General features: G+C 65.9%; 54 protein-coding genes (2 of these 54 cut by a window edge). 32 read left to right on the forward strand and 22 right to left on the reverse strand.

The window, feature by feature from the left end; genetic code table 11:
- Positions 1-466, reverse strand: partial view of a glutamate--tRNA ligase gene (gltX, locus tag JQ617_RS05590; protein ID WP_212025008.1) — the 5' end (the start) only. Its footprint begins 962 nt before the window's first position; only the first 466 of its 1,428 coding nucleotides appear in the window; it begins with the start codon at positions 464-466; its stop codon lies off the left edge, out of view.
- A 156-nt stretch (positions 467-622) separates the two neighbouring features.
- Here gltX and JQ617_RS05595 point away from each other — a divergent pair, with 156 nt between their 5' ends.
- The 4 genes from JQ617_RS05595 to JQ617_RS05610 all read left to right on the forward strand — a co-directional run bounded on the left by JQ617_RS05595 (position 623) and on the right by JQ617_RS05610 (position 5,408).
- The gene (locus JQ617_RS05595) at positions 623-2,299 is read left to right on the forward strand and encodes a glutamine--tRNA ligase/YqeY domain fusion protein (protein ID WP_212025010.1); all 1,677 of its coding nucleotides are present in this window, start codon (positions 623-625) and stop codon (positions 2,297-2,299) included.
- A 25-nt stretch (positions 2,300-2,324) separates the two neighbouring features.
- A complete protein-coding gene (locus JQ617_RS05600) occupies positions 2,325-2,711 on the forward strand; it encodes a nuclear transport factor 2 family protein (protein ID WP_212025012.1) in 387 nt (128 codons plus the stop codon).
- 88 nt (positions 2,712-2,799) lie between these two features.
- Positions 2,800-3,033, forward strand: a complete 234-nt coding sequence (locus JQ617_RS05605) for a DUF2171 domain-containing protein (protein ID WP_015685840.1) — start codon at positions 2,800-2,802, stop codon at positions 3,031-3,033.
- A gap of 98 nt (positions 3,034-3,131) precedes the next feature.
- The gene (locus JQ617_RS05610; protein ID WP_212025014.1) at positions 3,132-5,408 is read left to right on the forward strand and encodes a ComEC/Rec2 family competence protein; all 2,277 of its coding nucleotides are present in this window, start codon (positions 3,132-3,134) and stop codon (positions 5,406-5,408) included.
- A 9-nt stretch (positions 5,409-5,417) separates the two neighbouring features.
- On the opposite strand, the gene JQ617_RS05615 is transcribed toward JQ617_RS05610, so the two are convergent.
- The 8 genes from JQ617_RS05615 to JQ617_RS05650 all read right to left on the reverse strand — a co-directional run bounded on the left by JQ617_RS05615 (position 5,418) and on the right by JQ617_RS05650 (position 12,092).
- Positions 5,418-6,356, reverse strand: coding sequence for a GAF domain-containing protein (locus tag JQ617_RS05615; protein WP_212025016.1), 939 nt, complete (start codon positions 6,354-6,356; stop codon positions 5,418-5,420).
- A 222-nt stretch (positions 6,357-6,578) separates the two neighbouring features.
- The gene (locus tag JQ617_RS05620; RefSeq protein WP_063683247.1) at positions 6,579-7,010 is read right to left on the reverse strand and encodes a hypothetical protein; all 432 of its coding nucleotides are present in this window, start codon (positions 7,008-7,010) and stop codon (positions 6,579-6,581) included.
- A 192-nt stretch (positions 7,011-7,202) separates the two neighbouring features.
- On the reverse strand, positions 7,203-7,406 hold the full coding sequence (locus JQ617_RS05625) for a hypothetical protein (RefSeq protein ID WP_212025018.1): 204 nt from the start codon (positions 7,404-7,406) through the stop codon (positions 7,203-7,205).
- 244 nt (positions 7,407-7,650) lie between these two features.
- Entirely contained in the window at positions 7,651-8,352 is a 702-nt protein-coding gene (lexA, locus tag JQ617_RS05630; RefSeq protein ID WP_063684809.1) for a transcriptional repressor LexA, read from the reverse strand.
- 176 nt (positions 8,353-8,528) lie between these two features.
- Entirely contained in the window at positions 8,529-9,740 is a 1,212-nt protein-coding gene (locus JQ617_RS05635) for a molybdopterin molybdotransferase MoeA (RefSeq protein ID WP_212025020.1), read from the reverse strand.
- Positions 9,741-9,969: 229 nt separating this feature from the next.
- The gene (locus JQ617_RS05640; RefSeq protein ID WP_212025022.1) at positions 9,970-10,164 is read right to left on the reverse strand and encodes a hypothetical protein; all 195 of its coding nucleotides are present in this window, start codon (positions 10,162-10,164) and stop codon (positions 9,970-9,972) included.
- 157 nt (positions 10,165-10,321) lie between these two features.
- The gene (locus tag JQ617_RS05645) at positions 10,322-10,948 is read right to left on the reverse strand and encodes an HAD family hydrolase (RefSeq protein ID WP_212025024.1); all 627 of its coding nucleotides are present in this window, start codon (positions 10,946-10,948) and stop codon (positions 10,322-10,324) included.
- Between the two features lie 10 nt (positions 10,949-10,958).
- Complete coding sequence (locus JQ617_RS05650) at positions 10,959-12,092, reverse strand: alpha-hydroxy acid oxidase (protein WP_212025026.1); 1,134 nt, start codon at positions 12,090-12,092, stop codon at positions 10,959-10,961.
- A gap of 294 nt (positions 12,093-12,386) precedes the next feature.
- Between JQ617_RS05650 and JQ617_RS05655 the strand changes: the two genes are divergently transcribed.
- Entirely contained in the window at positions 12,387-13,724 is a 1,338-nt protein-coding gene (locus JQ617_RS05655; RefSeq protein WP_212025028.1) for a S41 family peptidase, read from the forward strand.
- A gap of 197 nt (positions 13,725-13,921) precedes the next feature.
- Here the strand turns inward: JQ617_RS05655 and JQ617_RS05660 are convergent, their stop codons facing one another.
- On the reverse strand, positions 13,922-16,639 hold the full coding sequence (locus JQ617_RS05660) for a bifunctional diguanylate cyclase/phosphodiesterase (protein ID WP_212025030.1): 2,718 nt from the start codon (positions 16,637-16,639) through the stop codon (positions 13,922-13,924).
- A 316-nt stretch (positions 16,640-16,955) separates the two neighbouring features.
- Between JQ617_RS05660 and JQ617_RS05665 the strand changes: the two genes are divergently transcribed.
- Positions 16,956-17,120, forward strand: a complete 165-nt coding sequence (locus tag JQ617_RS05665) for a Flp family type IVb pilin (protein ID WP_212025032.1) — start codon at positions 16,956-16,958, stop codon at positions 17,118-17,120.
- A gap of 101 nt (positions 17,121-17,221) precedes the next feature.
- Here JQ617_RS05665 and moaC read toward each other — a convergent pair whose 3' ends face one another.
- Genes moaC through JQ617_RS05685 form a run of 4 tightly spaced genes read right to left on the reverse strand, consistent with a single transcriptional unit; the run spans position 17,222 to position 21,506 of the window.
- Positions 17,222-17,749: a cyclic pyranopterin monophosphate synthase MoaC gene (gene moaC / locus JQ617_RS05670; RefSeq protein ID WP_212025034.1), complete on the reverse strand. Its 528-nt coding sequence runs from the start codon at positions 17,747-17,749 to the stop codon at positions 17,222-17,224.
- 1 nt (position 17,750) lies between these two features.
- On the reverse strand, positions 17,751-18,572 hold the full coding sequence (gene trpC / locus JQ617_RS05675) for an indole-3-glycerol phosphate synthase TrpC (protein ID WP_212025036.1): 822 nt from the start codon (positions 18,570-18,572) through the stop codon (positions 17,751-17,753).
- A gap of 7 nt (positions 18,573-18,579) precedes the next feature.
- The gene (trpD, locus tag JQ617_RS05680; RefSeq protein ID WP_212025037.1) at positions 18,580-19,593 is read right to left on the reverse strand and encodes an anthranilate phosphoribosyltransferase; all 1,014 of its coding nucleotides are present in this window, start codon (positions 19,591-19,593) and stop codon (positions 18,580-18,582) included.
- 14 nt (positions 19,594-19,607) lie between these two features.
- Entirely contained in the window at positions 19,608-21,506 is a 1,899-nt protein-coding gene (locus JQ617_RS05685; protein WP_212025039.1) for a SurA N-terminal domain-containing protein, read from the reverse strand.
- Between the two features lie 223 nt (positions 21,507-21,729).
- Between JQ617_RS05685 and tpiA the strand changes: the two genes are divergently transcribed.
- From tpiA to pyrG, 3 genes are all read left to right on the forward strand, one after another.
- Positions 21,730-22,485 (forward strand): triose-phosphate isomerase, encoded by a 756-nt coding sequence (gene tpiA, locus JQ617_RS05690; protein ID WP_212025041.1) that lies wholly within the window; start codon positions 21,730-21,732, stop codon positions 22,483-22,485.
- 140 nt (positions 22,486-22,625) lie between these two features.
- The gene (secG, locus tag JQ617_RS05695; protein WP_063683267.1) at positions 22,626-23,012 is read left to right on the forward strand and encodes a preprotein translocase subunit SecG; all 387 of its coding nucleotides are present in this window, start codon (positions 22,626-22,628) and stop codon (positions 23,010-23,012) included.
- A gap of 166 nt (positions 23,013-23,178) precedes the next feature.
- Positions 23,179-24,810, forward strand: coding sequence for a CTP synthase (pyrG, locus tag JQ617_RS05700; RefSeq protein WP_063683268.1), 1,632 nt, complete (start codon positions 23,179-23,181; stop codon positions 24,808-24,810).
- A 4-nt stretch (positions 24,811-24,814) separates the two neighbouring features.
- Here pyrG and JQ617_RS05705 read toward each other — a convergent pair whose 3' ends face one another.
- The 3 genes from JQ617_RS05705 to JQ617_RS05715 all read right to left on the reverse strand — a co-directional run bounded on the left by JQ617_RS05705 (position 24,815) and on the right by JQ617_RS05715 (position 27,654).
- Positions 24,815-25,477 (reverse strand): class I SAM-dependent methyltransferase, encoded by a 663-nt coding sequence (locus JQ617_RS05705; protein ID WP_212025043.1) that lies wholly within the window; start codon positions 25,475-25,477, stop codon positions 24,815-24,817.
- A 112-nt stretch (positions 25,478-25,589) separates the two neighbouring features.
- Positions 25,590-26,966 (reverse strand): sensor histidine kinase, encoded by a 1,377-nt coding sequence (locus tag JQ617_RS05710; RefSeq protein WP_212025045.1) that lies wholly within the window; start codon positions 26,964-26,966, stop codon positions 25,590-25,592.
- A 10-nt stretch (positions 26,967-26,976) separates the two neighbouring features.
- Positions 26,977-27,654, reverse strand: coding sequence for a response regulator transcription factor (locus tag JQ617_RS05715; RefSeq protein WP_212025047.1), 678 nt, complete (start codon positions 27,652-27,654; stop codon positions 26,977-26,979).
- Positions 27,655-27,842: 188 nt separating this feature from the next.
- Here JQ617_RS05715 and JQ617_RS05720 point away from each other — a divergent pair, with 188 nt between their 5' ends.
- The 5 genes from JQ617_RS05720 to glsA all read left to right on the forward strand — a co-directional run bounded on the left by JQ617_RS05720 (position 27,843) and on the right by glsA (position 34,617).
- Positions 27,843-28,169 carry an NIPSNAP family protein gene (locus tag JQ617_RS05720; RefSeq protein WP_212025049.1) on the forward strand — a complete coding sequence of 109 codons (327 nt, stop codon included), beginning with the start codon at positions 27,843-27,845 and terminating at the stop codon, positions 28,167-28,169.
- A 126-nt stretch (positions 28,170-28,295) separates the two neighbouring features.
- Complete coding sequence (gene kdsA / locus JQ617_RS05725) at positions 28,296-29,147, forward strand: 3-deoxy-8-phosphooctulonate synthase (RefSeq protein ID WP_063683273.1); 852 nt, start codon at positions 28,296-28,298, stop codon at positions 29,145-29,147.
- Positions 29,147-30,358 carry an MFS transporter gene (locus tag JQ617_RS05730; RefSeq protein WP_212025051.1) on the forward strand — a complete coding sequence of 404 codons (1,212 nt, stop codon included), beginning with the start codon at positions 29,147-29,149 and terminating at the stop codon, positions 30,356-30,358. The genes kdsA and JQ617_RS05730 overlap by 1 nt, the downstream gene beginning before the upstream one ends.
- 143 nt (positions 30,359-30,501) lie before the next feature.
- On the forward strand, positions 30,502-32,595 hold the full coding sequence (locus JQ617_RS05735; RefSeq protein ID WP_212025053.1) for a methyl-accepting chemotaxis protein: 2,094 nt from the start codon (positions 30,502-30,504) through the stop codon (positions 32,593-32,595).
- A 147-nt stretch (positions 32,596-32,742) separates the two neighbouring features.
- Positions 32,743-34,617 (forward strand): glutaminase A, encoded by a 1,875-nt coding sequence (gene glsA / locus JQ617_RS05740; protein WP_212025055.1) that lies wholly within the window; start codon positions 32,743-32,745, stop codon positions 34,615-34,617.
- A 108-nt stretch (positions 34,618-34,725) separates the two neighbouring features.
- Here the strand turns inward: glsA and JQ617_RS05745 are convergent, their stop codons facing one another.
- The 3 genes from JQ617_RS05745 to queF form a co-directional block, all read right to left on the reverse strand.
- Positions 34,726-35,367 (reverse strand): glutathione S-transferase family protein, encoded by a 642-nt coding sequence (locus JQ617_RS05745; protein ID WP_212025057.1) that lies wholly within the window; start codon positions 35,365-35,367, stop codon positions 34,726-34,728.
- Positions 35,368-35,523: 156 nt separating this feature from the next.
- Complete coding sequence (locus JQ617_RS05750) at positions 35,524-36,321, reverse strand: substrate-binding domain-containing protein (RefSeq protein ID WP_212025059.1); 798 nt, start codon at positions 36,319-36,321, stop codon at positions 35,524-35,526.
- A 20-nt stretch (positions 36,322-36,341) separates the two neighbouring features.
- Positions 36,342-36,830 (reverse strand): preQ(1) synthase, encoded by a 489-nt coding sequence (queF, locus tag JQ617_RS05755; protein WP_063683279.1) that lies wholly within the window; start codon positions 36,828-36,830, stop codon positions 36,342-36,344.
- A gap of 126 nt (positions 36,831-36,956) precedes the next feature.
- Here queF and eno point away from each other — a divergent pair, with 126 nt between their 5' ends.
- From eno to JQ617_RS05845, 18 genes are all read left to right on the forward strand, one after another.
- A complete protein-coding gene (eno, locus tag JQ617_RS05760) occupies positions 36,957-38,240 on the forward strand; it encodes a phosphopyruvate hydratase (protein ID WP_212025061.1) in 1,284 nt (427 codons plus the stop codon).
- A 34-nt stretch (positions 38,241-38,274) separates the two neighbouring features.
- Complete coding sequence (locus JQ617_RS05765; protein ID WP_212025063.1) at positions 38,275-39,408, forward strand: zinc-binding dehydrogenase; 1,134 nt, start codon at positions 38,275-38,277, stop codon at positions 39,406-39,408.
- A 118-nt stretch (positions 39,409-39,526) separates the two neighbouring features.
- Positions 39,527-40,525 (forward strand): MBL fold metallo-hydrolase, encoded by a 999-nt coding sequence (locus tag JQ617_RS05770; protein ID WP_212025065.1) that lies wholly within the window; start codon positions 39,527-39,529, stop codon positions 40,523-40,525.
- A 470-nt stretch (positions 40,526-40,995) separates the two neighbouring features.
- Positions 40,996-41,547 (forward strand): NADPH-dependent FMN reductase, encoded by a 552-nt coding sequence (locus tag JQ617_RS05775; RefSeq protein WP_212025067.1) that lies wholly within the window; start codon positions 40,996-40,998, stop codon positions 41,545-41,547.
- Positions 41,548-41,702: 155 nt separating this feature from the next.
- Complete coding sequence (locus JQ617_RS05780) at positions 41,703-42,020, forward strand: FtsB family cell division protein (RefSeq protein WP_063683284.1); 318 nt, start codon at positions 41,703-41,705, stop codon at positions 42,018-42,020.
- A gap of 164 nt (positions 42,021-42,184) precedes the next feature.
- Positions 42,185-43,156: a helix-turn-helix domain-containing protein gene (locus JQ617_RS05785; RefSeq protein WP_212025069.1), complete on the forward strand. Its 972-nt coding sequence runs from the start codon at positions 42,185-42,187 to the stop codon at positions 43,154-43,156.
- Between the two features lie 283 nt (positions 43,157-43,439).
- Positions 43,440-44,957, forward strand: a complete 1,518-nt coding sequence (adh, locus tag JQ617_RS05790; protein WP_212025071.1) for an aldehyde dehydrogenase — start codon at positions 43,440-43,442, stop codon at positions 44,955-44,957.
- A 144-nt stretch (positions 44,958-45,101) separates the two neighbouring features.
- Positions 45,102-46,481: a glycerophosphodiester phosphodiesterase family protein gene (locus JQ617_RS05795; RefSeq protein WP_249156654.1), complete on the forward strand. Its 1,380-nt coding sequence runs from the start codon at positions 45,102-45,104 to the stop codon at positions 46,479-46,481.
- Positions 46,482-46,736: 255 nt separating this feature from the next.
- A complete protein-coding gene (gene pdhA, locus JQ617_RS05800) occupies positions 46,737-47,759 on the forward strand; it encodes a pyruvate dehydrogenase (acetyl-transferring) E1 component subunit alpha (RefSeq protein ID WP_212025073.1) in 1,023 nt (340 codons plus the stop codon).
- A 29-nt stretch (positions 47,760-47,788) separates the two neighbouring features.
- Positions 47,789-49,171, forward strand: coding sequence for a pyruvate dehydrogenase complex E1 component subunit beta (locus tag JQ617_RS05805; protein ID WP_212025075.1), 1,383 nt, complete (start codon positions 47,789-47,791; stop codon positions 49,169-49,171).
- Positions 49,172-49,174: 3 nt separating this feature from the next.
- Positions 49,175-49,477, forward strand: a complete 303-nt coding sequence (locus tag JQ617_RS05810) for a DUF5076 domain-containing protein (protein WP_008547332.1) — start codon at positions 49,175-49,177, stop codon at positions 49,475-49,477.
- 2 nt (positions 49,478-49,479) lie between these two features.
- A complete protein-coding gene (locus JQ617_RS05815) occupies positions 49,480-49,932 on the forward strand; it encodes a nucleoside deaminase (protein ID WP_212025077.1) in 453 nt (150 codons plus the stop codon).
- 63 nt (positions 49,933-49,995) lie between these two features.
- Positions 49,996-51,348, forward strand: a complete 1,353-nt coding sequence (locus JQ617_RS05820; RefSeq protein ID WP_212025078.1) for a pyruvate dehydrogenase complex dihydrolipoamide acetyltransferase — start codon at positions 49,996-49,998, stop codon at positions 51,346-51,348.
- Between the two features lie 8 nt (positions 51,349-51,356).
- The gene (locus JQ617_RS05825) at positions 51,357-51,590 is read left to right on the forward strand and encodes a hypothetical protein (RefSeq protein WP_063683291.1); all 234 of its coding nucleotides are present in this window, start codon (positions 51,357-51,359) and stop codon (positions 51,588-51,590) included.
- 17 nt (positions 51,591-51,607) lie between these two features.
- Complete coding sequence (gene lpdA / locus JQ617_RS05830; protein ID WP_212025080.1) at positions 51,608-53,029, forward strand: dihydrolipoyl dehydrogenase; 1,422 nt, start codon at positions 51,608-51,610, stop codon at positions 53,027-53,029.
- A 181-nt stretch (positions 53,030-53,210) separates the two neighbouring features.
- Positions 53,211-54,452 (forward strand): threonine synthase, encoded by a 1,242-nt coding sequence (locus JQ617_RS05835; protein WP_212025082.1) that lies wholly within the window; start codon positions 53,211-53,213, stop codon positions 54,450-54,452.
- 125 nt (positions 54,453-54,577) lie between these two features.
- Positions 54,578-55,549 (forward strand): tripartite tricarboxylate transporter substrate binding protein BugD, encoded by a 972-nt coding sequence (locus JQ617_RS05840; protein ID WP_212025083.1) that lies wholly within the window; start codon positions 54,578-54,580, stop codon positions 55,547-55,549.
- A 65-nt stretch (positions 55,550-55,614) separates the two neighbouring features.
- On the forward strand, positions 55,615-55,965 hold the full coding sequence (locus tag JQ617_RS05845) for a hypothetical protein (RefSeq protein ID WP_212025085.1): 351 nt from the start codon (positions 55,615-55,617) through the stop codon (positions 55,963-55,965).
- A gap of 40 nt (positions 55,966-56,005) precedes the next feature.
- On the opposite strand, the gene JQ617_RS05850 is transcribed toward JQ617_RS05845, so the two are convergent.
- Together JQ617_RS05850 and JQ617_RS05855 are read right to left on the reverse strand one after the other, a co-directional pair.
- Positions 56,006-56,392 (reverse strand): response regulator transcription factor, encoded by a 387-nt coding sequence (locus JQ617_RS05850; RefSeq protein ID WP_212025087.1) that lies wholly within the window; start codon positions 56,390-56,392, stop codon positions 56,006-56,008.
- Between the two features lie 86 nt (positions 56,393-56,478).
- A protein-coding gene (locus JQ617_RS05855) for a response regulator transcription factor (protein WP_212025089.1) crosses the window boundary here: on the reverse strand, positions 56,479-56,591 show its 3' portion. Its footprint extends 553 nt past the window's final position; 113 of the gene's 666 nt are visible here — the last part of the coding sequence; the start codon falls outside the window, past its right edge — the gene reads right to left on this strand; it ends in the stop codon at positions 56,479-56,481.

Genomic DNA, 56,591 nt, shown 5'->3' on the forward strand with positions numbered 1-56,591 from the left:
CGATCACGGTCTCGCCGGTCTGCGGCGCCCGCAGGCGGATGGTCGGCTTGACGTCGGAAGGTGCCGTCGCCGGGTCGCGGTCGCGCCACATGCCGTCATAGAGGCGGGTGCGGCCTTCCGCGCGCGCCTTCTCGCGCATCGCGGTGAGCTCCTCGGCGGTGGCGTAGCAGCGATAGGCCTTGCCGTCGGCGAGCAGCTGCTCGGCGACCTCGCGGTGGCGGGCGGCGCGGCTGAACTGGTAGATGACCTCGCCGTCCCAGCCCAGCTCCAGCCATTTCAGCCCGTCCAGGATGGCGCCGATCGCGGCCTCTGTGGAGCGCTCCCGGTCGGTGTCCTCGATCCGGAGCAGCATCTTGCCGCCATGCTTCTTGGCATAAAGCCAATTGAACAACGCCGTGCGGGCGCCCCCGATATGGAGGAAGCCGGTCGGCGAGGGGGCAAAGCGGGTGACGACGGAATCGGTCATTCTTGGCAGGGCCTATGCATTGGAGGCGGTGGTGTATAGCAGGACCGGAGCATAACTAAAGCCCGACGGCGGACGGCTTGTGAGCTCGCTTAAGGCCTTGGCGTGGGCACGCGAATTTGGCAGAAGAACCGCTGATTTCCCTACAGGATTTTCGTAATGACAGAACCGGTGGCACCTGAGGTTGGGCGCGATTTCATTCGTGACATCATCCAGGCCGACCTCGATCAGGGCAAGTACAAGGAGATCGTGACCCGGTTCCCGCCGGAGCCGAACGGCTACCTGCATATCGGGCACGCCAAGTCGATCGCCCTCAATTTCGGCATCGCCCAGGAGTTTCCGGGCCGCTGCCATCTGCGCTTCGACGACACCAACCCGGTCAAGGAAGAGCAGGAATACATCGATTCCATCCAGGCCGACGTGCGCTGGCTCGGCTTCGACTGGGGCAAGAACCTGTTCTTCGCCTCCGATTACTTCGACCGCCTGTACGAATGGGCGGAGAAACTGATCCGCGACGGGCTCGCCTATGTCGACGACCAGTCCCAGGAGGAGATCCGCACTTCGCGCGGCACGCTGACCGAGCCCGGCAAGAACTCGCCGTTCCGCGACCGCTCGGTGGACGAGAACCTCGACCTGTTCCGCCGCATGAAATCAGGCGAATTCCCGAACGGCGCGCGCGTGCTGCGCGCCAAGATCGACATGTCCTCGGGCAACATCAACCTGCGCGATCCCGTGCTCTATCGCATCCTGCATGCGCACCATCCGCGCACGGGGACCAAGTGGAGCATCTACCCGAGCTACGACTATGCGCACGGCCAGTCGGACGCGATCGAAGGCATCACGCATTCGATCTGCACGCTGGAGTTCGAGGACCACCGGCCGCTCTACGACTGGTTCATCGAGAAGCTGCCGGTGCCGTCGCAGCCGCATCAGTACGAGATGGCGCGGCTCAACCTGACCTACACGCTCTTGTCCAAGCGCGTGCTGACCCAGCTCGTCCGCGACGGCCATGTCGCGGGCTGGGACGATCCACGCATGCCGACCGTGGCGGGGATGCGCCGCCGCGGCGTGCCGCCGGCGGCGCTCCGTGAATTCGTCAAGCGCATCGGCGTCGCCAAGGCCAACAGCGTGGTCGACGTCGGCATGCTCGAATTCTGCATCCGCGAGGAGCTGAACCGCACGTCGCAGCGCCGCATGGGCGTGCTGCGGCCGCTCAAGGTCGTGATCGAGAACTATCCGGAAGGGCAGACCGAGGAGCTGGAGGCGATCAACCACCCGGACGATCCCAGCGCCGGTACCCGCAAGATCACCTTCGGCCGCGAGCTCTATATCGAGCAGGACGACTTCATGGAGAACCCGCCCAAGAAGTTCTTCCGCCTGTCGCCCGGCAACGAGGTGCGGCTGCGCTACGCCTATTTCGTCAAGTGCACCGGCGTGATCAAGAACGACAAGGGCGAGGTGGTGGAGCTGCGCTGCACCTACGATCCCGCGACCAAGGGCGGCAACGCGCCTGACGGCCGCAAGGTCAAGGCGACCATGCACTGGCTGCCGGCGGCGACGTCGAAGCCCGCGGAGATCCGCATCTACAACCAGCTGTTCGCCAATCCGAGCCCGGACGCCGCCAACTTCGCGGCCGATCTCAATCCGAACTCGCTGGAGATTCTGTCGGACGCGCGCATCGAGGCATCGGTGGCCGAGAGCAATGCGACCGAGCCGATGCAGTTCGAGCGCCAGGGCTATTTCGTGCGCGACAAGGACTCGACGCCGGGCAAGCCGGTGTTCTCGCGCACCATCGGCCTGCGCGACACGTTCGCGAAGGAAGTCGCCAAGGGCTGACAAGGGCTGACAAGGGGCAGGGCCTATGAGCAGTGAAGCCGACGCCATCGTTTCCGCCATCATCGCGAAATGGTGCGCCGGCTTCGCGACGCTCGACGCCGCCGCGCTGTCGCAGCTTTATGCGAAGAACGCGTTCTTCTTCGGCTCCAACCCGAAGCTTTACCGGGGCCGGGACGGCGTTGCCGATTACTTCAACGGCCTGCCGCGCTGGCGCAAGCCGAGTGCAACCTTCTCAGACGTGAACGCAGCGCAGGCCGGCCCCGACCTGATCAACATGGGCGCGACCATTTCGTTCGACCTCGCCGGCGAGCGCCCCGATCTCGTCGTGAAGATGAGCTGGGTCATCATCCGCGAGGACGGCGACTGGAAGATCGTCAATCACCACGCCTCGGCGAAGGCGCCGCTGATCTGACGGAACAGCCGCACACGGCATCGTCATCTCGCGATAGCAACGAAGACACGTCGCGCGCGTTGAGGCGGATTCCAACAAGGATCCCGCCATGCAGAACATCGCAGAGCATATGGAAGTCATCGGCGCCGACGGCGTCCATGTCGGCACCGTCGACAAGGTCGAGGGCAACCGCATCAAGCTGACCAAGAAGGACAGCGGCGAGGGCAGCCACAAGGGCCATCATCATTTCATCGACAAGGGCCTCGTCGCCGGGGTCGAGGGCAACAAGGTCCGCCTGTCGGCCAAGGCGGATGTCGCCGTGACCATGGAAGAGGAAAAGTAGGCCGCCTCCTCTTCGTTCCTGATCCGTACCGCTATTCGCCAGCCTGCACGTTCCGGTAGCCTCTGCGCCTGTCGCGTATCGCAGGGGTTGCCAAGGGAATGGCGGAGCCGGGCCGGCCGCAGCGTGTCTCGCAAGGGATTGCGGGGACTTGGCCGACGGGCCGGTCCGCCTCGGCCGGCGGTTTTGCGCCGGCGGGCTCCGGCCTCTGGCCCGGGATCGTCGAGACGCTCCGCGCATGGGCCAGCGCCGAGGCCGGCGCCGGACGGCTGTTGCCCTGGGTGCCCGTCGCGTTCGGCGGCGGCATTGCGCTTTACTTTGCGGCCGACCATGAGCCGGTGTTGTGGGTTGTGGTTGCAACGGCGATCGCACTCATGCTGGGCGCGGTCCTGCTGCGACGCAGCCGGCTGTTCGCGTCTGCGCTTGTGATTGCGGCGGTCGCGGCCGGCTTTGCGATGGCGACCTGGAAGACGGCGCGCATTGCGCACACCGTTCTGGCAAAGCCGCTCTATTCGGTGTCGCTGTCGGGCTTCGTCGAGACGCGCGACATCCGCGAGCGCACCGACCGTTTCGTGCTGCGCGTCAGCGCGATGGAGGCGCAGCGCAGCGACGTCAAGCTCGAGCGCGTGCGCCTGTCGGTGCGCAAGGGCACCGCGCCCGAGGTCGGCAGCTTCGTGCAGCTCAAGGCGCGGCTGCTGCCTCCGATCTCGCCGGTGCGTCCCGGCAGCTACGATTTCTCGCGCGACATGTTCTTTCAGGGCATCGGCGCCTCCGGCTTCGTGATGGGCGCGATCACGGCGTCGGTGCCGCCGGATGCCGGCGGCTTGCGACTGCGCTACGCCGCCTTCATGCAGGGCCTGCGCGATGCGATCGATGCGCGCATCCGTTCAACGCTCGAAGGCGACAACCGCGCGATCGCGACCGCGCTGCTCACCGGCCGCCGCGATGCCATCACCGCGCCCGTCAACGATGCGATGTTCATCTCGGGGCTCGGCCACGTGCTCTCGATCTCCGGCTATCACATGGCCGTCGTCGCCGGCGTCGTGTTCTTCGCGGTGCGCGCGCTGCTCGCCCTGATCCCGGGACTGGCGGTCGGCTTTCCCATCAAGAAATGGTCGGCGGCCGCGGCGCTGGCCGCTGCCGCGTTCTACCTGCTGCTGTCGGGGGCGGAGGTTGCGACGCAAAGGTCGTTCTTCATGACGGCCGTGGTGCTGATCGCCGTCATGGTCGACCGCCGTGCCATCACCTTCCGGACGTTGGCCGTGGCCGCGCTGATCGTGCTCGCGGTCGCCCCGGAGGCACTGGTGCATCCCAGTTTCCAGATGTCGTTCGCGGCGACGCTGGGGCTGGTGGCGCTGGTGCAGATCGGCATGCCGAACCTGTTCGCTTCGCCCGACCATTCCGCGACCGCGCGCATCGCGATGTGGGGCGGCCGCGAGATCGCGATGCTGTTCCTGGCCTCGCTGATCGCGGGGCTCGCGACCACGCCCTATGCCGCCTTCCACTTCCACCGCGTCACGCCATACGGCGTGCTCGCCAATCTCGGCGCGATGCCGGTGGTCTCAGCCTTGGTGATGCCGGCGGGTCTGTTGGGCCTGCTCGCCGCGCCCTTCGGGCTCGACGGCGTGTTCTGGTGGCTGATGGGGATCGGCATCGACTGGATGGTCATGGTCTCGCGCTGGGTGGCATCACTGCCCGGCGCGATCGGACGCATTCCGGCGTTCGGCATCGCGCCGCTGATCGCCGCGAGTCTCGGGATCGTCGTGATGGGGCTCCTGCGCACGCCCTTGCGCTGGTCGGGCGGGCTGGTGCTGCTGGCGGCGATCCTCTGGGGCCTGACGGCGCGGTCGCCGGATATCCTGATCGCCGGAGACGGCCAGAGCGTCGCGGTGCGGGGCAGGGACGGGCACCTCCACATGATCCGGGCGGGGAAGGACAACTTCCTGCTGAAGGAGTGGCTGGCGGCCGACGCCGATCTGCGCGATGCCGGCAGCCCCTCGCTCGCGGACGGCGTGTCGTGCGACGAAGCCGGCTGCGTGACGCCGCTCGCCGACGGGCGTCTCGTCGCGCTGGCGACACGCATCGACGCGCTGGCGGACGATTGCAGCCGCGCCGCACTGGTGGTGACGGCGCGACCGGCGCCGCCGGATTGCGCGGCGATGGTGGTGGACCGTCAGCGTCTTGCCGCGCAGGGCGGGCTGGCGCTGACGCGGCGGGGCGATGGCTTTGCGGTCCAGGCGGTGAAGGCGCGAGGCGCTGATCGCCCTTGGGCGCCGGCAGCCGCAGGCGAAGCAGATTTCGGCGCCAGCCTTGCGCCGCCTGCCCCCCGGAATCGAGATGCAACACCGTCCGAGGCCGACTTGCAGGCCGACGATTGAACGGATCGCCTAGAGGTACCAGGCCAGCACGGCGTCGAGCCCGGTGCTTCCGATCACCGGCAGGGCCACCATCTGGCCGAGGCCGCTTGCGCGCGCCTCGGCGGCGGCGACCGAATGGTCATGCGCGAGATCGTCGTTGAGCGCGGGCATGCCGGTGGCCCAGGCGCCCCCGATGCTGCCGTCGCCTTTGGCAATGGATTTGGTCGCATAGAGCGCGGCGAGGTCGGTCTGCGCGCTGCAGTCGCCGGCAGAAAAGACCAGCGCGGAGCGGGCCTCATTCGGCACCCAGATCTCGAAGCGCCGCGCAATCGGGGTGGCCTGCGCGGAGAGGAAGGTCAGCACCCAGGTCTGGAGACCGGTCGGATAGGGGACGCCGACACCGAGATTGATCCCGACCTCGGCGGCGTCTTCCCAGCGCAGAAAGCTCCTGGCGTTGTGCAGATCCTTGATGATCAGCGGCAGGCCGGCCTTCCAGGTGCGTCCGGGCAGGCCGAAGCCGCGCGGAAACCGGGTGTGGCGGGAGTTGAATTCGAACATGTCGGCGGTGCCATAGTAGCCGTCGACGAGCCCCATCTCGTGGGAGGTATCGGGGTCGTTGTGCCAGAGCTCGACCGCGCCGACATGGGCCTCGTCGTCGCCGCAGAACAGCACCATGACCGCTTGCAGGAATTCGCCTGCGAACACCGGCACCGCGACGCCGCAGGTGAGGTCGGCTGCGAGCGCCTGGTCTGTCCGTCTGAAATAGGAATTGGCGAATTTGGTGAGGATCACCGGATGGCCGCAGGCCCAGGCCTTGCCGGGAAGACCCTCGTCGAAGCCGAAGCTCAGCTCCTCGCTCACGGCCCTGAACGCGGACAGCCCTTCGCCATAGAGGCCGCCGCCGAGTGCCAACCGCATCCGCGTCCGGTCGGGCACCCAGAGTTCAACGACGCGAATGAAGGTCTTCATCGAACGTGTCCGCCGCCTCGAGCTTCTGACAGCATCGGGCATTTGCCTGCGGAACGGACGTTCAAAATTCAGGCAGGAGCGCGCAAACTTCGTGCGACGGAGAGGTGAGGCGGGTGATCCCGGCGGGCCTCATTGCGGACGACACAAGCAACACCACGTCGCCGGCCACGGCCGGCGATGGCGATTTCAATCGGGCCCCGACCTGCGGGCGGGGCAGTCCATTCAGCCGATCGGCAGACGTGTGATCGTCGGCCTGTCGGCAATGGTCTGCGGCTTCTGTTCACGTTCGCCAAGCGGCTGGGTGACCGGCAATTGCAGCACGGTTGCGCGCTGCCCCTCGACGAGCTGCGTCACCAGCACGTACTTGCCGTCGGGGAATTCGATTGCATCGTGATGGCGATCCGGAATGTTCGGATCGATCTTGCCGAACTTGCCGACCCGGGAGTTGATGGTGCGGGTCCAGATCCAGCGATTGTCGTAACGGACGTTGTCGGCGAAGGCGAGCTCCGTTCCCGGCAGCAGGCATACGGCGACGGACATGTCGGCTTCGGAAGCGAAGCCGCGCGTCGAGGTGCCGCGGAATGTTGTCGTGACGATGGTCTCGCCGACTTCCGCGGGACGCGTCGCAACGGCGTGCAGGCTGTAGTCACACATCGGGGTGCTCCTCATTCGAAGATAGCAACCCGCGCCTCTCATCGAGGCGCAGGCCTCTATCAGAGTGGAAGCCCGCAAGCGTCTGCTTGGTTGTAGGCAAATCTGCGGCTTGGGTCCGCAGGCCGCCATCACAATATCTTTCCCGCCTCCACTGGGAACAAAGTCCGCTCCCGTGCATTCCGGCAGGGTGTGTCAGCGTCCTGCCGGCGCCGACCAGCCGGAATATTGCCAGGCGGATTGCGATGGCTGTGCAAGCGCGGCACGGGCGTTGCGGGCTTGCTCGCTCGCCGTCGCCGGCGCCGTCTTGCGGACATGATGCGACGGTGCAGCAACGGCTTGCGAGGCTGATGCCGTGATCAGCGCCATCGTGACGATGCTCAGGACGATCTTGCGCATGTTGTCTCCTCGACTTCTGAAAGACCTTGCGGAGCGATGCGTGCTCCGCGCGGCGTGCCGAGGATGTAGCGCTGGAGAGGTGGCCGGATAATCTGTGCAGAACCAGAAAGACTATCCAGCCGGAGCGGACAATGATCCGCTCCAATCGTTGATGCGCGTCGCCAACCGGCGACGCCCGGATGCTCTCGCTATTGGCTGAGCATGACCTTTCCGGACAACCGCTGTGCGCTTGTCCGGATACTGCTCAGTACTTCCGGTAGAGGCCGATCAGCTTGCCCTGGATCTTCACGCGGTTCGGCGGGAGGATGCGGACCTCGTAGGCGGCGTTGGCGGGCTCGAGCGCGATCGAGGCGCCGCGGCGGCGGAAGCGCTTCAGGGTAGCTTCCTCATCATCGATCAGCGCCACCACGATGTCGCCGGTGTCGGCGCTCTCGTTGCGCTGGATCAGCGCCATGTCGCCGTCGAGGATGCCGGCTTCCACCATGGAATCGCCGCGCACTTCGAGCGCGTAGTGTTCGCCCGAGCCGAGCATGTCGGGCGGGACGCTGATGGTGTGGCTGCGGGTCTGCAACGCCTCGATCGGCGTGCCGGCCGCGATGCGGCCCATGACCGGCACGGCGACGGGACGTTCACCTTCGTCGGCGGCCGGGCTGGATGTCGTGCGCACCTTGCCGAGATTGCCTTCGATGACGCTCGGCGTGAAGCCGCGGCGGTTGCCGGCGGCGGCCTGCAGCTCGGGCAGCTTGATCACTTCGATGGCGCGCGCGCGGTTGGGCAGGCGCCGAATGAAGCCGCGCTCCTCGAGCGCGGTGATCAGGCGATGGATGCCCGACTTCGAGCGCAGATCGAGCGCGTCCTTCATCTCGTCGAAGGAGGGCGGCACGCCGCTTTCCTTCAATCGCTCGCTGATGAATCGCAGGAGCTCGTATTGTTTGCGCGTTAACATCTCGACCAAAATCCCCCGGTTGATGTCGTTCGATTCCGAGACGCTGAATTCAGCTATAAGCCGCTACATGCTCGAAACAAATCATGAACGGACACTATATGTTCGATACATGTTCCGCAACTGCTTAATTTACCGTGAACGCGGCAAACTTCGCGGAACACGTGGGCTGACGGCGCTCAGACCGGCAGCAGCAGCACCTCGCAAGGCGTGCCGGCTTCGGCCTTGGGCGCGAACGGCGCGCGCACGAGAAGTGCCTGTGCCGCAGCGAGATTCGCAAGCAGCGAGGAATCCTGATGATTGACCGGAAGCACGATCGGCGTGCCGTCGTCGCGCAGCTCCAGGCGCGCGCGCAGATAGTCCTCGCGGACATCGTTTGCGCCGACGTCGCGGCCGAGCACGGCGCGTTCGCGTCGATGGTGAATCACCGAACGACCCGACAACGCGCGAATCAACGGCACCATGAACAGGAAAGCGCAGACGTAGGACGACACGGGATTGCCGGGCAGGCCGATGACGCGCATGGCGCCGATGCGGCCGTGCATCATCGGCTTGCCGGGCCGCATCGCGATCTTCCAGAACGACATCGCGATGCCCTCGGCCTTGAGCGCCTGCTGCACCAGGTCGTGGTCGCCGACCGAGGCGCCGCCGGTCGTGATCAGGATGTCGGCGCCGCTCTCGCGGGCCCGGCGGATGCCTGATGTGGTGGCGTCCAGCGTGTCGGCGGCGACGCCGAGGTCGATGGTATCCGCGCCCTCCTGGCGCGCCAGCGCGTGCAGGGCGTAACCGTTGGAATAGACGATCTGGCCGGGGCCGGGCGCTGAGCCCGGCATGACCAGCTCGTCGCCGGTGGCGAGGATCGCGACCTTCGGGCGCCGGTGGATGGGGAGCTGCGGATGGTTCATCGCGGCGGCAAGCGCCAGGTCGCGGTCGGTGAGCCTGGTTCCTTTGCGCAGCAGCACATCGCCCTCGGCGAAGTCGACGCCGGCCCGCCGGATGTGGCGTCCGGGAAGCGCTGCTTCCTTGATCGTGATGCGCTTGCCGTCCGCGACCGTGTCCTCCTGGATCACCACGGCATCCGCGCCGGCGGGCACGACGCCGCCGGTGAATATCCGCACGGCCTCGCCGGTGCCGACCGATCCTGCGAACGGGCGCCCGGCGGCGACCTCGCCGATGACCGTCAGCTGGGAATCGATTGTCGCCGCGTCTGAAGCCCGCACCGCGTAGCCATCCATCGCCGACATCGCCTCCGGCGGCTGCGTGCGCCGTGCCGCGACGTCGCGAGCGAGCACGCGGTGGAAGGCCTGATCGAGGGCGACCATTTCCTCAGGCTGGGGCTCCGCGCCGGCGAGCACGGCGGCAAGCGCGTCGGATACCGGCATCAGGGCCACGGGTGAGAACTCCTGCAGAGCACGTTCGGCAAATCGGCGGCGAGAGTTCTAGCCGAGTGGGAGCGCAGAGGCAAAACACCGTGGCGCAGGATGATTCATCCTGCGCCGCCTGGATTGTCATGGAAGATGGATGTCAGGTCCTTCGCGGCATGATCCGGAAGGCGAGGCAAACCGGTACGAGGATGGCCATGGCAAGCACGAGAATGACGAGCGCCACGGCCAGCATCGGTCAACTCCCTGCCGATCCGCTCGGATTGACGTCGGGGGCCGCGGGGCCCTGATCCTTGTCGGGCAGCGGGTCGGCCTGGGATTTCAGGTCGGCGGCCTTGCTGATCAGCTTGGCGGACAGCTCAGAATCCGAAGTGGTTCTGGCGAACTTCATCAGCAGAGAGGCCTGCTTGGTAAGGTAGGTTTTGCCCAACACGTCAGTTGCGTCCGATGTAGAATTCCCAACGGACTCTAGAGTCCGGAACAGGGGATTCCGTTCCCGGAACTTTGTACAAAAATGCACAAAGTGGTTTGGTTCCCCAGTTTGGGCAAAAATGGGTCCGGGAACCGCGGTCAGCGGCGCGAGATCCCGCTCAAATCCCCAGTTTCTTCAGGGCATCGCCGACGTCGCGAGGCGAGGTCACGTGCACAGCGGTCAGCCCCCGCGCCCGTGCCCCCTCGATGTTCTCAGCGAGGTCGTCGAAGAACACGATGCGGCTGGCCGGCACCCCCATCGCCGCCACGACATGGTCGAAAGCCGCCGCATCGGGTTTGCGCAGGCCGATGCTGGACGACAGGTACAGCTCGCGGAAATGGCCGAGCAGGCCGGCATATTCCTTCGAGAAATGGTCCACGTGCGGCCGATTGGTGTTGGAGAAGGCGTAGAGCGGTATCTGGCTGGCCGCGCGGGGCAACAGCTCGGCGATATCAGGCATCTCGCCGGCGAAGATCGCGTTCCAGCCTTCCAGGAACTGCGCATCCGAGATGGCAATTCCCAGCGAGGCCCGCAGCGAAGCGAAATAGTCCTCGTCGCTGATCTTGCCGACCTCGTGCAGCCGGTAGGCCTCGCTGTCGCGCACGTAGCGCGTGACGATGGCTTCGGGCTTGCAGCCGGCATGTCCCGCCCAGCAGGCGATCGCCTTGGAGAAATCGATATCAAGCACGACGCGCCCGAGATCGAACAGAAGCGCATCGGCGCTGCCGGGAGAGAGCGAGGTCACCTGGGTCCTTTCAGTACCGGTACGGGTCGTGGTCGAACAGCGGGAACGCGCTGAACACGCTCGGCGCGTTCGTTGCGGTGGCCGGATGCAGGCAGGCTTTGTTGACCTCGGCGAACGAGGTGGCGCCGAGAAGGCCGAGGCAGCGCAGCACCTCGTCCTCGAGCAGCTCCAGCATCCGCTGGACGCCGGCTTCGCCCGCCGCCGCCAGCGCCCAGCATTGCAGCCGGCCGATGCCGACGAGGTCGGCGCCGGCAGCGATCGCCTTGACGATGTCGGTGCCGCGGCAGATGCCACCGTCGACCATGATCTTGGCGCGGCCTTTCACGGCATCGACGATTTCAGGCAGCACATGCATGGCGCCGCGGCCGTGGTCGAGCTGGCGGCCGCCATGGTTGGAGACGTAGATCCACTCGACGCCGTGATCGACCGCGATCTGCGCATCCTCGGCGGTGGCGATGCCCTTGAGGATCAGCGGGATCTTGAACTTGTCCTTGATCATCTTCACCGTCCGCCACTCCAGGCCCTTCTGGTAGTCGCCGCCGGTGGCGCGCAGGCGGCTTTCACGAACGTAGCGCTTGGCGATGTCACGTTCGCGACGGCTGTAATGGGCGGTGTCGACGGTCAGGCAGAAGGCGGCATAGGCGTTCTTCTCGCTGCGGCTGACGACATCGGCGACGAAGGCGTCGTCGCCGCGCACATAGAGCTGATAGAGGCGCAGCGCGTCGGGGGCGGCCTCGGCGGTCTTCTCGAGGCCGGGCTCGGACACCGAGCTCAGCATGTGGGCCGCACCGAAGGTGCCGCAGGCGCGTGCCACGCTCGCCGCGCCGTCCGGATCGAAGATCTCGAGCGCGCCGACCGGGGCCAGCACCACCGGCAGGCGCATCTTGCGGCCGAACTGCTCGACCGAGCCCTCGACCTTGCGGACGTCGCGCAGCACGCGGGGGCGGAAGGCGATCTCGTCCAGCGCCATGCGGTTGCGGCGCATCGTGGTCTCGGTCTCGGCGGCACCGACGATATAGTCCCAGGCGTTCTGGTTGAGATTGGCACGCGCCTTCCGGACGAATTCGTGCAGATTCTGGAACGGCTCGTTGCTGGCGCCGAGTTCGACGTTCCGTTCCGGCCGGATGCGGGGTGCTTCGTTCATTGTTGTCCTCCCGAGAATTTGAAGCCTTGTGTCATCGCCTAACCCGTCCGCCTCTCCAAAACCATCCTAAAATCGCATAGCTGCGAAGCACGGGCCGGCGGACGATTCCCGCCTTTAGGTACGTGACGGTGTCGGAACGTTGCCAAAAGTTTAGGCCAGGACGAAGGGATTTTTGCAGGTACCGCGCCTGCGTTGCAGGCCGGCCTTGAAGAAACCTGAATGGTATTGTGAGAACCGGGCTGGATCGCCATTTGCATGGCGCCCCAAAGCCCCAAGCGAATAAGGTCAGACTACATGCGGAAATCCCTGCTGTTCCCCCTGGGCGCGCTCACCGGAGTGTGTCTGACCCTTCTGGTATCCGGTCCGCAGGGCGGACTATGGGCGGCGAGGGCGGCGGCAGGCGCGGACGATGCCTATTCCAAGCTCAACCTGTTCGGTGAGGTGTTCGAGCGGGTGAAGGCGAGCTATGTCGAGAAGCCCGACAATGCCAAGCTGATCGAAGGCGCGATCACCGGCATGGTGACGTCGCTCGATCCGCATTCGCGCTACATGAATGACAAGGCCTGGACCGAGATGCAGGAGACCACCTCCGGTGAGTTCGGCGGTCTCGGCATTGAGGTCACGATGGAGGATGGCCTCGTCAAAGTCGTCTCCCCGATCGACGAGACGCCGGCGTCCAAGGCCGGCATCATGTCCGGCGACCTCATCAGCAAGATCGACGGCGAGGCCGTGCAGGGCATGACGCTCGAGCAGGCCGTCAACAAGATGAAGGGCCCGGTCGATACCCAGACCAAGCTCACCATCGTGCGCAAGGGCGCTGATGCGCCGCTCGACGTCGCAATCAAGCGCGAGATCATCCATGTCCGCCCGGTGCGCTTCCATGTCGAGAACGGCGACATCGGCTATATCCGCGTAACCTCGTTCAACGAGCAGACCACCGACGGCCTGAAGAAGGCGATCGCCGCGATCTCCAAGCAGGTGCCGCAGGAGAAGCTGGTCGGCTATGTGATGGACCTGCGCAACAATCCGGGCGGTCTGCTCGACCAGGCCGTGTCGGTGTCGAGCGCCTTCCTTCAGCGCGGCGAGGTCGTCTCGACCCGCGGCCGCAATCCGGAAGAGACCCAGCGCTTCACCGCGCATGGCGGCGACCTCACCAAGGGCAAGCCGCTGGTGATTCTGGTCAACGGCGGCTCGGCCTCGGCCTCCGAGATCGTCGCCGGCGCGCTGCATGACCACAAGCGTGCGACGATCATCGGCACGCGCTCGTTCGGCAAGGGCTCGGTGCAGACCATCATCCCGCTTGGCACCGGCAATGGCGCGCTGGCGCTGACCACGGCGCGCTACTACACGCCGTCGGGCCGCTCGATCCAGGCCCAGGGCATCGCGCCCGACATCGAGATCCTCCAGGACGTGCCGGCGGAGCTGAAGGGCCGGATGGACACCATGGCCGAGTCGCAGATGCGCGGCCATCTCCAGGCTGCCGACGGCACCGAGCAGACCGGATCGCAATCCTACGTCCCGCCGGAAGAGAAGGACGACAAGGCCCTGCACGCGGCCTATGACTTCCTGCACGGCCAGACCGCGAACGCGGTCGCCGCCAAGCCCGCGGCGAAGGCCACGGTGCCGAACTAGGATTTTCGATCTTTCGCAAATCGATCGCCCGGGAGTGGATGACCGCTCCCGGGCGATTTTGTTTGAATGATCTTCCCCGAAATCCGTAGCCCGGATGGAGCGCAGCGCAATCCGGGTTCGTGCCTCGCGAAGGATCGTGCGGTGCGGTCGGTCTGGCCCCGGATTGCGCTGCGCTCCATCCGGGCTACGTTTGCGAGCTAGCCGGCCTCGCGCCGGCGGCCCTCGCTGCCGCTGCGCTGGGCGAGCCGGCTGCGATGCAGCGCGAACAGCTCCAGCATCTTGTCGGCGGGCTTGGCGGCACTGAACAGATAGCCCTGCATCTCGGAGCAGCCGAGCGTGCGCAGCAGGCGCTGCTGCTCCTCGGTCTCGACACCCTCGGCCGTGGTGGTCATGCGGCGGGCGGCCGCGAGGTTGACGACGGCCTGCACGATGCTGGCGGAGCCGTCGGGGCCGGCGATGTCGTCGACGAAGCAGCGGTCGATCTTGATCTTGTCGAACGGGAAGCGGTGCAGGTAGCTCAGCGAGGAATAGCCGGTGCCGAAATCGTCGAGCGCAATGCGCACGCCGATGGCGCGGAGCTGGTGCAGGATCGCAAGCGCGGTGTCGTCGTCGCGGATCAGCACCGCCTCGGTGATCTCGAGCTCGAGCCGGCTCGCCGGCAGATTGGACGCGGCGAGCGCGGCCACGATCTTGAGCGCCAGCGTGCCGCTCTTGAACTGCACCGGCGAGACGTTGACGGCGAGGCGGATGTCGTCGGGCCAGGTCGCGGCATCCCGGCAGGCGGTCGCCAGCACCCATTCGCCGATCTCGTTGATCAGGCCGGTGTCCTCGGCGATCGGGATGAATTCGGCCGGTGAGACCATGCCGCGTTCGGGATGGCGCCAGCGCACCAGCGCCTCGCAGCCGGTGATGCGGTCGTCCTTCAGGGCGAGGCAGGGCTGGTAGTAGACCTCGAGGCCGCCATGGGCGATGGCGTGGCGCAGGTCGATCTCGAGCTGCCGCCGTTCGCGGACCTTGGCGTCCATCTCCGGCTCGAAGAAGCGATAGGTCCGGCGTCCCGCGGATTTGGCGGCATACATCGCCAGGTCCGCGTTCTTCAGGATCTGGTCCAGCGCCGTGCCGTGTCCCGGCGCCAGCGCGATGCCGATGCTGGCGTCGCTGGTGAGATGATGGCCCATGCAGTCGATGGGCGTGCGGATGGCCTGGAAGACCCGGGCGACGAGATCGTTGACCTGGTCCGGCGACGTCACCGCGCTTTGCACGATGGCAAACTCGTCGCCGCCGAGCCGCGCCACGAAATCGGCCGGACCGGCGCAGCGGCTGAGGCTCGTTGCCAATGCTTTCAGGAGCTCGTCGCCGACGAGATGGCCGAGCGCGTCATTGACGCCCTTGAATTCGTCGATGTCGATGTAGTGGACCGCAACCTCTTCGCCGTTGGCGATCGCCGCGAGTTCCTGGCGCAGATGCTCGTGGAACATGGCGCGGTTGGGCAGGTCGGTCAGCGCGTCGTAATGGGCGAGGTGCGTGATGCGCTCCTCGATGCGCCGGCGCTCGGTGATGTCCTCGTGCGTCGCCACCCAGCCGCCGTCGGTGAGCGGTTCGTTGAGGATGTGGATCGAACGGCCGTCGGCGGTGTCGACGACCATGGAATTGCGCACGTGAATGTCGCGCAGCACGCGTTCGACATACTGATCGATGTCGCCGGCGAACGAGCCGGTCGTCTTGCGATGGGCGATGATGTCGTGGAAGCTGCAGCCGGGCTTCACCACGGTGGTCGACAGGCCGTACATGTCGATGTAGCGCTGGTTGCACACCACCATCCGCCGGTCCGCGTCGAACAGCAGCAAGCCCTGGGTCATGTTGTTGACGGCGCGGTCGAGCCGTTGCTTTTCCAGCGTCAGCCGTTCCCGCGAGAGGCGGTGCTGCTCCAGCAGCTTGCGCACGATCGCGATCAGGACGCCGGCGATGGCGAGCGCGGACGAGGCGGCGACCGAGATCAGGATGCCGATCTGCTCGCGCCAGTCCGTCAGCGCCGCCGCCCGTGTCGTGGTGGCCATCATCAGGATCGGGAAGTGGGGCAGGGCGTGCGAGGCGATCAGGCGGTCTTCGCCGTCGACTGGGCTCATGAAGCGACCGGCGAAATGATCGAGCCCGAAGACGCGCTGGTGCTCGAACGGGCCGGTCTTGAAATTCTGCCCCATCAGCTCGCTGGAATGGGGATAACGGGCGAGCAGCGTGCCGTCACGGTGCAGCATCGAGATCGTCGCACCTTCGCCGAGCACGACGGACTCGAAAAACTTCTCGAAATTGGCGGGCTCGATGCCGCGACCGACCACGCCCATGAACTCGCCGTTCGGGCCGATGATCTTGCGCACGATGAGGATGGTCCAGGCGCCGGAGATGCGGCTGTGCAGCGGCTCGATCAGGACATCAGGCGAATAGGGATCGTACTTGAAGGTTCGGAAATAGGCGCGATCGGACACGTTGATCTTGGGAGCCGGCCATGCCGTCGACGAATTGATCACGTTGCCGTCGGAATCGATGATGTTGACGCCGCCCATGTAAGGCAGCGCCTCGATCTTCGAGCGCAGCATGCGGTGGATGTCCTGTCCGGAAAGACGCTTGCGATAGTCATCCGCGCTGGCGACACCGATGCCGCGGACGTGGTCGACGAAGTCCTTCTGGATGACCGCGAAGTCCTGCAATTGCTGGTCGAAATGATGCGCGAGCATCAGCACGGTGTTTTCCAGCTCGCGGCCGGAGTTGCGCAGCGCGCGTTCGCGGAAGTTCTGCGCCATCAACGTCGCACCGACCGCGATCGCGGCGATCAGCAGCGTGCCGCCGACCACCAGCCAGCGGATCGGTCCGCTGCGTACGAAGGCCTGGTCAAACAGACGGCTGCCAAATCTCGTCATCACACGCAATCATTGCCCTGCACACGCCAGGATCAATTCTGGATCCTCAAAACATCCGTTGGTTTACGGGAACGATGTGGAGGCGGAGTTAGGAAGGGCAGTTAACGCGACATGAATACCCACACGCAAATGCGATCGATGCGCGCGATGCGGGACATGCAGGAATTACCGAAGCGTCCCGCGATGCCGGTCAGTTTCTGCCGGTCGCGCGAGGATCAACCAAGGCTTAACCATCTAAGGTGCTGGCGATCCTCACGTCGGGCAATGGCACGCGATTTGCGAACATGCCTGCCGACGACACAGTGAGGAGTTGATCATGAAAACCGTTTTGAAGAACTTCATTGCCGACGAAACCGGCGCGATCGCGATCGAGTACGGCCTGATCGCCGCCGGCATCGCGCTCACCATCATCGCCGTGGTCAACAACCTCGGCTCGACGCTGAAGCTGAAATTCGGCTCGATCAGCACGTCGCTCAAGTAACGGAGCAAAGCGTTTTCGAGCGAAGCGGGTACCGGTTCGCGTCAAGAAAACGCGTCAAAACAAAATCGGGAATTCCGTTCCGATGCAATCGGAACGGGATTCTAGGCGCGGTAATGGCCGGACTTGCCGCCGAGCTTCTCGACGAGATGGATGCCCTCGATGCGCACGCCGCGCTCGACCGCCTTGATCATGTCGTAGATGGTGAGGCAGGCGACCGACACGGCCGTGAGCGCCTCCATCTCGACGCCGGTCGGGCCGGTGACCTTGACGCTGGCGCGCACGAGGCAGCCCGGCAGTTTCGCATCCGGCTCGATGTCGACGGTGACCTTCGACAGCGCCAGCGGATGACAGAGCGGGATCAGCTCGGAAGTCCGCTTGGCCGCCATGATGCCGGCGATGCGCGCGGTGCCGAGCACGTCGCCCTTCTTGGCGTTGCCGGACACGATCAGGTCGAGCGTCGCCTTCGTCATGAGGACGCGGCCTTCCGCGACCGCGAGCCGCTCGGTCGCGGGCTTGGCCGAGACGTCCACCATCCGCGCCTCGCCGGAGGCGCCGATATGGGTGAGGGCAGGACCGGGCTTGGTCGATTTGGCCTTGGCCGGTTTGGCCTTCGCAGGCTTGCGCGCCATGTCAGCGCGTGCCCGTGGCGCGCGTTCCGCCCTCGCGCGCGAGCAGCGTGCGCGTGGCCGCCGTGACGTCGGCCTGCCGCATCAGGCTCTCGCCGACCAAGAAGGTCGACATGCCGACGCGCTCGAGCCGGGCGAGGTCGGCGGGCGTGAAGATGCCGCTTTCGCCGACCATCAGCCGGTCCGCAGGGATCAGCGGCGCCAGCGTCTCGCTGGTCGCCAGCGTGGTCTCGAACGTGCGCAGATTGCGGTTGTTGACGCCGATCATCGGCGAACGCAGCCTCAAAGCCCGGTCGAGCTCGGCGCGGTCATGGATCTCGATCAGCACGTCCATGCCATAGCCGATCGCGGCGTCCTCAAGGTCTTTGGCGGTGGCATCGTCGAGCGCGGCCATGATGATCAGGATGCAGTCGGCGCCGTGTGCGCGCGCTTCCGCCACCTGATAGGTGTCGAACATGAAATCCTTGCGCAGGACAGGCAACGAGGTCGCCGCGCGCGCGGCCACCATGAAGTCGAGATGGCCCTGGAACGAGGGCGTGTCCGTCAGCACCGACAGACAGGCGGCGCCGCCGGCCTCATAGGCCTTGGCGAGAAGCGGCGGATCGAAATCGGCGCGGATCAGTCCCTTCGAGGGCGAGGCCTTCTTGACCTCGGCGATCAGCGCGTAGTCGCCACTGGCGTGCTTCGCCCTGATCGCGCGCACGAAGCCGCGCGGAGCGGCTTGCGCCTTGGCCTTGGCCTCGACCGCCGACAGTGGCTGCGCGCGCTTGGCGGCGGCGATCTCCTCGCGCTTGTAGGCCTCGATCTTGGTCAGGATGTCCGACATGTCAGGGTCAGCCGTTCGAGACCGCGATCAAATGCTTCAGCCGCGCGTTGGCCGCGCCGCTGTCGAGCGATTGCACACCGATCGCAACGCCCTCCTTGAGGTCCTTGGCACGGCCGGCCACGACCAGCGCGGCGGCGGCGTTCATCAGCGCCACGTCGCGGTAGGGGCTCGGCTTGCCGCTGAGCACGCTTTGCAGCGCGATCGCATTGGCGTCGGCGTCGCCGCCCTTGAGTGCACCAGTCTCGCAGCGCGAGAGCCCGGCTTCCTCCGGCGTCACCTCGAAATTCCGGATCTCGCCGTTCTCGAGCGCGGACACGAAGGTCGGGCCGGTGAGGGTGATCTCGTCGAGGCCGTCGGATCCGTGCACGACCCAGGCGGCTTCCGAGCCGAGGTTCTTGAGCACCTGCGCCAGTGGCTGCACCCACTGCCGGGAGAAGACGCCGACCATCTGCCGCTTCACGCCGGCCGGGTTGGAGAGCGGACCAAGCAGGTTGAAGATCGTGCGGGTCGCGAGCTCGACCCGGGTCGGCCCGACGTTCTTCATGGCGGGATGGTGGGCAGGGGCGAACATGAAGCCGATGCCGCATTCGCGCACGCAGCGTCCGACCTGCTCGGGCTTGAGGTCGATCTTCACGCCAAGCGACGCCAGCACGTCCGCAGCGCCCGAGCGCGACGACAGCGCGCGGTTGCCGTGCTTGGCCACCGGCACGCCGGCGCCCGCGACGATGAAGGAGGCGCAGGTCGAGACGTTGACCGAGCCGGAGCCGTCGCCGCCGGTGCCGACGATGTCGACCGCGTCGGCCGGCGCCGCCACGGTCAGCATCTTGGAGCGCATCGCCGCGACCGCGCCGGTGATCTCGTCCACGGTCTCGCCGCGCACCCGCAGCGCCATCAACAGGCCGCCCATCTGCGAGGGCGTCGCTTCGCCCGACATCATGGCATCGAAGGCGGATGAGGCTTCGTCACGCGACAGGCTGGCGCCGGTCGCGACTTTTCCAATGATCGATTTCAGGTCGTCCATCGCGTGCTTTCAACTCACTGGTTCGCGCCGGTCACTTGCGCGAAGGCGGCCTGATTAATGGTGGTCCCGATGTCGGTTTCAAGCTTGTTGACGTAGGAGGCGATCTGCTCCTCGGTCAGGGCGCGGTCGAGGCTTTCCGTCAGCTTCTTGACCGCGTCGGAGGCGGCGTCGACCGCGGGATCGACGATGTCGGTGACGCGGAACACGATCACTTCGCTGCCGCCGCTGACGGCCGTCTGTCCGACACCGTCTTTGGCGGTGCGGAAGGCGGCTGCGACGACGGTACCGGGCACGCCGGCGGGCGAGTCGTCGCGCTTGAAGCTGGTCGCGGTCTCGAACTTGGCGCCGATCGCAGTGGCTTCATCGGCAAGCTTGCCGCCGGCTTCGAGCTTCTGCACCAGCTCGGTCGCCTTGGCCTTCAGCTTGGTCGCGATCTGGTCCTGGCGCCAGCGCGCCTCGACCTGGTCGCGCACCTCGTCGAGGTTGCGGTCGCGCGACGGCGTGATGCCCAGCACGTCGAACCAGGCATAGCCGCCCTTGAACGAGATCGCGTCGTTGTCGACGCCGACATCGGTGTTGAAGGCCTGCGACACCACGTCGAGGCCCTGGGGGATGTTGGCGACCGGCTGGCCGTTCGGGGCGCGGCCGGAGCGGTCGACGGCGTCGATGGTCACGGCGGTGAGGCCGAGCTTCTGCGCCGCGTCGATCACGCTGGCGCCGCCGCCGCGCTCGTCTTCCATCTTGTCGCGGAGGTCGGCGACCTTGGTGCGGGCGCGGTCGGCCGCGATCTCGCGCTTGATGTCGCCGGCTAGCTTCGCGTAGTCGGCCTCACTGCCCGGCTCGATCTTGTCGACCTTGACGATGGAGGTGCCGAGGGCGCCCTGGATCGGCTGGCTGATCTCGCCTTGGGGCAGCGCGAAGGCCGCATTGCCGACCGCAGCGTCGAGCGAGGACTTGGTCACGAGCCCGAGATCGATGTCGGAGGCGCTGAGACCGCGCTCCTTGCCGAGATCCTCGAACGACATTCCGCCGACGAGGCGCTCGCGTGCAGCCTTTGCCTCGGCCTCGTTGGGAAACACGAGCTGCTGGATCTGGCGCTTCTCGGGCGTGCCGAGCCGGTCCTTGCGCTGCTCGAACACCTTGCGGGCGTCCTCGTCGGAGACATCGCTCCATTTGCCGATCTCTTCCGGCGAGATCACGACGAACGCGATCTTGCGATATTCGGGCGCGCGGAACTGGACCTTGTGGTCTTCGAAATAGGCGGCGAGGGCCTCGGGCGAGGGCGCGTCGATGGTGCCCGCCTGGGCCGCGTCAAGCCTGATGAATTCGATGGAGCGCTGCTCGTTCTGGAAGCGCGTCAGCACGTCGATCATGGTCTTCGGCGGCTCGAGGCCGGCGCCGATCGTGCCGGTGATCTGCCGGCGCAGCGACACCTTGCGCTGCTCGGCGACGTAGCGCTGCTCGGTATAGCCGAAATTACGGATCACGGACTGGAAGCGGTTCGCATCGAAGTTGCCGCCGACGCCTTTGAAGTTGGGGTCGTTCATGATCACCTGGCGGATCTGCTCGTCGGACTGGCCGAGCCCGAGACGGCGCGCCTCCTCGTCGAGGGCGGCTTCCGCGATCGTCTGCTGCAGCACCTGCCGGTCGAGGCCGAACGCGCGCGCCTGGTCGGGCGTCAGCGGCCGGCCGAACTGGCGGCTGATCTGCTGCAGGCGGTCGGTATAGATCTGCCGGAACTCGTTCAGTGAAATCTCGGTGCTGCCGATCTTGGCCACCGTGGACTGCCCGAAGCCCTTGAAGATGTCGGCGATGCCCCAAATGCCGAAACTGATGATCAACACGCCCATCACCATGGCCATAATGGTTTTGCCGAGCCAGTTTGATGAGGCCTTGCGCATTCCTCGAAGCATTTGGTCCAACTTGTTTGGTCAGGAGGGGAACGGGAGCGCGTCTTAATGCAGATTCCGCAAAAGCGCGTCACCAAATTGATAGATCATCATAAAGTGGCGGCTTTCCCCCCGCAACCTCAGGTCAGGCCGTGGCTCTGCGCTGCGGTTAATCGCCCCTGGTCTCTGGAACTGCAGTGGCAGCTCTGCTAGCGCATGCACAAACCTCATCTTGCTGGAAATTAATATGACCGATGCCATCCGACCGCTGATCGCCGGCAACTGGAAAATGAACGGCCTGAAGGGCTCGATTGCCGAATTCGACGCCATGCTCAATGGCGCGGCAGAGGTGGCCGCCAAGGCCGACCTGCTGGTCTGCCCGCCGGTGACCCTGGTCGCGGCTTTTGCCGGCAAAGCGGCCGGCAAGAAGGTCGCGGTGGGAGCCCAGGATTGCCATCCCAAGGCCTCCGGCGCCCATACCGGCGATATCGCCGCCGAGATGCTGGCGGATGCCGGGGCGACCGCCATCATCGTCGGCCATTCAGAGCGCCGCGCCGATCACGGCGAGGGTGATGCCCTCGTCAGGCAGAAGGCCGAAGCCGCCTGGCGGGCAGGGGTCACGGCGATCGTCTGCATCGGCGAGACGCAGGCCCAGCGCGATGCCGGCCAGACCCTGGACATCCTGCGCGGCCAGCTCGACGGCTCCCTGCCGGATGGCTCCACCTCCGCCAATCTGGTCGTGGCCTATGAGCCGGTCTGGGCGATCGGCACGGGCCTGACCCCGACGGCGAAAGATGTCGAGCAGATTCATGGGTTTATCCGGGAATTCCTGACCTCCCGGTTCAAGGCCGACGGTGCCAGGATGCGCATTCTCTACGGCGGCTCCGTCAAGCCCTCGAACGCGGCCGAGCTGATGGCCGTCAAGAACGTCAACGGCGCGCTGGTCGGCGGTGCCAGCCTGAAGGCGGCCGATTTCCTTGCCATTGCCAAGGGCTGCCCCTAGCTAACCCAAACCGGTTGGTCCGGGCCCGATCGGGGGTGGCAATAGCCCCTCCGATCGTGTAACACCGCGCAACTTCAGGAAAACCCGCGAAGCGCGATCGGCCGCCGTCAGGCGCCGCCCGCTTGTGACGGAAGGACACTATGCAGACCGTTGTCATCGTCATTCACCTCATGATCGTCGCTGTCATGATCGGCGCCGTCCTGCTCCAGAAGTCGGAAGGCGGCGGCCTCGGCATGGGCGGCGGCGCGGGTTTCATGTCGAGCCGCGGTACCGCGAACCTCCTGACGCGGACCACCGCGATTCTGGCCGGGCTTTTCTTCCTCACAAGCATGTTCCTGTCCTGGCACGCGGGCTACAGCCGCGCGCCGTCGTCGATCATCGGCACGCCGGCCTCGCAGGGCCAGCCGGCCGGCGGCTCGCCGATCGCGCCGCCGACCTCGGGCGGCATCCTGGATTCGCTAAAGAAGGCCGACGAGCAGCAGCAGGCGCCGGCTCCGACCGGCCCGCAGGTGCCGCGTTCGCAATAAAGCAGGGGGGCCATGCAGGGCGGCCGCTACCGTCCTGCGTCAACAATCCCCATCAAGGCACTGTCACCACTCTTAGTTTTGGCTCACCCACAGGCCCGCAGAATCTTTGGGGCGGAATACGAATCGCTTTGGCGAATCGAATTCGAGGGATTAGAGGTTAGGTCCCATGGCGCGGTACATATTCATCACCGGCGGCGTGGTTTCTTCGCTCGGCAAGGGTCTGGCTTCAGCGGCACTGGGTGCCCTGCTGCAGGCCCGGGGCTACAAGGTCCGCCTCCGCAAGCTCGACCCCTATCTCAACCTCGATCCCGGAACGATGTCGCCGTATCAGCACGGCGAAGTGTTCGTGACCGATGACGGCGCGGAGACCGATCTCGATCTCGGTCACTACGAGCGCTTCACCGGCCGGCCTGCGACCAAGCAGGACAACATCACGACGGGGCGCATCTACCAGGACATCATCTCGAAGGAGCGCCGCGGCGATTATCTCGGCGCGACCATCCAGGTGGTTCCGCACGTCACCAACGCGATCAAGGAATTCGTCCTCTCCGGCAACGACGATTACGACTTCGTGCTGGTCGAGATCGGCGGCACCGTCGGCGACATCGAGGGCCTGCCGTTCTTCGAGGCGATCCGCCAGCTCAAGAACGAGCTGCCGCGCGACCACGCCATCTACATTCACCTCACGCTGCTGCCCTACATTCCAAGCGCCGGCGAACTGAAGACCAAGCCGACGCAGCACTCGGTGAAGGAGCTGCGTTCGATCGGCATCCAGCCGGACATCCTGCTCTGCCGCACCGATCGCGAGATTCCGAAGGAAGAGCGGCGTAAGCTCGGCCTGTTCTGTAACGTGCGCGAGAGCGCCGTGATCGAGGCGCGTGATGCCGACAGCATCTACGCCGTGCCCGAGGCCTATCATAACGCGGGCCTGGATGACGAAGTGCTCGCCGCCTTCGGCATCGAAGCGCGCATCCCGCCGGTGCTCAAGAGCTGGAACCAGATCAACGAGCGCATCCGCAACCCCGAAGGCAACGTCACCATCGCCATCGTCGGCAAGTACACCGGCATGAAGGATGCGTACAAGTCGCTGATCGAGGCGCTCTCGCATGGCGGCATCGCCAACAAGGTGAAGGTCAATCTCGACTGGATCGAGAGCGAGATCTTCGAGAAGGAAGATCCGGCGCCGTTCCTCGAGCACGTCAACGGCATCCTGGTGCCCGGCGGCTTCGGCCAGCGCGGTGCGGAGGGCAAGATCCGCGCGGCGCAGTTCGCGCGCGAGCGCGACGTGCCGTATTTCGGCATCTGCTTCGGCATGCAGATGGCGGTGATCGAGGCGGCGCGTAACCTCGTCGGCATCGAGGACGCCAACTCCACAGAGTTCGGCCCGACCAAGGAGCCGCTGGTCGGCCTGATGACGGAATGGCTGCGCGGCAACGAGCTCGAGAAACGCTCGCAGGCCGGCGATCTCGGCGGCACCATGCGGCTCGGCGCTTATCCTGCTGCGCTCAACCGCGGCAGCCGCGTCTCGCAGGTTTATGGCGGCGCGACCGAGATTTCCGAGCGCCACCGCCATCGCTACGAAGTGAACACCGCCTACAAGGATCGCCTCGAGCAGCACGGCCTGAAATTCTCCGGGCTCTCGCCCGACGGCGTGCTGCCTGAAATCGTCGAGTACGAGGATCATCCCTGGTTCATTGGCGTCCAGTTCCACCCCGAGCTGAAGTCGCGGCCGTTCGAGCCGCACCCGCTGTTCGCCTCGTTCATTCAGGCGGCGATGGTGCAGAGCCGGCTGGTGTGATGGTTCAGCGCGCGGCGGAGTAGTCGCGCGCGTGATGCACCGGCTCCAGCGCCACCCGCGCTGATGGTTCAGGCGCAAGCGATCCCGTGATCAGCTTCATCTGCGGCCGCCGCGTCAGCCTGTAGACGGCGGCGGGCGGTACGTTCAGCAAGGCGCGATCCACGAGCTTTGCGCGCAGGCCCAGCCGGTCGAGCACGGGCCGCGGCACCGGGCAGCTCATGCCATAGGTGAATTGGTAGAACGCGCCGCCGGGGCGCAGATAGCTAAACGCGCCGCCGAGGATCGAGATGACCTTGCGCCTGCTCATGTTGAGCAGCGGCAGGCCGCTCACGACCGCGCCGACCGGCGCGCCGTCATAGAGACGCTCGGTTGTCAGCCGGCCTGCGTCCATCCACAGAACGCGCGCGCCGGGAAAACGCATCTGCAGCAGCTTCATGAAGTCGGATCCGTATTCGATCAGCGTGAGATCCTGCGGACGGACACCGCGCTTGAGCAGCTTGTAGGTGAACGCGCCGGTGCCGGGACCGAGCTCGAGGATCGGACCCGTCGATGCGCTGATCTCGCGCGTGATGAGGTCGGCCAGCGCCGCACCCGATGGTGCGACGGCGCCGACCCGGCGCGGTGACGACATCCAGGACAGGAAGAACGAAAGAAAATCGTTGGGCATGCGCACTCCGGCATCTTGGTTTGCACCTCCCGAGATCGGAGGTGAGACGGATGCAGTGTTGCGGAGGCGCATTGCGACAGCATTGCGCTGCCGGAAGCGGATGCGGATTGAATCAACTCTTTTGGACCGGCGGCAGCGTGATCCGGAAACAGGCGCCGCCCTCCGGTCCGTCGGCCACCGAGACGTGGCCGCCATGCAGCTGCACGATCTCGCGCACCATGTTGAGGCCGAGGCCGGCCCCGCGATCGAGCGGCGTCAGCCGGTAGAACGGCTCGAACACCTGCTCGCGCTGATCGGCGGGAATGCCGGCGCCTTCATCCGTGACCTCGATGTTCGCTGGACCAGAGACGCGAATCCCGATCGTGCCGCGGCGCGGGCCGTGCTGGATCGCGTTCTGCACGAGATTGGTCAGCGCGCGCTCCAGCGCCGCCGCATCGCCGATTGTCTCGATCGGTGTCGCCGGCGCATCGAGGGCCAGCTCGTAGCCGGCCGCGATCGCCAGCGGCGCGAGGTCGGCGGCGACGCTTTGCGCAACCGCGACGAGATTGAGGCGGGTGAAGGGATGGGCGCAACGGTCGAGCCGCTGGATGTCGAGCAATTGCTCGGCTAGCGTCGCAAGCCGCGCGGCATCCTCCAGCAGGCGGGTCTTGTCCGGGCCGGGGCTGAGCGACTCCAGCCGCGTGTTCAGGATCGCGATCGGCGTGCGCAGTTCGTGCGCGGCGTCCGCGACGAAGCGCTTGTGGCGGGCATAGCCCTGGTCGAGCCGTGCCAGCGCGTCGTTGATCGCGGTCACCAGCGGCACGACTTCCAGTGGAATGCGTTCCACCGGAAGCCGCGCGCCGCGCTGGTGGATATCGATGCGCCGGGCCTCGTCCGCCGCGGTATCGAGCCCCCTGAACGCGCGTTGCACGATCATCGGTGTCGCGATGAACGTCGCCGTTCCCATCAGCAAGAGGCCGGGCAGGGCGATGCCGAGGAACGCAAGCGAGGTCATGAACAGCGCCTTGGCGCCGGTCAGTCGTCCTTGCGTCGCCGTGATGACCTGCACATTGCCCGCGGGCGTGTCGACCCGTTTCAGCCGCGCCGCCGGCTTGCGCGGATCGTCCTCGAACATCTGCCAGCCGAGCCGCGCCTGGCTGATCTGGTCGAGGCCGTTGCCGATCGCGGCGAACTCGGCCGGCACGGTGCCTTCGCTGAGCGAACGGCCCTGCCGGTCGCGCACCAGGAACCAGAGGTCGGGCGTTTCGTTGCGCAACTGCTGGAGCTCGGCCGTCGGCCGCAACGTCAGTCCGCCTTGCGCATCGCGCGTCAGCGCACCTTGGACGACGTCGATGACACGGTCCTCGTCGCGCTCGGCGAGCGCGAAGCCGGAGGCGCAGAGCCCGGCGATGACGATTGCGACCAGCGCGACCAGGATCGCCGCCTGGAGCGAGAGCAGGCGCCAGCTCAGCCGCGAGCGCAGGCAATAGGGATCGTCGTGTTTGCTCATATCAGCTTCTTCAGGCTGGCAGCTTCTTGAGGAGATAGCCGACGCCGCGAATGCCGTGGATCTCGATGCCCGCGTCGGCGTCCGCGAGCTTTCGCCGCAGCCGCGAGACATGGGTGTCGAGCGCGTTCGACTGGATCTCGTCGTCGAAATTGTAGACCGCCTCTTCCAGTGCGGAGCGCAGCACGGTCCGGCCCATGCGGCGGACCAGGGCTTCGAGCACCAGGAGCTCGCGGCGCGGCAGCTCGAACGGCGTGCCGTCGATGCTGGCCTCGCGATGACCGAGATCGAAGGCGAGGCGGCCGGCGCGGATGACGTCGGGGGACAGGCCTGCGGGCCGCCGCAGCACGGCGCGCAGCCGCGCCAGCAACTCCTCGACCGCGAACGGTTTTGCCAGATAGTCGTCGGCGCCGCCGTCGAGCCCGGCGATGCGGTCGGCGAGCTCGCCCCGCGCGGTCAGGACGATGATCGGCACGCCGTCGGCGCGCGCCCGGAGCTTCGGGATCAGGGCAAGGCCATCGCCGTCGGGAAGCTGGCGGTCGAGCAGGACGGCCGCATGGACGTCGGCGGAGATGGCTTCCTCCGCCTCGGCGAGTGTAGGCGCATGGTCCACCACCATGTCATAGCGCTTCAGCGCCGAGGCCAGCGCGCCGGCCATTTCCGCTTCATCCTCGACCAGTAAAATCCGCATGTGACAGGCACCCAGGCTGCGACTGAGCCTTTGTAGCGGCCCGATCATTGCGGCAGCATTGCGGGAGTCCGGCGCAGCGCCGCAAGCGCAAGCTATGCGCGGAACGCCACAGGGGCGGCCGGGCGGGGCTCAAGACACCGTCGGGGCCAGCCGCTATAACCGCCGGGCCTGTTCAGGGAGGAACAAGAATGATCTATGAAATGCGCGTCTATCGCTGCGTCCCCGGCCGCCTGCCGGCGCTCTTGAAGCGGTTCGAGACGGTGACGCTGAAGCTGTGGGAGAAGCACGGTATCCGCCAGGCCGGATTCTTCACCACGCTGATCGGCGAATCCAACCAGGAGCTGACCTATTTCCTGGCCTGGGAGTCGCTTGCCGAGCGCGAGACGAAGTGGGGCAAGTTCATGACCGATCCGGACTGGATGAAAGCGCGCGCCGAAAGCGAAGCGGACGGCCAGATCGTCGGCAATATCGTCAGCCAGCTCCTGACGCCGACGGCCTTCTCGGCGGTGAAGTAGGAACCTGCCGACGCAAGGGCGGCGCCGGGACCCCCGGCGCAACCCTGATATTCGGATGCCCCGGCCCGAATGGGGTTGATCCGACCCTCGCGGCGGCTATGGTCGCGCCGAAACGAGGGATTTGCCTTGAGCTCTTCGACGTCAGCGGCGCCGGTCGTCACCATCGGCAGCGTCAAATTCGGCAATGATCTGCCGATCTCGATCATTGCCGGGCCCTGCCAGCTCGAAAGCCGCCAGCACGCGCTGGAAGTGGCTTCCGCACTGAAGGAGATCGCGGCGCGGCTGAAGATCGGCCTCGTCTACAAGACCTCGTTCGACAAGGCGAACCGCACCAGCGCGTCGGCGGCGCGCGGGCTGGGGCTGGCACAGTCGCTGCCGATCTTCGCCGAAATCCAGTCCTCGCTCGGTCTTCCCGTTCTGACCGACGTGCACGAGGCCACGCAATGCGCCGAGGTCGCGCAGGCGGTGGACATCCTGCAGATCCCGGCCTTCCTGTGCCGTCAAACCGATCTGCTGCTGGCCGCGGCCGCGACCGGCAAGGTCGTCAACGTCAAGAAGGGGCAGTTCCTGGCGCCCTGGGACATGGCCAATGTGGTGACCAAGATCACCAGCGCCGACAATCCGAACGTCCTCGTCACCGAGCGCGGCGCCTCCTTCGGCTACAACACACTGGTGTCCGACATGCGCGCGTTGCCGATCCTGGCGCGCACCACCGGCGCGCCCGTGATCTTCGATGCCACCCATTCGGTGCAGCAGCCGGGCGGGAAGGGGACCTCATCGGGCGGCGAGCGCGAATTCGTGCCGGTGCTGGCGCGCGCGGCCGTCGCGGTCGGCGTTGCCGGCGTCTTCATCGAGACCCATCCCGATCCTGATCGCGCCCCGTCCGACGGCCCGAACATGGTGCCGCTGCGGGACTTCGAGGCGCTGATCCGTACGCTGATGGCGTTCGACGCGGTGACGAAAAGCACAACGCGCTGATGCACCAGCCTGCGACCGGGGCGCCCGCCGACCAGAAGTTTCCACCCGCGATCAACATCATCGCGCTGGCGAGCTTCTCGGCGGCACTGTCGACGCGCGCGCTCGATCCGGTCCTGCCGCATGTCGCCGAGGATTTTTCGATCAGCGTCACGACCGCCGCCAGCATTGCGGCCGGCTATGCCCTGATCTACGCGCTGGTCCAGCCCGTGATCGGCGCGGCCGCGGATATGTTCGGCAAGGCGCGGCTGATGACCCTGTGTCTGGCGCTGCTCGGTGTCGCCTCCATTCTCGGCGCGGTCGCGACCACCTTCTCGGGCCTGTTCGCGAGCCGCATCCTGGCAGGCATCGCCGCCGGCGGCGTGTTTCCGGTTGCTCTCGGCCTGACCGCCGACCTCGTCGTGCCCGCCAAGCGGCAGGTCGCGATCGGCCGCACGCTCGCGGGCTCGATGACCGGCAACCTGTTAGGTGCGACCGCCTCCGGCATCATCGGCGAGTTCATCGGCTGGCGCGGCGTGCTGATGATCCTCGGCGCGCTCGGTCTGATCGCGGCCGTGGCGGTGGCGGCCGGCTTTCGCGGTGCCGCGCTGACGGCGCCGCCGAAGACCGACCTGAAGGCGTTGCGGCAGGGCTATCGCACCATCTTCGCCAACCCCAACACGCGCTACTGCTACTCGGCGGTGTTCGTCGAGGGCTGCTGCGTGTTCGGCCTGTTTCCCTTCATCGCCGCGCTGCTGTTCGATCTCGGCGAGAAGTCGCCGTCGATCGCGGGCATCGTCATCGCCGGCTTTGCGGTCGGCGGGCTGTTCTACACCTTCACGGTCTCGCGCTTCCTGCCATGGCTGGGCGTCAAGGGCATGATGATCGCGGGCGCGGGCCTTGTCGGGCTGCAGCTCGGCCTGCTCGCCTTGGGGCCGCAATGGAAGCTGCAATTCGTCAGCATGCTGGCGATGGGGTGGGGCTTCTACATGATCCATGGCTGCCTCCAGGTGTTTGCCAGCGAGCTCTCGGTCGGGGCGCGGGCGACCGCGATGTCGCTCCACTCGTTCTTCTTCTTCATGGGGCAGACGGTCGGCCCGATCGCCTATGGCCTCGGCCTCCAGCACGGCGGCAAGGTGCCGACGCTGCTCGTGAGCGCGGCGATCATGGTCACGCTGGGCCTTGTCTGCGCCCGCTGGCTCAAATCGCGGGCACCGGCGGACGCGCGCGCCTGACGGAAGTACCGAATTACCGGACATCCGTAATTGTCCGGGAGAAAACGGTAGCCAACTCCCTTCAATCTTAAATCAAATCTCACCGTTCGCTCCGTAGATTGCCGCGCAAACCGCCTCTCGCGGCAACATCTGTGGATCAGTCGATGCAAAAGCAGCGTTCGGTCGCCCGTATCCTCGGGGCGGTGGTTGGGTCTCTCGGTCTCGTCCTCGTCGTCATCTCGGCCTATGCGCTGAAGCTCGCGGTCACGCGCTACGCGGACAGCAACCGCATCGTCGCGCTCACGATCGCCAGCCGCGACCTCACCAACACGCTGGTGATCTTCCGCCTGGAGCGCGGTGACACGCTCAGCTATCTGGCATCGGCCGCGCCCGCGCCCGAGAGCGTCATGAACAGCCTCGCCGGACAGCGCGCCACCGTGCAGAAGAACTACGCGCAGGCCCTGCAGAGCCTCGCTGCGGTCGAATCCCCCGGTCTTGCCGAAAAGCTCGACAAGCTCCGCGGCATCTGGGCCCAGCTCGAGGAGCTGCGGCCGCGTTCGGTGACGGCTCTGAAGCAGGAGAAGGGCGCGCGCGAAGCCAGCCTGACGCCGAGCTGGGCCAAGGTCAGCGACGCCTATATGGACGCGATCGGCGACGTCACCGCCCATGTCGACGGCGCGATGACGCTGATCGACCCCGTGGTCGATCGTCTGCTGATCGCCAAGCAGGCCTCCTGGCAGGCCCGCGCCAATGCCGGCCAGACCATCCTGGTCCAGTTCTCCTCGATCCTCGCCAACAAGACCTGGACGCCTGCGGACGGCGTCACCTTCGCTGACCTCCGCGGCCGCATCCAGCAGTCCTGGCTCGTGGTGCGCGACCTCAGCCCGAATGTGGCTTCGCCCGAGCTGCTGCAGGCGATCCGCAACGCCGAGCCGGAAATCTCCGGCGCGCTCAGCGACGAGCGCAATGCGATCGCCACCAAGCTGCTTGCCGGCGAGCCCGCCGGCGTTGTCGGCATCGAGTACCGCGATCGCCAGCTGGTCGGGGCCAACAATGTCGTCATCGTCACGCAGACCGCGCTCGCCGACATGATCTCGCGGGCCGAGGAGGGCGCCTCGCGGGCCCGCTTCAGCCTCATCCTGTTCGGCCTGCTCATGCCGGCCTCGCTGGCGCTGACGATCGGCGGGCTGATGCTGATGCGCAACCGCGTCACCCGGCCGCTGACCGCGATTACCGGTGTCATGACCCGTTTTGCCGCGCATGATTTCGCCGGCGAAGTGCCCGGCCTCGATCGCAACGACGAGATCGGCCGCATGGCCGCTGCCTTGCAGGTGTTCAAGGATGCGATGATCAACGCCGAGCGCCTGTCGGGCGATCAGGCCGCCGAGCGCGCCGAGAAGGAGAAGCGCGCCTCCGATCTGTCCGGTCTCGTGCGGCAGTTCGAAAGCCGCGTCGGCCAGATGGTGCAGGCGCTGTCGAGCGCTTCGGGCGAGCTGGAGACGACCGCGCGCTCGATGTCGGGGACGGCGAGCGAAGCCCAGACCCAGGCCGGCTCGGCCTCGACCCTTGCCGACCAGGTCGGCAGCGGCGTGCAGACCGTCGCAGCCGCGGCCGAGGAGCTCAACGCCTCCATTCGCGAGATCAACCGCCAGGTCGACCAGGCGACGCGCGCGACCGAGCAGGCGGTCGCCACGGTGAAGGAGACCGACACCACCATGCGCGCGCTGGCCGAAGGCGCCGACCGCATCGGCGAGGTGATCGGCCTGATCACCTCGATTGCCGGTCAGACCAACCTCCTGGCACTGAACGCGACCATCGAGGCCGCCCGCGCCGGCGAGTCCGGCAGGGGATTTGCGGTGGTGGCGAGCGAGGTGAAGAACCTCGCTTCGCAGACGGCCAAGGCGACCGAGGAGATCAGCAGCCAGATCACCGAGATCCAGGGCGCGACGCAGAAGGCGGTCGCGGCGATCGACGGCATCGTCAAGACCATCGAGGAAGTCTCGAGCATCAACCGCGTGATCGCTGCCGCCATCGAGGAGCAGAACAAGGCCACCGCCGAGATCGCCAACACCGTGCAGCATACGGCGGAGGCGACCTCGACCGTGACGCGCAACATCGCCAGCGTCTCGTCGGCGGCGAGCGAGACCGGGCGTGCGGCCTCCGGCGTGCTGAAGGCGGCCGGCAATCTGTCGAGTCAGTCGACCTCGCTGACCTCGGAGGTCGACGGATTCATCAGCCAGGTGAGGGCGGTGGCGTAGCGCTGCCGACAGACCTGCCAGGTTCGGAAGGCCGTCGCGGCGTCAGGCTGCGGCGGCCTTCGTGTTTTTGCGTCACCGTGCCACAGACGCTTCGGTATGCATGGCACGCGAATTGCTTCGATTTTGGGCAAATCGAGGTGTGAGATCGTGGACGCCCAGACCAGCCGTTCCGCCAGCGCAGCCAGCACGCCCCGCCCGACCGGATATCCTACCAGGCCACCGCTGCGTCGTTTCCTGACGGATTGCCACGCCGAATTCCGCACCGACAATTCCGGCGAGCTGGCCGACTACATCCCCGAGTTGAAGCGCGCCAATCCCGATCATTTCGGTATCGCGCTCGTCACCATCGACGGTCACGTTTACGAGGTTGGCGACAGCGACGTCCCGTTCACGATCCAATCGGTGTCGAAGGCTTTCGTGTTCGCGCTGGCGCTGGAGATGGTCGGCGAGCCGCGTGTCGCGGCCACCATCGGCGTCGAGCCGAGCGGCGAGGCGTTCAATTCGATCCGCCTCACCAACGACAACCGGCCTTTCAATCCCATGGTCAATGCCGGCGCGATCGCCTGCTCGGGCCTGATCTACGAGGTAGAGGGGAAGGGCGCCTTCGAGCGTGTCCGCTCAAAGCTCAGCCAGTTTGCCGGCCGCGAGCTCGGCGTGGACGAGGCCGTGCACGCCTCGGAAACCGCGACCGGCAACCGCAACCGCGCGATCGCCTGGCTGCTGCGGAATTACGCCGTGCTGCCCGACGACGTCGACGCGGTGCTCGACGTCTATTTCCGCCAATGCGCGATCCTGGTTACCGCCCGCGATCTCGCGGTGATGGCGGCAACGCTCGCCAATCGCGGCATCAATCCGGTCACGGGCGTTCAGGTGATCACGCCGCACATCGTCGCGCGCACGCTGTCGGTGATGACGAGCTCGGGCATGTACGATTATGCCGGCGAGTGGACCTATCGCGTCGGCATCCCCGCCAAGAGCGGCGTCGGCGGCGGCATCGTCGCGGCGCTGCCTTCGCAGCTCGGGCTCGGCACCTTCTCGCCGCTGCTCGACAACCATTTCAACAGCGTGCGCGGCCTCAAGGTTTGCGAGGCGTTGTCGGCGCGGTTCGACCTGCATATGCTCAACCGCAACGCGGATGTCCGAACCAGCATCATGGCGGATTACGACGTCTACGGCATCTCCTCGCGACGCAGCCGCCAGCCGCACGAGCAGCAGATCCTCGACGAGCGCCATAGCGACATCCGCGTGCTCGAACTGGTCGGTGCGATGAATTTCGGCACCATCGACTACGTCACGCGAAGGCTCACCACCGAGCCGCCGAACGCACCGCTCCTGATCATCGATTTCCGTCGTGTGCCCGACATCACCGCCGCCGGCGCGGAGCTGCTCGGTGAGACGCTGACCGCGCTTGGCAATGCCGGCGTCACCGCCATTTTGTCAGGGTTCGAGGAGGCCTCCGCGGTGTGGAGCGTGATCGCTGCGCGCACGGCCGAGCCGCGCCGACTGCGCCGTTTCGCGCTGCTCGACGATGCCATCGAATGGGCCGAGGATCAGGTGATCTACCGGTTCGGCGGCTTCACCGACATCAAGGAGAACGCGCAGCTCGGCGAGCAGGCACTGCTTGCCGAGCTCGACGCGGAGGAGATCGCCGCGATCGTCAAGCTCTCGACCACGCGGCACTACGCGGCCGGCCAGCGCATCATCGCCGCCGGCGAGCCCGCCAATTCGCTGTTCTTTCTCCAGAGCGGGATGGTCAGCGTGAAGCTGCGCAGCGGCGTGCGGCTGGCCTCGCTCGGCCCCGGCATGGAGTTCGGCGAGATGGCGATCCTGGAGCAGAGCCGCAGCGCCGACGTTCTCGCCGATACGCCGGTCACCTGCCTCGAACTGCCGCTCGACAGCTTTGCCGACTACCGCCGCCTGCATCCCGAGACGTCGCTGAAGATCATGCGCAACCTCGCCGCGATCCTGGCGCGGCGGCTGGTCGCGGCGAATGCCAAGGTGGATCTGCTCAGCGCCTATTAGCCCTTGGACTCGCAAGCTTGTTGGGCAGATCGCGCGTCACTCGGACGCCCGTAAGGATACTTTTGCACCTACTCAATCAGACGGCTGGCCGCCCCGAGGAAGCGAGCCCTACAATCCCGGTGATCGCGCCGCCCAAGCCTTGGTGCCTTGGCAGCTTTCCATCGCTCGGGCATAGGCAGGGCGTGCCGTCGTGCGAGCGAGATAGTCCCGCTCGGTAGAGCCGGGGACGTAGTTGCCAGTTCGCAGGCCGAGCAGGAGGGCGTAGCTCACCGAGATATCGGCAGCGGTGAATCGGTCGCCGGCGAGATAGGGGTGATCCGCGAGGCGGCGGATAACCAACCCCAGCCGACTCTCGAAGGTCTCGAGCGCCCAGCAGGTAACGCGGGCATTTCGCTCGGCTTCGGGCGCCAGTTGGCGACCGACAAGGACGGCGTTCATCGGCCCGGCGAGCCCGGCCTCGCCCAAGTGGAGAAATTGCAGATAGGAGGCGAAGGCGGGATCGCCCGGGGCGACGGCAAGCGAACCTGAGTCGTGGCGGGCGAGCAGGTATTCAAGGATCGCGATCGATTCGACCATGATCGTCTCGCCGTCCTGCAGCGCGGGAATGAAACCGCCGGGGTTGATCGCGAGGAAATCGCGATCATTCTCGACTGCGAACAGATCGACCGGGCGCAGCCGATAAGCCAACCCTAGTTCCGCAAGCAGCCAGACAACACGGAAGCCACGACCTTCGCCATAGACAGTGAGCATCGTTAAGCGCTCCTGGACTGGGCTGGACATACTATCGGCGAACGCGAACATCGGTCGGCTATGGGGGCCAGAAATTCGTCGCGCTGGGTCCCGGCTCTGCGGAGCAGCGTTGCACGCTGCACCGCATCCGGGACACGAGCAGGAGTCAGGCTCGCCTTAGTTTGCGCCGGCGGCCGGGATCGGCTCCATGCCGCTTGCGATGATCGCTTCGCGGGCCGCCGGGGAGGCCAGGAACTTGATCAAGGCACGGCCTGCCTCGGGCTCCTTCGAAGCGGTCGCGATTCCCGCCGAGAAGATCGTGATCTTCTGCAATTCGTTCGGCAGGGGACCTACAATGTCGATGCCCTTCACGGGCTTCAACTCGCTGATCTGCTGGAAGCCGAGCTCGGCCTCGCCATGCGCGACGATCTCGCCGACCGGCGTTGCCGGAATCTTGCGCGCCTTGTCCTTCATGACGTCCGCAATGCCGAGCTTGTCGAACATCTCGGTCGAGACGTAGACGCCGCTGGCGCTGTCGGAATAGGCGATCGTCTTCGCTGCCAGCAGCGCGCGCTTGACCGCATCCACCGAACTGATGTCCGGCTTCGGCGCGCCCGATTTCACGGCGACGCCGATCGGCGACTTTGTCAGGTCGACCTGGCTGCCGGCGACGACCTTGCCCTTGCTCGCGAGGTCGTTGAGGGCATAGCCGACCATGATCAGGACGTCGGCGGGCTCGCCCCGTTCGAGCCTCACCGGGATCGCATTCGCGGTCGTTCCCATCGACGGGCCATATTCCGTCAGCACCTTGTTGCCGGTCGCCTTCTCGAATTCCGGTACAAGGGCCTTGTAGGCCGCCGTCAGGCCGCCGGAGATCATGACCCGGACCTCGGCAGCGTCGGCCGCGCCGGTGAGCCACAGCGCGCCCAGAACGCCTAGGGCAAGGTTACGGAAGTTTGCTGACGTCGATTTCATTGTTCTTGTTCTCCTTGTGACTAGCCTCGCCCGCGATAGGGCGCGACGCCTTGCTCCGGCACCCAGAGTCCCTTCGGCACACGGCCGGTCTGCCAGAACACGTCGATCGGGATGCCGCCGCGCGGATACCAGTAACCGCCGATGCGCAGCCATTTCGGCTTGATCTCCGAGGCAATGCGCTTGCCGATCATGACGGTGCAGTCCTCGTGGAAGGCGCCGTGATTGCGGAAGCTCGCGATGTAGAGTTTCAGCGACTTCGACTCCAGCAGCCATTGGCCGGGCGCGTAGTCAATCATCAGATGCGCGAAATCGGGCTGGCCCGTCACCGGGCAGAGCGAGGTGAATTCCGGCACGGTGAAACGGACCAGATAATCGGTGCCTGCTTGCGGATTGGGCACGCGGTCGAGCCTGGCCTTTTCGGGCGCATCCGGCCATTCCACGGCGCGGCCGAGCTGCAAAGACGCTGACTTGGCTGGTGAGTTGTTCGATTTGCTGGGTTTTTTCGACATCGGTCCGCCTCCGTGGCGCCCTCTTAGCCAATCATGCGGGGAACGTCACCCGGCCTTTTCCGCTTCGATGCATTGCGGTAGAAGCACCGCCAACTGCCCCCTTTGTTTCCCGAAAAGAGGCCCCCCATGACCGCCATCATCGACATCATCGGACGCGAAATCCTCGACAGCCGCGGCAATCCCACCGTCGAGGTCGACGTCGTGCTGGAAGATGGTGCGCTCGGCCGCGCCGCGGTGCCCTCCGGCGCCTCGACGGGGGCCCATGAGGCCGTGGAACTGCGCGACGGCGACAAGCCCCGCTATCTCGGCAAGGGCGTCACCAAGGCGGTCGGCGCCGTCAACGGCGAGATCTTCGAGTCCCTGAGCGGCCTCGATGTCGAGCAGCAGGCCCAGATCGACCAGATCATGATCGATCTCGACGGCACGCCGAACAAGAGCCGCCTCGGCGCCAACGCCATCCTCGGCGTCTCGCTGGCCTGCGCCAAGGCGGCCGCCAACTCGCTCGACATGCCGCTCTACCGCTATGTCGGCGGCACCTCCGCGCGCCTGCTGCCGGTGCCGATGATGAACATCATCAATGGCGGCGTGCATGCCGACAACCCGATCGACTTCCAGGAATTCATGATCCTGCCCGTCGGCGCGTCCTCCTTCGCCGAGGGCCTGCGCTACGGCGCCGAGGTCTTCCACACGCTGAAGTCGGAGCTGAAGAAGGCCGGCCACAACACCAATGTCGGCGACGAGGGCGGATTCGCCCCGAACCTGCCGTCGGCGGATGCCGCGCTCGAATTCGTCATGAACGCGATCGGCAAGGCCGGTTTCAAGGCGGGCTCCGACATCGTGCTCGGCCTCGACTGCGCCTCGACCGAGTTCTTCAAGGGCGGCAAGTACGTCTATGAAGGCGAGGGCAAGACCCGCTCGATCTCCGAGCAGGCCAAGTATCTCGCCGACCTCGTCTCGCGCTATCCGATCGTCACCATCGAGGACGGCATGTCGGAAGACGACATGGACGGCTGGAAGGAGCTGACCGACCTCATCGGCAAGAAGTGCCAGCTCGTCGGCGACGATCTGTTCGTCACCAACGTCAAGCGCCTCGCCGAAGGCATCAAGACCGGCCGCGCCAACTCGATCCTGATCAAGGTCAACCAGATCGGCACGCTGACCGAGACGCTTGCCGCCGTCGAGATGGCGCACAAGGCCGGCTACACCTCCGTCATGTCGCACCGTTCGGGCGAGACCGAGGATTCCACCATTGCCGACCTCGCGGTGGCCACGAACTGCGGTCAGATCAAGACCGGCTCCCTTGCGCGTTCGGATCGCACCGCCAAATACAATCAGCTCCTGCGCATCGAGCAGCAGCTCGGCAAGCAGGCGCTCTATGGCGGCAAGGCGGCACTGAAGGCGCTGGCATAAGCCGGCGCCTCGACAAACACAGGGGAGGATCGACATGAGCGACGGCAATACCGGCCTGCAACTGCGTTCGCTGATCAAGAAGAGCGGCGAGCTGGAGATCTCGCTCGTCGACGTGCCGACCCCCGAGCCTGCCGCGGACGAGGTCGTCGTCCGCGTTGAGGCGGCGCCGATCAACCCGTCCGACCTCGGACTGCTCGTCGGCGCGGCCGACATGAGCACGGCCAAGGCGTCCGGCACGAAAGCGGCGCCAATCATCACGGCGACCGTGCCGCAAGGCGCGATGCGTGCGATGGGCGCCCGGCTCGACCAGTCGCTGCCGGTCGGCAATGAAGGCGCCGGCGTCGTCGTCAAGGCCGGCTCCTCGGATGCCGCGAAGGCGCTGATGGGCAAGACGGTCGCGATGATCGGCGGCGCCATGTATTCGCAGTACCGGACGATGAAGGTCAGGGATTGCCAGCCGCTGCCCGAGGGCACCACGGCGGCGGAGGGCGCATCCTGGTTCGTGAACCCGCTCACCGCGCTCGGCATGACCGAGACCATGCGGCGGGAAGGGCACAAGGCCCTGGTGCACACCGCGGCCGCCTCCAATCTCGGCCAGATGCTCAACAAGATCTGCCTCGCCGACGGCATCCCGCTGGTCAACATCGTGCGCAGCAAGGAGCAGGCGGAGATCCTGAAGAAGATCGGCGCCAAACACGTCGTCGATTCCAGCGTGCCGAGCTTCCTCGACGATCTGACCAATGCGCTGGTCGAGACCGGCGCCACGATCGCCTTCGACGCCATCGGTGGCGGCAAGCTTGCCGGCGACATCCTCAATTGCATGGAAGTCGCGATCAACAAGACCGCCAAGGAGTACAGCCGTTACGGCTCCAGCGTGCACAAGCAGGTCTATGTCTACGGCGCGCTCGACGTCCGTCCGATCGAGCTGCCGCGCGGCTTCGGCATGGCCTGGGGCGTCGGCGGCTGGCTCCTGACCCCGTTCCTCCAGAAGATCGGGCCTGCCGATATCGGGCGGCTGCGCCAGCGCGTCGTGAGCGAGCTGAAGACCACCTTCGCCAGCCACTACACCAAGGTGGTGTCGCTGTCCGAGGCACTCGATCCCGCCAACGTCGCGGTCTACGCCAAACGCGCCACCGGCGAAAAATTCCTCATCAACCCAAATAAATAATCGTGATGTGCTGCGGCACGTCACCGAAAGAAGGTCTTGCCTTCTGAGCGAAGCGGGAGATTATTCCGCCGCCTTTGAAAGCGGAAAAACCGCAAGGCGCTCAGAAGGGGACCTCTCCATGACTGATCTCAATCGCCGTCATCTGCTCGCAGGCGCCGCCGCCATCGGCGCGGCCGCCGCCACCGGGCTTCGCCCGACCATCGCCAATGCCGCAGTGCCGCAAGTCGGCACGCAGGCGCCGGGCTTCTACCGCTACAAGGTCGGCAGCCTCGAGTGCACCTCGATCAATGACGGTGCGCGCACCTTCCCGATGCCCGACAAGTTCGTCGTCAACGCGCCTAAGGAAGAAGCCGCGGCCGCCGGCGAGGCCGCCTACATGCCCAAGGGCATGGTCACGGTGCCGTTCAATCCGCAGCTCATCAACACCGGCTCCAAGCTGGTGCTGATCGACACCGGCAACGGCGTCGCCAATCTCGAGCCCAGCAAGGGCGCGGTCGGCCGCACGCTGCAAAATCTCCAGGCCGCCGGCGTCGATCCCAAGAGCATCGACGTGGTGCTGCTGTCGCATCTGCACCCTGATCACACCAACGGCATCCGCCTTGCCGACGGCGCGCTCGCGTTCCCGAACGCGGAGATCATGGTGCCGGGCAAGGACTGGGAGTTCTGGACCAGCGAGGACAACACGGCCAAGGCCGAGTCCAACCCGATGATGAAGAACTACTTCTCCAACGTGAAGAAGACCTTCGCGGGCCTGGAGTCCAAGGTCACGAAATACGAATGGGGCAAGGAGGTCGCGCCCGGGATCACCTCGATCGCGACGCCGGGCCATACGCCGGGCCACACCTCGTTCGCGGTCGCCTCGGGCGATGCGAAGGTGCTGATCCAGTCCGACGTCACCAACATTCCGGAATTCTTCCTGCGCAATCCGGACTGGCACGTGATGTTCGACGCCGACGCCGCCATGGCGCAGGCGACGCGCCACAAGTTCTACGACATGGCGGCGGCCGAGAAGGCCACCGTGATCGGCTTCCACTTCACCTTCCCCTCGGTCGGTCACGTCGAGAAGGACGGTGCCAAGTACCGCCTGATCCCGTCGGCGTGGAATCCGACGATCTGATCCGAACCACGAAGTTGCGCGAACGTCAGGCCGCCTCTTGGCGGCCTGATTGTTTTGGAGCGGAACCTCCTGTTCGAATAAAATGTCGAAAACAACCTCATGCACAGTAGAAATCGCGAGCGATTTCAGTGCTTCGCTAAAACCGAATGAAAATTGCGCCGTCGGGCAAAACAGGGCTAGTCTGCAAGGGTGGACAGGCGCGGCGGTTAGCGGTTTTCGAGGCCCGGAGGGAGCCGACGGGTCGGCGCAAGGCGCCCGCCGATGACAGGCTCCGCGCCATCCGGGGCCGCTGCATCCGGCTCGATCGGTCCCGGATTACGCTTCGCTCGATCCGGGCTACGCTGGGCCTCAATGACCACTTTCGCGAAACTCAGCGTTTCCAAATCGCGCCGGTTCATGCACTTGCATCCATTGCGGCAGATCGATTAAGTGCCGCCCGGCACTCCCGCTCTAGCCCTCGAGGACATTCCATGGCCTACAACATCGTCGTTATCGCCGGCAGCCTGCGCAAGGACAGCTTTTCGCTGAAGATCGCCAACGCGCTCACCAAGCTCGCGCCGGCCTCGCTCAAGCTCGAGGTCGTCACGCCGGCGGGCATCTCCTTCTTCAACCAGGACCTCGAGGGCGCGCCGCCCGCCGACTGGCTGGCGTTCCGCGACAAGCTGCAGAAGTCCGACGGCGTCATCTTCGTGACCCCCGAATACAACCGCGCCATCCCGGGCGTGCTGAAGAACGCCATCGACGTCGCCTCGCGCCCCTACGGCAAGAGCTCGTTCAACGGCAAGCCGGTCGGCATCGTCTCGAACTCGCCGGGCCCGCTCGGTGGCGTCAGCGCCGCCAAGACGCTGCAGAACATCCTGCCCGGCATTGCCGGCCCGATCATGCAGCAGCCCGAGATCTACCTGAACGCCGTCGGCGACGCCTTCGATGCCGAGGGTAACCTCACCAAGGAGTCGCTCAAGCCCGTGCTCCAGGCCTACATCGACGCCTTCGCGGCGCACGTGGCCAAGCACCACGGCTGATCGCTCCCTCTCTCCGTCATGGCCGGGCTTGTCCCGGCCATCCACGTCTTAGCTAGTGGCGACAAGAACGTGGATGCCCGGGACAAGCCCGGGCATGACGACTGGTGGGTGCGCGAATTAGCACTCCCTTAACCAAGCTGCCCCATCTTCCCAAGATGGTCTCCCGCGCACGCCTGAAATCCATCCTGACCGGCCTTGCCCTCTACGCGATGGCGGCCGCCATCGTCGGCTATTTCGGCGTCAACGCCTATACCGGCAAGTACGGCCTCAACGCGCGCCAGGAACTCGACCAGGAGATCATCTCGTTGACGAGCGAGCTGGCGCAGCTCAAGCGCGAGCGCGCCAAGAGCGAGCAGCGCGTGTCGCTGCTGCGCTCCCAGAGGATCGACCCCGACATGCTGGACGAGCGGGCGCGCTTCCAGCTCGACTATGTCAATCCGCACGATCTCGTCCGGATGATTCCCCAGAACTAGCGCCTTCGCGGGCCGTCCTTACGCACACCGAAAGTTGCAGGACCGCCACCTTGACGGGGCGGAGCGGACAAGGGCATGGCTGTTGCGATGCGCGGTCCCGAGCTTGACGGAGATCAATCCGGCCGCGCCGGCACGCCCTAGATTGCCACCCGGAGGAAACGGTGATGAATGGGTCAACGCCCCAGCATCACGCGGCCCGTGTCGAGGCCGCCATCGCATCAGGCCAGGCGGCTCGGTCCGCGCTCGTGGCCTCCTGGCGCCGTTCCTCCCGATTGCATCATCTCGACCCCTCCGGCCGCGGCCTGCCGCAGCGGCTGACGGAGGTGGAACTCCGCACGGCGCGCGAGCGCATCGCGCCGCTGCTGGCCGCCGCGCAAGGCGCCATGGACCGGCTCTATCAGGCCGTCGGCGCTGCCGGCTGCTGTGTGCTGCTGGCCGACGGCGAGGGGGTTCCCGTCGATCGCCGCGGCACGCCCGCGGATGATACGACGTTCCAGTCCTGGGGCCTGTGGACCGGCGCGCTCTGGAGCGAGGAGCACGAGGGCACCAACGGCATCGGCACCTGCGTCGTCGAGCAGCGGCCGCTGACGATCGACCGCGACCAGCACTTCTTCACGCGCAACACGCTTCTGAGCTGCACCGCCGTTCCGATCTACGATCACGAGGCGGCCTTTGCCGGTGTGCTCGACGTCTCCTCCTGCCGTGCCGATAGGACCGATGCGTTTGCCAGCCTGATCGCGCTGGCGGCGGGGGAGGCGGCCAGGCGCATCGAGGCCGATCTGTTCCGCCGCGCCTTCGCGCATGCGCGCATCGTGCTGACGGCGGGTGCGGACGGCCAGTCCATCGGCCTCGTCGCGGTCGATGCGGACGATCTCGTGATCGGCGCGACCCGCACCGCACGGGCGGGACTTGGCATTGGACTTGGGATCGCGCCCGGCCGCCCGTTACAACCGGTGCCCGCGGCCGATCTGCTCGGCGGCGAACCCGCGCACGACCACCTTGCCGGCGGCCAGCGCGCGGTGCTGCAACGGGCGCTGCTCCGCGCCGGCGGCAACGTGTCGGCCGCTGCCAAGGCCCTCGGCGTCAGCCGCGCCACGCTCCACAGGAAGCTGAAGCGGTTCGATATCAAGCATTAGGGCCGCTGCTTCCCATCCGTCATTGCGAGGAGCGAAGCGACGAAGCAATCCAGCATCCCTCCGTGGAGGGTCTCTGGATTGCTTCGCTGCGCTCGCAATGACGATGCGGATGCCATGAGCGCTCCATCTCGCACTTGCCTCGCGCATGAGTGTCGCAGAACTGCGACAGGTCCGCTCAGCCATCGCTTCCGCCCGGGCTGACAGAAATCGCCTCCCGCATCATCGTTTGCGCAAGTCGTGAACACACGGCGGATCGCGCAAACAGCAACATCGGGAGTGAGCTATGAACAAGGTGGAATTCCTCGGCGTCACCCAAAACCCCTTCGCCGAACGCTACGACAATTTCATCGGCGGCAAGTTTGTCGCGCCGAAGTCCGGCAAGTATTTCGACAACGCCTCGCCGGTGAACGGCCAGATCGTCTGCAAGATCGCGCGCTCCGACGCGCAGGACGTCGAAGCCGCCCTCGACGCGGCGCATGCCGCCAAGGGCGCCTGGGGCCGCACCAGCGTCGCCGAGCGCGCCGCGGTCCTCAACAGGATCGCCGATCGCATGGAGGAGAATCTCGAGCGCCTTGCGATCGCGGAGACTTGGGACAACGGCAAGCCGATCCGCGAGACCCGCGCCGCCGATTTGCCGCTCGCCATCGACCATTTCCGTTATTTCGCCGGCGTGGTGCGCGCCCAGGAAGGCTCGATCGGCGAGATCGACGACGACACCATCGCCTATCATTTCCACGAGCCGCTCGGCGTGGTCGGCCAGATCATTCCCTGGAACTTCCCGCTGCTGATGGCGTGCTGGAAGCTTGCGCCTGCGCTGGCCGCCGGCAATTGCGTCGTGCTCAAGCCCGCCGAGCAGACCCCGGCCTCGATCATGGTCTGGGCCGAGATCATCGGTGACCTGCTGCCGCCGGGCGTGCTCAACATCGTCAACGGCTTTGGCCTCGAGGCCGGCAAGCCGCTCGCGTCCAGCCCGCGCATCGCCAAGATCGCCTTCACCGGCGAAACCTCGACGGGCCGACTGATCATGCAATATGCCAGCCAGAACCTCATCCCGGTCACGCTGGAGCTCGGCGGCAAGTCGCCCAACATCTTCTTCAAGGACGTCACCGCGGAAGACGACGATTTCTTCGACAAGGCGATCGAGGGCTTCGTCATGTTCGCGCTGAATCAGGGCGAGGTCTGCACCTGTCCGAGCCGGGCGCTGGTCCACGCCGACATCTACGACCGCTTCATGGAACGGGCGCTGAAGCGCGTCGCCGCCATCAAGCAGGGCGATCCGCGCGTGGCCGACACCATGATCGGCGCGCAGGCCTCCAGCGAGCAGCTCGCAAAGATCCTCTCCTATATCGACATCGGCAAGCAGGAGGGGGCGAAGGTGCTGGCCGGCGGCGGACGTGCCGAGCTCGGCGGCGATCTCGCCAGCGGCTTCTACGTCCAGCCGACGGTGTTCGAGGGCCACAACAAGATGCGCATCTTCCAGGAGGAGATTTTTGGCCCCGTGGTGTCGGTCACGACCTTCAAGACCGATGAAGAGGCGCTCGCGATTGCCAACGATACGCTCTATGGCCTGGGCGCCGGTGTCTGGAGCCGCGATGCCAACCGCTGCTACCGCTTCGGCCGGGCGATCCAGGCCGGCCGGGTCTGGACCAACTGCTACCACGCCTATCCCGCTCATGCGGCCTTCGGCGGCTACAAGCAATCGGGCGTCGGCCGCGAGACCCACAAGATGATGCTCGATCACTACCAGCAGACGAAGAATCTCCTGGTCAGCTACAGCCCGAAGAAGCTCGGCTTCTTCTGACCGAAGATGTGATCGGGCGGACGAGGAAGTCCGCCCGGCCGTCATCCATCTGTCAGAGTCTTGGGACAAGACGGCAGCGCCGCCCGTTCGGGGCCGGCGCTGCTGGCGTTCGAGGCGATGCCAGGCAAAGACGGAGACTTGGCGATGCGGGACACGCGTTCACGACGGGCGATGTATATTGGGGCGATGCTGCTCGGTGCCGCGGTGCTCCCGCTGTCGATGGCTTTCGCGCAGACCGCTGCGGCGCCATCGGGCGCAAAACCCTTCCTGACCGTCGATGGAAAGGCGCCGCTGGTCCTCGGACATCGCGGCCTGCCGGGACTGGTGCCCGAGGAGACCGAGGCCTCCTATGATCTCGCCGCCGCCGTCGGGACCGACGCGCTCGAAGAGGATCTGCACCTGACCAAGGATTGCGTCCTGGTCGTGCGCCACAATCCCTGGCTGAGCGACAACACCAATATTGCCGAAGTGGCGAAGACCAACGCGTCCGTGGCCGCGCGCAAGCGCACGGTGCCAGGCGTTCGCGTCAAGGCGCCGGCGTCGCCAACCGCGCCTGCCGATTACCTGACGGATCTCACCGATCCCTCGGATCCGAAATCGGTGCTGAAGTCATTGATCGTGGACGGCGAAGACCACACCAACGACTGGTCGATCACCGACTTCACCATGGCCGAGCTGAAGTCCCTGATCGGCGGCACCACCTACGATGCCGCCAACGAGCGGCCGAAGGTCTTCAACGGCAAGCTCCCGATCATCAGCTTCCAGGGCGTCATCGATATCGCCAGGGCCAGGAGCAAGGAGACCGGACGGTCCATCCTGGTCTACCCCGAAACCAAGAACCCGACCTGGAACAACGCCCAGGCGATCGCCAATGGCTGCGGCGCTCCCGGCAGCCGCCCGCTCGAGGATGCCCTGATCAAGATCATCGGGGACAATGGCCTCAACACCAAGGATGCTCCCATCCTCGTTCAGAGCTTCGAGCCCGGCAGCCTGAAATATATGCGCAGCCACGGCCTGCAGACGCGGCAGGTCCAGCTGATCGACGGCAATGGCATCGACTTCAAGTCCGGCAAGGTCCTGCTCAACAACATCACGAGCTCGCGTCCGTTCGACTGGACGGTTGCGGGCGATGGGCGCCTCTACGATGCGATGCTGACCCCGGAGGGGCTTGCCGAGATCAAGACCTATGCCGACGGCATCGGTCCTTGGAAGGCCTACATCGTTCCACTCAAGATCGCACCGTGGAAGGACAGCAATGCCGACGGCACGCCCTACAAGGGATCGACGCCGGAGGCGATGACGCAGGAGGCGACCAGCCTCGTCGCCGATGCGCACAAGCTCGGCCTGTTCGTGCACGTCTTCACGTTCCGCAACGAGAAGAAATATCTCGCGGCCGACTATCGCGGCGATCCCAGCCTTGAATATCTCAAATTCTTCCGACTTGGCGTCGACGGGGTCTTCAGCGACTTCACCCATACCGGCGTTGCCGCCCGTGCAGCGTATTTGCGCGAGCTGGGCTGGTAGGCGGCACCGCGATTCGGCCGCGCGCGAAGGCTCGGAGCCATCGATAAACGTGTCCGAATTTCGTCGCGTCGGCGGCGCACGGCAGCGTCGCTGGCGGGTGAGCTAAAGTTGCCTGATCGAGCCTAAAGGTTTTGCAAAGTTTCGACCACGTTGCAGTGCGGCATAATGAAAGTCGTGCCATGTCGCCGCGGTGCTTTCCAAGGGCGTTTGACTTGGGTTAGAGAGGGCAGAAGTTTTCTCTGACCCGGAATTCCCATGGCCGCACCCAAGAAAGCCGCCGCAGGCGCTGCACAGGACAAGACCGACGGCGGCTCGCCCCCGGAGTTCACCAAGGAGCAGGAGCTCAAGGCGCTCCGCGAGATGCTCCTGATCCGGCGGTTCGAGGAAAAGGCCGGCCAGCTCTACGGCATGGGCGCCATCGGCGGCTTCTGCCATCTCTACATCGGCCAGGAGGCCGTGGTGGTCGGCATGCAGATGGCCCTCAAGGAGGGCGATCAGGTCATCACCGGCTATCGCGATCACGGCCACATGCTGGCCACCGGCATGGAAGCCAACGGCGTGATGGCCGAGCTCACGGGTCGCCGCGGCGGCTATTCCAAGGGCAAGGGCGGCTCCATGCACATGTTCAGCAAGGAGAAGCACTTCTACGGCGGCCACGGCATCGTCGGCGCCCAGGTCTCGCTCGGCACCGGTCTTGCCTTCGCCAATCACTATCGCGGCAACGGCAATGTCAGCGTCACCTATTTCGGCGACGGCGCGGCCAACCAGGGCCAGGTCTATGAGAGCTTCAACATGGCGGAGCTCTGGAAGCTGCCGGTGATTTTCGTCATCGAGAACAACCGCTACGCCATGGGCACCGCGGTCTCGCGCGCCTCGGCCCAGCAGGATTTCTCCAAGCGCGGCGTGTCCTTCAACATCCCGGGCAAGCAGGTCGACGGCATGGACGTCCGCGCCGTCAAGGCGGCGGGCGAGGAGGCGGCGGCCTGGTGCCGCGCCGGCAAGGGCCCCTTCATCCTGGAGATGCAGACCTACCGCTATCGCGGCCACTCGATGTCCGACCCTGCGAAATATCGCACGCGCGAGGAGGTCGAGAAGGTTCGCCACGACCAGGACCCGATCGAGCAGGTGCGCAATCGCCTGCTGGCGGCCAAGGTCAGCGAGGCCGACCTCAAGGCGATCGACGCCGAGGTGCGCGACATCGTCAACGCATCCGCCGACTTTGCCCAGCATGATCCCGAGCCGGATGCCGCCGAGCTCTGGACTGACGTTTACCGCTGAACGCGCGCAAGCTTTCTTTTGGAGTCGATATGCCAATTCAAGTGCTGATGCCCGCGCTGTCGCCCACGATGGAAAAGGGCAACCTCGCCAAGTGGCTGAAGAAAGAGGGCGAGCAGATCAAGTCGGGTGACGTGATCGCCGAGATCGAGACCGACAAGGCGACCATGGAGGTCGAAGCGACCGACGAGGGTACGCTCGGCAAGATCCTGATCCCCGAGGGCACCGCCGACGTCGCGGTGAACACGCCGATCGCGACCATTCTCGCCGACGGCGAGAGCGCCGCCGATCTTGCGAAGGCGCCCGCACCGGCCGCGAAGGCGGCCGAGTCCGCTCCGCCTGCTGCTGCAAAGGCCGAGGCGCCCGCGCCGAAGGCCGCACCCGCGCCGCAGGCCGTCGCCGAGCCCGATCCGGAAGTGCCCGCCGGCACCGAGATGGTGACGCAGACCATCCGCGAAGCCTTGCGCGACGCCATGGCCGAAGAGATGCGCCGTGACCCCGACGTCTTCGTGATGGGCGAAGAGGTTGCCGAGTATCAGGGCGCCTACAAGGTGACTCAGGGGTTGCTCCAGGAATTCGGCGCCCGGCGCGTGATCGACACCCCGATCACCGAGCACGGCTTTGCCGGCGTCGGCGTCGGCGCCGCCATGACCGGCCTGAAGCCGATCGTCGAGTTCATGACCTTCAACTTCGCCATGCAGGCGATCGACCAGATCATCAACTCCGCCGCCAAGACGCTCTACATGTCCGGCGGCCAGATGGGCTGCTCGATCGTGTTCCGCGGTCCGAACGGTGCCGCCGCGCGCGTTGCCGCGCAGCACAGCCAGGACTATTCGGCCTGGTACTCCAACGTCCCGGGTCTCAAGGTCGTCGCGCCGTTCTCGGCCGCCGACTACAAGGGCCTGCTCAAGGCCGCGATCCGCGATCCCAATCCGGTGATCTTCCTCGAGAACGAGGTGCTGTACGGCCACACCGGCGAAGTGCCGAAGCTCGACGACTTCATCGTCCCGATCGGCAAGGCCCGCATCGTGCGCTCCGGCAGCCACGTCAGCATCATCTCCTGGTCGAACGGCATGACCTATGCGCTCAAGGCCGCCGACGAGCTCGCCAAGGAGGGCATCGAGGCCGAGGTGATCGACCTGCGCACGCTGCGCCCGATGGACACCGAGACCATCATCAACTCCGTCAAGAAGACCGGCCGTGCCGTCACGGTGGAAGAGGGCTGGGCCCAGAGCGGCGTCGGCGCCGAGATCGCCGCGCGGATCATGGAGAACGCCTTCGACTATCTGGACGCGCCCGTCGCGCGCGTTTCCGGCAAGGACGTGCCGATGCCTTATGCCGCGAACCTGGAGAAGCTTGCACTGCCGTCGGCGGCAGAAGTCGTCGAGGCCGCCAAAGCCGTCTGCTACAGGTAGACCATGGCGGGCCCGAAGGAGCAGCCACTGCCGCCCGACGTCATGACCCGCGACGACGCGGTCGAGATCCTGCGCGTGTTCGTGCTGGACGGCGGGCTGTCGATGGCGTTCCAGCGAGCCTTCGAGGAGCCCGACATGTGGGGCCTCCTGCTCGTCGATCTCGCCCGCCACGCCGCGCGCGCCTATGCGCGCGAGAGCGAGTACACCGAGGAGGACGCGCTCAACCGGATCCTCGACATGTTCCAGGCCGAGATCGAGCGTCCCACGGATACCGGCACCACGACGCCGCGCGGGAAGGGGCACTGACCGTGGCGATCGAAGCCCACCATTTCGATTTCATGCTCGAGGCGATCCGCGAGGCGGAAGCCTCGATCGCACAGGGCGGCCTGCCGATCGGCGCGGTGCTGACGCGCGACGACAAGATCATCGCCCGCGGGCACAACAACCGCGTGCAGGAAAACAACGTCATCCTGCACGGCGAGATGAGCTGCCTGCGCGAGGCCGGCGCGATCACGTTCCACGACACCGTCATGTACACCACGCTGTCCCCTTGCTCGATGTGCGCCGGCGCGCTCGCGCTGTTCAAGGTCAAGCTGGTGGTGATCGGGGAGTCCGTCACCTTCGAGGGCTCCAAGGACATCCTCGACAAGTTCGGTATCCCCTGGATCGATCTTGCCGACGACCGTTCCATCACCATGATGAAGAATTGGCGTTCCGTCCCTGCCAATGAGCGCCTGTGGCAGGGCGACATCGGCAACTAAACCTGGTCTGTTCGTCTCCACTGTCGGAGGCGGCGTTTTTGCAAAGTTCTTCTTGAGGTCAGCATGCCCATCAACATCCTGATGCCCGCTCTCTCGCCGACGATGGAGAAGGGCAACCTCGCCAAATGGCTGAAGAAGGAAGGCGACAAGGTCAAATCCGGCGACGTCATCGCCGAGATCGAGACCGACAAGGCGACCATGGAGGTCGAGGCCATCGACGAGGGCACGATCGCCAAGATCCTGGTGCCCGAGGGCACGCAGGATGTGCCGGTCAACGACGTGATCGCGGTGCTCGCCGGCGAAGGCGAGGACGTGAAGGCCGCAGGCGCCGCCAAGCCCAGCGCGTCGGCTGCGCCGCCGAAGGCTGCGGAGGCTCCCGCGGCTCCGGCTGCCGCACCGGCTCCCGCTGCGCCCAAGGCTACACCGGCGCCCGCAGCGGCTCCGGCGCCGCAGGCCGCCGCTCCCGCTGCGCAGGCCAACGGTCATGGCGGCCGCGTGTTCTCCTCGCCGCTGGCGCGGCGTCTGGCCAAGGATGCCGGCATCGATGTCGCGATGGTCACCGGCACCGGCCCGCACGGCCGCGTGGTCGCCCGCGACGTCGAGCAGGCCAAGTCCGGCAAGGGCCTCAAGGCGCCCGCCGCGGCGCCGTCAGGCGCGCCCTCAATCGCGCCGACCATGTCGGACAAGCAGATCCTGTCGCTGTTCGAGCCGGGCTCCTACGACATCGTCCCGCATGACGGCATGCGCCGCACGATTGCGCAGCGCCTGACCGCGTCGATCCAGAACGTGCCGCACTTCTTCCTCACCATCGACTGCGACATCGGCAAGCTGATGGCCGCGCGCGAGGAGATCAACGCCGCCGCGCCGAAGGACAAGGAGAAGAAGCCGCTCTACAAGATCTCGGTCAACGACTTCGTCATCAAGGCGATGGCGGTGGCGCTGCAGAAAATCCCGAACTGCAACGTCAGTTGGACCGAAAGCGGCATGGTCAAGCACCATCATTCCGACGTCGGCGTCGCCGTGGCGATGCCCGGCGGCCTGATCACGCCGATCATCCGCAAGGCCGAGACCAAGACGCTCTCGACCATCTCCAACGAGATGAAGGATTTTGCCGCGCGCGCGCGTTCCCGCAAATTGAAGCCGGAAGAGTATCAGGGCGGCACCACCGCGGTGTCCAACCTCGGCATGTACGGCATCAGCCACTTCACCGCCGTGATCAACCCGCCGCATGCCACCATCCTCGCGGTCGGCACCAGCGAGGAGCGGCCCGTCGTGCGCGGCGGCAAGATCGAGATCGCGCACATGATGAGCGTGACCTTGTCCTGCGATCACCGTGCCATCGACGGTGCGCTCGGCGCCGAGCTGATCGGTGCGTTCAAGCAGCTGATCGAAAACCCCGTCATGATGATGGTCTGAGATGGCGCATGACGACGCGCTGGCCCTGGATCTCGATGCTGGTTTCGCTGATCCTCACGCTGAGCCCGCACGGCCGCGAGATCATTGACGCCGCCTTCTTCGCCGGCGAGGCGCTGTCGCGCAACATCTGGGCGCCGATCGCGCTCACCATCTTCGCCATCATGGCGGCGGTCATTCTCATGGAATGGCTGATCAGAATCTACATCCTCAATCGCCGCGCCCGCGGCGCAACGACCGCTTGAGTTGAATGGGAGCCGCCATGGCCGATACATCCTTCGACGTCATCATCATCGGCTCCGGTCCCGGCGGCTATGTCACCGCGATCCGCGCCGCCCAGCTCGGCTTCAAGGTCGCGATCGTCGAGAAGTCCTATCTCGGCGGCATCTGCCTGAACTGGGGCTGCATCCCGACCAAGGCGCTGCTGCGCTCGGCCGAGATCTATCACTACATGCAGCACGCCAAGGACTACGGCCTGTCCGCGGAGAAGGTGTCGTTCGACCCGAAGGCCGTGGTGCAGCGCTCGCGCGGCGTCTCCAAGCGCCTGAACGACGGCGTCGGCTTCCTGATGAAGAAGAACAAGGTCAGCGTGATCTGGGGCGCCGCCTCGATCGACGCGCCCGGCAAGGTCACGGTGAAGAAGTCCGACGTCGAGGGCCCCAAGGGTTCGCTGGGCGAGGGGACCTATCAGGCCAAGCACATCATCGTTGCGACCGGCGCACGGCCGCGCGTGCTGCCCGGGCTCGAGCCCGACAAGAAGCTGATCTGGACCTACTTTGAAGCGATGGTGCCGGAGCGGATGCCGAAGTCGCTGCTGGTGGTCGGCTCCGGAGCGATCGGCATCGAGTTCGCCTCGTTCTTCCACACCATGGGCTCCGAGGTCACGGTGGTCGAGGTGCTGCCGCAGATCCTGCCCGTCGAGGACGCCGAGATCGCGGGCCTTGCGCGCAAGCGCCTGGAGAAGCTGGGCATCAAGATCATGTCCTCGACCAAGGTCACGAAGCTCGAGAAGAAGGCCGACAGCGTCGTCGCCACCATCGACGACGGCAAGGGCAAGCCCGTGACCACCGAGTTCGAGCGCGTGATCTCCGCGGTCGGCGTCGTCGGCAACATCGAGAATCTCGGCCTCGAAAAGCTGGGCGTGAAGACCGACCGTGGCTGCATCGTCATCGACGGCTACGGCAAGACCAACGTCCCCGGCATCTACGCCATCGGCGACGTCGCCGGACCTCCGATGCTGGCGCACAAGGCCGAGCATGAGGGCGTGATCTGCGTCGAGGCGATCAAGGGCCTGCATCCGCATGCCATGGACAAGAACATGATCCCGGGCTGCACCTATTGCCACCCGCAGGTCGCGTCCGTCGGCCTGACCGAAGCCAAGGCCAAGGAGAGCGGCCGCGAGATCCGCGTCGGCCGCTTCCCCTTCGTGGGCAACGGCAAGGCGATCGCGCTCGGCGAGGACCAGGGCCTGGTCAAGGTCATCTTCGACAAGAAGACCGGCCAGCTGCTCGGCGCCCACATGGTCGGCGCGGAGGTCACCGAGCTGATCCAGGGCTACGTCGTCGCCATGAACCTGGAGACGACGGAAGAAGAGCTGATGCACACCGTGTTCCCGCATCCGACCCTGTCGGAGATGATGAAGGAAGCCGTGCTGGATGCGTATGGGCGGGTGTTGAACATCTGACGGATGAGCCGGCGGGCTGCGGACCCGTCATCCTGAGGTGCTCGCGCAGCGAGCCTCGAAGGATGGACGGCCGAGCTGCAGCAGCCGGGCCCGCCGCCCTTTGAGGCCTCCGCTTCGCTCCGGCACCTCAGGGTGACGGGTCTGACAACGAAAATACCAGAACAAGAATAGGGAAGAACCCATGCACGACAACGACAACCTCACCATCGAACGCCCGACCTTCGTCACCCATCTCGAATGCGCGATGGAGGGCGATCATTATGCCGCCGACCAGGTCCACAACCTCTCCAAGGCCGGCAAGCCGCTGCTGGTGCGCTACGACCTTGCGGGCGTGAAGAAGGCGCTGACCAAGGACGCGCTCGCGCAGCGTCCCGGCGACATGTGGCGCTACCGCGAGCTGCTGCCGGTGCGCAAATGCCAGGACATCGTCTCGCTCGGCGAAGTCACGACGCCGCTGATCCGGCTGCCCAAGTTGGCTAAGAAGCTCGGCGGCGGCGAGATCATCGTCAAGGACGAGGGACGGTTGCCGACCGGCTCGTTCAAGGCGCGCGGTCTCGTGATGGCGGTGTCGATGGGCAAGGCGCTCGGCATCAAGCACATGGCGATGCCGACCAACGGCAATGCCGGCGCGGCGCTCGCGGCCTACGCGACGTCCTGCGGCATCAAGACCACGATCTTCTGCCCGGCCGACACCCCCGAGGTGAATGTCAGCGAGATCGAACTGCAGGGCGCGACCGTCTATCGCGTCAACGGCTATATCGATGATTGCGGCAAGATCGTCGGCGAAGGAAAAGCGAAGGTCGGCTGGTTCGACACGTCGACGCTGAAGGAGCCGTACCGGATCGAGGGCAAGAAGACGATGGGTCTCGAACTCGCCGAGCAGCTCGGCTGGGACGTGCCCGACGTGATCTTCTATCCGACCGGCGGCGGCACCGGCCTGATCGGCATGTGGAAGGCGTTCGACGAGCTCGAGAAGATCGGCTTCATCGGATCAAAGCGCCCGCGCATGGTCGCGGTGCAGGCTTCCGGCTGCGCGCCGATGGTGCGCGCCTATGAGGCCGGCACCGAGCATGCCACGCGCTGGGAGGATGCCCACACCATCGCCTCCGGCATCCGCGTGCCGCAGGCGATCGGCGATTTCCTGATCCTGCGCGCGGTGCGCGAGAGCAAGGGTTTTGCCATTGCTGTCGACGACGACAAGATCTCGGCAGCGCTCAACGAGGTCGCGCGCGAGGAGGGGCTGCTGCTCTGCCCCGAGGGCGCCGCGACCTACGCCGCCTACAAGGAGAGCCTTGCCGACGGCCGCGTCTCGAAGGGCGACCGCGTGATGCTGTTCAACTGCGCAACCGGCCTGAAATACCCGCTGCCGCCGGTCACCCGCACGCTCGACCGCCACAAGCCGATCGACTACGCACAGTTCTGATCAGGACGAGCAGCCGGAGCGCGGTCAACGCGCTCCGGCGCGTCATTTGGTCTCTTCACGACTGGTCTCTCTTCCCGTACGCGGGAGGGCACAAAAACAACAAAGACATCGCTGGGGAGAACACAATGAAGAAGGCCGCCTGGGCTGGGCTGATCGGTATTCTCGCTATCGCAGGCGCCGCGCGCGCCGACGATTTCCCCTCGCGTCCCATCACCATCATCGTGCCCTTCGCCGCCGGCGGGCCCTCGGATGCGATGGCGCGCGTGCTCGCGGAACGCATGCGCGTGTCGCTGGGCCAGCCGCTGGTGATCGAGAACGTCACCGGCGCGGGCGGTTCGATCGGTGTCGCGCGCGCGGTGCAATCGCCGCCGGACGGCTACACCATCTCGTTCGGCCATCTCGGCACCCATGTCGCCAACGGCGCCGTCTACAAGCTCAAATACGATCTCGTCGCGGACCTCGAGCCGGTGGTGCTGCTGCCGAGCAACCCCATGATCGTCGTCAGCAAGAACGCGGTGCCCGCGACCTCGCTGAAGGAGCTGCTGCAGTGGCTGAAGTCGCGCACCTCGCCGCCGACGGCCGGCACCGCCGGTGCGGGCTCGGGCAGCCACATCGCCGGCGTCTATTTCGAGAGCGTGTCCGGCATCAAGCTGCAATATGTGCCGTATCGCGGCACCGCGCCCGCGCTGAACGACCTCATCGCCGGCCAGATCGACGTCATCGTCGACCAGACCTCCAACTCCATCAACCAGGTCCGCGCGGGCACCATCCGCGCCTACGCCATCACCGACAGCAAGCGCCTCGCCTCGGCGCCCGACATCCCGACCGCGGATGAGGCGGGCCTGAAGGGCTTCAACATGACGCTGTGGTCGGGCATGTGGGTGCCGAAGGGCACGCCGAAGGAGATCGTCGCCAAGCTGAACGCCGCCGCCGTGGACGCGTTGAACGATCCCGCGGTGAAGAAGCAGCTCGAAAGCCAGGGCCTGGAGATGACGCCGCAGGACCAGCTCACCCCCGAGGCACTCGGCGCGCGGCAAAAGGCCGAGATCGCCAAATGGTGGCCGATCATCAAGGCGGCGGACATCAAGGTCGATTGAGGGGCATGTTGGCCGGCCATCAAGGCGGCCAACATCGCTGAGCCGGCGCTCGCAGAGGACGTAAGATGAAGTTGAAGACCATGTTGGCGGCGGCGCTATGTTCGATCGCCGCAGCCGCCAACGCAGCGCCGCCCGGCACCAGCATCGCCGATGCTGCGCAGCTGCACCAGGAGTACACCGACGTCGTGATTGCGTCGGAGCAGTGTCCGGGCGTCGCGTTGGACATCAAGAGGTGGGATGGCGAGGTCCGAAAGCTGGGCGGACCCGGGGTGCTGAAGGCGTTCGACGTTTCCGAACAGGGCGGAGCGTGGCGCGACAAGCGATACGACGAGTTCAAGGCGAACCCTGCCAAGCAGTGCGCCGACGCGTTGGAGACCTACGGCCCCAAGGGCATGGGTCTGCTCCAGAGGAAGTGACGTCCTGGCCGTGAGGCTCGGCGGACGCGGCGGCGCCGCTTCACATCGTGGCGTCACCGGCGCCCGACAGGGCCGTCTCCAGGCACTGAATCAGGGCCGGCGTTGAAAACGGCTTGGCGAGGAAGCAGATCGCGCCGGCCTTCAGCGCGCGGTCGCGCACGCTCTCGTCCGGAAAAGCCGTCATGAAGATGAAGGGCGTGATGCGCCCGTGGCGGCGCATATGCGTCAGCAGCTCGACGCCGCTCATGGCCGACATCTGCACGTCCGCGATCACGCAGGAGGTCGTCTCCAGTTCGGCGGATTGGAGGAATTCATGAGCGGAGCCAAAGGTGTAGACCGTGTATCCGCGCGACGTCAGGAGGTTGTTCGTCGCCAGGCGAACGGAGGCATCATCGTCAATGACGGAAATGATCGAAGGCGCTGGCAATAGATCGCTCCTGAACGGCGAGCCGCCGGCCGCGGTTCAGCCGCCTCAGGGAAGGTGGGCCACCGGAGCGAGCTTGGAAAGCATACTTAGGTTTGCAAATGACCCCTGTTGCGGGGGATTCCGAGGGCGTCCGTCATTCTGACGAGATCGGCGAGCGACTTCGCCCCCATCTTCCGCATGATCTGCCCGCGATAGATCT

This window comes from Bradyrhizobium sp. KB893862 SZCCT0404 (genome assembly GCF_018130885.1).
Classification (GTDB): domain Bacteria; phylum Pseudomonadota; class Alphaproteobacteria; order Rhizobiales; family Xanthobacteraceae; genus Bradyrhizobium; species Bradyrhizobium stylosanthis.

Excerpts from the sequence above, each read along its gene's own strand:
- JQ617_RS05595 (WP_212025010.1), top strand. The coding sequence starts at position 623 with ATGACAGAACCGGTGGCACCTGAGGTTGGGCGCGATTTCATTCGTGAC.
- JQ617_RS05600 (WP_212025012.1), top strand. The coding sequence starts at position 2,325 with ATGAGCAGTGAAGCCGACGCCATCGTTTCCGCCATCATCGCGAAATGG.
- JQ617_RS05605 (WP_015685840.1), top strand. The coding sequence starts at position 2,800 with ATGCAGAACATCGCAGAGCATATGGAAGTCATCGGCGCCGACGGCGTC.
- JQ617_RS05610 (WP_212025014.1), top strand. The coding sequence starts at position 3,132 with ATGGCGGAGCCGGGCCGGCCGCAGCGTGTCTCGCAAGGGATTGCGGGG.
- JQ617_RS05615 (WP_212025016.1), bottom strand. The coding sequence starts at position 6,356 with ATGAAGACCTTCATTCGCGTCGTTGAACTCTGGGTGCCCGACCGGACG.
- JQ617_RS05620 (WP_063683247.1), bottom strand. The coding sequence starts at position 7,010 with ATGTGTGACTACAGCCTGCACGCCGTTGCGACGCGTCCCGCGGAAGTC.
- JQ617_RS05625 (WP_212025018.1), bottom strand. The coding sequence starts at position 7,406 with ATGCGCAAGATCGTCCTGAGCATCGTCACGATGGCGCTGATCACGGCA.
- lexA (WP_063684809.1), bottom strand. The coding sequence starts at position 8,352 with ATGTTAACGCGCAAACAATACGAGCTCCTGCGATTCATCAGCGAGCGA.
- JQ617_RS05650 (WP_212025026.1), bottom strand. The coding sequence starts at position 12,092 with ATGAACGAAGCACCCCGCATCCGGCCGGAACGGAACGTCGAACTCGGC.
- JQ617_RS05655 (WP_212025028.1), top strand. The coding sequence starts at position 12,387 with ATGCGGAAATCCCTGCTGTTCCCCCTGGGCGCGCTCACCGGAGTGTGT.
- JQ617_RS05660 (WP_212025030.1), bottom strand. The coding sequence starts at position 16,639 with ATGACGAGATTTGGCAGCCGTCTGTTTGACCAGGCCTTCGTACGCAGC.
- JQ617_RS05665 (WP_212025032.1), top strand. The coding sequence starts at position 16,956 with ATGAAAACCGTTTTGAAGAACTTCATTGCCGACGAAACCGGCGCGATC.
- moaC (WP_212025034.1), bottom strand. The coding sequence starts at position 17,749 with ATGGCGCGCAAGCCTGCGAAGGCCAAACCGGCCAAGGCCAAATCGACC.
- trpC (WP_212025036.1), bottom strand. The coding sequence starts at position 18,572 with ATGTCGGACATCCTGACCAAGATCGAGGCCTACAAGCGCGAGGAGATC.
- trpD (WP_212025037.1), bottom strand. The coding sequence starts at position 19,593 with ATGGACGACCTGAAATCGATCATTGGAAAAGTCGCGACCGGCGCCAGC.
- JQ617_RS05685 (WP_212025039.1), bottom strand. The coding sequence starts at position 21,506 with ATGCTTCGAGGAATGCGCAAGGCCTCATCAAACTGGCTCGGCAAAACC.
- tpiA (WP_212025041.1), top strand. The coding sequence starts at position 21,730 with ATGACCGATGCCATCCGACCGCTGATCGCCGGCAACTGGAAAATGAAC.
- secG (WP_063683267.1), top strand. The coding sequence starts at position 22,626 with ATGCAGACCGTTGTCATCGTCATTCACCTCATGATCGTCGCTGTCATG.
- pyrG (WP_063683268.1), top strand. The coding sequence starts at position 23,179 with ATGGCGCGGTACATATTCATCACCGGCGGCGTGGTTTCTTCGCTCGGC.
- JQ617_RS05705 (WP_212025043.1), bottom strand. The coding sequence starts at position 25,477 with ATGCCCAACGATTTTCTTTCGTTCTTCCTGTCCTGGATGTCGTCACCG.
- JQ617_RS05710 (WP_212025045.1), bottom strand. The coding sequence starts at position 26,966 with ATGAGCAAACACGACGATCCCTATTGCCTGCGCTCGCGGCTGAGCTGG.
- JQ617_RS05715 (WP_212025047.1), bottom strand. The coding sequence starts at position 27,654 with ATGCGGATTTTACTGGTCGAGGATGAAGCGGAAATGGCCGGCGCGCTG.
- JQ617_RS05720 (WP_212025049.1), top strand. The coding sequence starts at position 27,843 with ATGATCTATGAAATGCGCGTCTATCGCTGCGTCCCCGGCCGCCTGCCG.
- JQ617_RS05730 (WP_212025051.1), top strand. The coding sequence starts at position 29,147 with ATGCACCAGCCTGCGACCGGGGCGCCCGCCGACCAGAAGTTTCCACCC.
- JQ617_RS05735 (WP_212025053.1), top strand. The coding sequence starts at position 30,502 with ATGCAAAAGCAGCGTTCGGTCGCCCGTATCCTCGGGGCGGTGGTTGGG.
- JQ617_RS05745 (WP_212025057.1), bottom strand. The coding sequence starts at position 35,367 with ATGCTCACTGTCTATGGCGAAGGTCGTGGCTTCCGTGTTGTCTGGCTG.
- JQ617_RS05750 (WP_212025059.1), bottom strand. The coding sequence starts at position 36,321 with ATGAAATCGACGTCAGCAAACTTCCGTAACCTTGCCCTAGGCGTTCTG.
- queF (WP_063683279.1), bottom strand. The coding sequence starts at position 36,830 with ATGTCGAAAAAACCCAGCAAATCGAACAACTCACCAGCCAAGTCAGCG.
- eno (WP_212025061.1), top strand. The coding sequence starts at position 36,957 with ATGACCGCCATCATCGACATCATCGGACGCGAAATCCTCGACAGCCGC.
- JQ617_RS05765 (WP_212025063.1), top strand. The coding sequence starts at position 38,275 with ATGAGCGACGGCAATACCGGCCTGCAACTGCGTTCGCTGATCAAGAAG.
- JQ617_RS05770 (WP_212025065.1), top strand. The coding sequence starts at position 39,527 with ATGACTGATCTCAATCGCCGTCATCTGCTCGCAGGCGCCGCCGCCATC.
- JQ617_RS05775 (WP_212025067.1), top strand. The coding sequence starts at position 40,996 with ATGGCCTACAACATCGTCGTTATCGCCGGCAGCCTGCGCAAGGACAGC.
- JQ617_RS05780 (WP_063683284.1), top strand. The coding sequence starts at position 41,703 with ATGGTCTCCCGCGCACGCCTGAAATCCATCCTGACCGGCCTTGCCCTC.
- JQ617_RS05785 (WP_212025069.1), top strand. The coding sequence starts at position 42,185 with ATGAATGGGTCAACGCCCCAGCATCACGCGGCCCGTGTCGAGGCCGCC.
- adh (WP_212025071.1), top strand. The coding sequence starts at position 43,440 with ATGAACAAGGTGGAATTCCTCGGCGTCACCCAAAACCCCTTCGCCGAA.
- JQ617_RS05795 (WP_249156654.1), top strand. The coding sequence starts at position 45,102 with ATGCGGGACACGCGTTCACGACGGGCGATGTATATTGGGGCGATGCTG.
- pdhA (WP_212025073.1), top strand. The coding sequence starts at position 46,737 with ATGGCCGCACCCAAGAAAGCCGCCGCAGGCGCTGCACAGGACAAGACC.
- JQ617_RS05805 (WP_212025075.1), top strand. The coding sequence starts at position 47,789 with ATGCCAATTCAAGTGCTGATGCCCGCGCTGTCGCCCACGATGGAAAAG.
- JQ617_RS05810 (WP_008547332.1), top strand. The coding sequence starts at position 49,175 with ATGGCGGGCCCGAAGGAGCAGCCACTGCCGCCCGACGTCATGACCCGC.
- JQ617_RS05820 (WP_212025078.1), top strand. The coding sequence starts at position 49,996 with ATGCCCATCAACATCCTGATGCCCGCTCTCTCGCCGACGATGGAGAAG.
- JQ617_RS05825 (WP_063683291.1), top strand. The coding sequence starts at position 51,357 with ATGACGACGCGCTGGCCCTGGATCTCGATGCTGGTTTCGCTGATCCTC.
- lpdA (WP_212025080.1), top strand. The coding sequence starts at position 51,608 with ATGGCCGATACATCCTTCGACGTCATCATCATCGGCTCCGGTCCCGGC.
- JQ617_RS05835 (WP_212025082.1), top strand. The coding sequence starts at position 53,211 with ATGCACGACAACGACAACCTCACCATCGAACGCCCGACCTTCGTCACC.
- JQ617_RS05840 (WP_212025083.1), top strand. The coding sequence starts at position 54,578 with ATGAAGAAGGCCGCCTGGGCTGGGCTGATCGGTATTCTCGCTATCGCA.
- JQ617_RS05845 (WP_212025085.1), top strand. The coding sequence starts at position 55,615 with ATGAAGTTGAAGACCATGTTGGCGGCGGCGCTATGTTCGATCGCCGCA.